38 protein-coding genes and 1 pseudogene (1 of these 39 running past the window's edge) are annotated in these 57,671 nt (G+C 71.8%); 22 read left to right on the forward strand and 17 right to left on the reverse strand.

The genetic code is table 11. The features are described from left to right. Positions 1-275: 275 nt before the first annotated feature. Entirely contained in the window at positions 276-1,946 is a 1,671-nt protein-coding gene (locus ACZ4UV_RS17735) for a fumarate hydratase (protein ID WP_467838813.1), read from the reverse strand. 181 nt (positions 1,947-2,127) lie between these two features. Between ACZ4UV_RS17735 and ACZ4UV_RS17740 the strand changes: the two genes are divergently transcribed. Next, the gene (locus tag ACZ4UV_RS17740; RefSeq protein ID WP_467838816.1) at positions 2,128-2,829 is read left to right on the forward strand and encodes a DUF1707 SHOCT-like domain-containing protein; all 702 of its coding nucleotides are present in this window, start codon (positions 2,128-2,130) and stop codon (positions 2,827-2,829) included. A gap of 153 nt (positions 2,830-2,982) precedes the next feature. Further along, positions 2,983-3,366: a WhiB family transcriptional regulator gene (locus ACZ4UV_RS17745; protein ID WP_350781383.1), complete on the forward strand. Its 384-nt coding sequence runs from the start codon at positions 2,983-2,985 to the stop codon at positions 3,364-3,366. 173 nt (positions 3,367-3,539) lie between these two features. On the opposite strand, the gene glpX is transcribed toward ACZ4UV_RS17745, so the two are convergent. Then, positions 3,540-4,577, reverse strand: a complete 1,038-nt coding sequence (glpX, locus tag ACZ4UV_RS17750) for a class II fructose-bisphosphatase (protein ID WP_451022803.1) — start codon at positions 4,575-4,577, stop codon at positions 3,540-3,542. A 126-nt stretch (positions 4,578-4,703) separates the two neighbouring features. Here glpX and ACZ4UV_RS17755 point away from each other — a divergent pair, with 126 nt between their 5' ends. Continuing rightward, complete coding sequence (locus tag ACZ4UV_RS17755) at positions 4,704-5,228, forward strand: DUF4245 domain-containing protein (RefSeq protein ID WP_451022804.1); 525 nt, start codon at positions 4,704-4,706, stop codon at positions 5,226-5,228. Between the two features lie 75 nt (positions 5,229-5,303). On the opposite strand, the gene ACZ4UV_RS17760 is transcribed toward ACZ4UV_RS17755, so the two are convergent. The 3 genes from ACZ4UV_RS17760 to xseA form a co-directional block, all read right to left on the reverse strand. Continuing rightward, the gene (locus ACZ4UV_RS17760) at positions 5,304-5,897 is read right to left on the reverse strand and encodes a malonic semialdehyde reductase (RefSeq protein WP_451022805.1); all 594 of its coding nucleotides are present in this window, start codon (positions 5,895-5,897) and stop codon (positions 5,304-5,306) included. A 143-nt stretch (positions 5,898-6,040) separates the two neighbouring features. Continuing rightward, a complete protein-coding gene (locus tag ACZ4UV_RS17765) occupies positions 6,041-6,274 on the reverse strand; it encodes an exodeoxyribonuclease VII small subunit (RefSeq protein ID WP_451022806.1) in 234 nt (77 codons plus the stop codon). Between the two features lie 48 nt (positions 6,275-6,322). Continuing rightward, positions 6,323-7,531, reverse strand: a complete 1,209-nt coding sequence (gene xseA, locus ACZ4UV_RS17770) for an exodeoxyribonuclease VII large subunit (RefSeq protein ID WP_451022807.1) — start codon at positions 7,529-7,531, stop codon at positions 6,323-6,325. A gap of 343 nt (positions 7,532-7,874) precedes the next feature. Between xseA and ACZ4UV_RS17775 the strand changes: the two genes are divergently transcribed. Together ACZ4UV_RS17775 and ppgK are read left to right on the forward strand one after the other, a co-directional pair. Continuing rightward, entirely contained in the window at positions 7,875-8,888 is a 1,014-nt protein-coding gene (locus ACZ4UV_RS17775) for a 4-hydroxy-3-methylbut-2-enyl diphosphate reductase (protein WP_351489994.1), read from the forward strand. A gap of 76 nt (positions 8,889-8,964) precedes the next feature. Next, positions 8,965-9,714, forward strand: a complete 750-nt coding sequence (gene ppgK, locus ACZ4UV_RS17780) for a polyphosphate--glucose phosphotransferase (RefSeq protein ID WP_390046559.1) — start codon at positions 8,965-8,967, stop codon at positions 9,712-9,714. 77 nt (positions 9,715-9,791) lie between these two features. Here ppgK and ACZ4UV_RS17785 read toward each other — a convergent pair whose 3' ends face one another. Further along, positions 9,792-10,145, reverse strand: a complete 354-nt coding sequence (locus ACZ4UV_RS17785; protein ID WP_467838825.1) for a DUF6542 domain-containing protein — start codon at positions 10,143-10,145, stop codon at positions 9,792-9,794. 398 nt (positions 10,146-10,543) lie between these two features. Between ACZ4UV_RS17785 and ychF the strand changes: the two genes are divergently transcribed. Beyond that, positions 10,544-11,632, forward strand: coding sequence for a redox-regulated ATPase YchF (gene ychF / locus ACZ4UV_RS17790; RefSeq protein ID WP_351489986.1), 1,089 nt, complete (start codon positions 10,544-10,546; stop codon positions 11,630-11,632). A 109-nt stretch (positions 11,633-11,741) separates the two neighbouring features. Here the strand turns inward: ychF and ACZ4UV_RS17795 are convergent. Then, a pseudogene (locus ACZ4UV_RS17795) lies at positions 11,742-12,082 on the reverse strand (Uma2 family endonuclease); the annotation flags it as partial. Positions 12,083-12,789: 707 nt separating this feature from the next. Here ACZ4UV_RS17795 and ACZ4UV_RS17800 point away from each other — a divergent pair. The 5 genes from ACZ4UV_RS17800 to ACZ4UV_RS17820 all read left to right on the forward strand — a co-directional run bounded on the left by ACZ4UV_RS17800 (position 12,790) and on the right by ACZ4UV_RS17820 (position 29,828). Further along, positions 12,790-24,882: an amino acid adenylation domain-containing protein gene (locus tag ACZ4UV_RS17800; protein ID WP_451016280.1), complete on the forward strand. Its 12,093-nt coding sequence runs from the start codon at positions 12,790-12,792 to the stop codon at positions 24,880-24,882. 91 nt (positions 24,883-24,973) lie between these two features. Continuing rightward, the gene (locus tag ACZ4UV_RS17805; protein ID WP_351489982.1) at positions 24,974-26,281 is read left to right on the forward strand and encodes a hypothetical protein; all 1,308 of its coding nucleotides are present in this window, start codon (positions 24,974-24,976) and stop codon (positions 26,279-26,281) included. A gap of 11 nt (positions 26,282-26,292) precedes the next feature. Next, a complete protein-coding gene (locus ACZ4UV_RS17810) occupies positions 26,293-27,720 on the forward strand; it encodes an MFS transporter (protein ID WP_451016279.1) in 1,428 nt (475 codons plus the stop codon). Between the two features lie 51 nt (positions 27,721-27,771). Next, entirely contained in the window at positions 27,772-28,980 is a 1,209-nt protein-coding gene (locus ACZ4UV_RS17815) for an acetyl-CoA C-acetyltransferase (RefSeq protein WP_451016278.1), read from the forward strand. Further along, a complete protein-coding gene (locus ACZ4UV_RS17820) occupies positions 28,977-29,828 on the forward strand; it encodes an SCO6745 family protein (protein WP_467838832.1) in 852 nt (283 codons plus the stop codon). Before ACZ4UV_RS17815 ends, ACZ4UV_RS17820 begins: the two co-directional genes overlap by 4 nt. A gap of 81 nt (positions 29,829-29,909) precedes the next feature. Here ACZ4UV_RS17820 and ACZ4UV_RS17825 read toward each other — a convergent pair whose 3' ends face one another. The 4 genes from ACZ4UV_RS17825 to ACZ4UV_RS17840 all read right to left on the reverse strand — a co-directional run bounded on the left by ACZ4UV_RS17825 (position 29,910) and on the right by ACZ4UV_RS17840 (position 37,078). Beyond that, positions 29,910-33,227: a choice-of-anchor D domain-containing protein gene (locus tag ACZ4UV_RS17825; protein ID WP_467838835.1), complete on the reverse strand. Its 3,318-nt coding sequence runs from the start codon at positions 33,225-33,227 to the stop codon at positions 29,910-29,912. Positions 33,228-33,598: 371 nt separating this feature from the next. Continuing rightward, positions 33,599-34,600, reverse strand: a complete 1,002-nt coding sequence (locus ACZ4UV_RS17830; RefSeq protein ID WP_467838838.1) for a LacI family DNA-binding transcriptional regulator — start codon at positions 34,598-34,600, stop codon at positions 33,599-33,601. A 454-nt stretch (positions 34,601-35,054) separates the two neighbouring features. Beyond that, entirely contained in the window at positions 35,055-36,506 is a 1,452-nt protein-coding gene (gene tnpB / locus ACZ4UV_RS17835; RefSeq protein WP_467838841.1) for an IS607 family element RNA-guided endonuclease TnpB, read from the reverse strand. Then, positions 36,503-37,078, reverse strand: coding sequence for an IS607 family transposase (locus tag ACZ4UV_RS17840; protein ID WP_451016273.1), 576 nt, complete (start codon positions 37,076-37,078; stop codon positions 36,503-36,505). Before ACZ4UV_RS17840 ends, tnpB begins: the two co-directional genes overlap by 4 nt. 42 nt (positions 37,079-37,120) lie before the next feature. Between ACZ4UV_RS17840 and ACZ4UV_RS17845 the strand changes: the two genes are divergently transcribed. Both ACZ4UV_RS17845 and ACZ4UV_RS17850 read left to right on the forward strand, forming a co-directional pair. Then, positions 37,121-37,765, forward strand: coding sequence for a hypothetical protein (locus ACZ4UV_RS17845; RefSeq protein WP_467838844.1), 645 nt, complete (start codon positions 37,121-37,123; stop codon positions 37,763-37,765). Positions 37,766-37,874: 109 nt separating this feature from the next. Then, positions 37,875-40,853, forward strand: a complete 2,979-nt coding sequence (locus tag ACZ4UV_RS17850; protein WP_467838847.1) for a glycoside hydrolase family 2 TIM barrel-domain containing protein — start codon at positions 37,875-37,877, stop codon at positions 40,851-40,853. Between the two features lie 182 nt (positions 40,854-41,035). Here the strand turns inward: ACZ4UV_RS17850 and ACZ4UV_RS17855 are convergent, their stop codons facing one another. Beyond that, the gene (locus ACZ4UV_RS17855) at positions 41,036-42,208 is read right to left on the reverse strand and encodes a serpin family protein (RefSeq protein ID WP_451016269.1); all 1,173 of its coding nucleotides are present in this window, start codon (positions 42,206-42,208) and stop codon (positions 41,036-41,038) included. A 277-nt stretch (positions 42,209-42,485) separates the two neighbouring features. On the opposite strand from ACZ4UV_RS17855, the gene ACZ4UV_RS17860 reads away from it, so the two are divergent. The 6 genes from ACZ4UV_RS17860 (at position 42,486) to ACZ4UV_RS17885 (ending at position 49,126) form a co-directional block, all read left to right on the forward strand. Next, complete coding sequence (locus ACZ4UV_RS17860; RefSeq protein ID WP_451016268.1) at positions 42,486-43,703, forward strand: DUF4190 domain-containing protein; 1,218 nt, start codon at positions 42,486-42,488, stop codon at positions 43,701-43,703. 147 nt (positions 43,704-43,850) lie between these two features. Then, positions 43,851-44,603 carry a GntR family transcriptional regulator gene (locus tag ACZ4UV_RS17865; RefSeq protein ID WP_294005575.1) on the forward strand — a complete coding sequence of 251 codons (753 nt, stop codon included), beginning with the start codon at positions 43,851-43,853 and terminating at the stop codon, positions 44,601-44,603. A 328-nt stretch (positions 44,604-44,931) separates the two neighbouring features. After that, on the forward strand, positions 44,932-45,129 hold the full coding sequence (locus tag ACZ4UV_RS17870) for an SPOR domain-containing protein (protein ID WP_351489951.1): 198 nt from the start codon (positions 44,932-44,934) through the stop codon (positions 45,127-45,129). Positions 45,130-45,150: 21 nt separating this feature from the next. Further along, positions 45,151-45,558 carry a (deoxy)nucleoside triphosphate pyrophosphohydrolase gene (locus ACZ4UV_RS17875; RefSeq protein ID WP_451016267.1) on the forward strand — a complete coding sequence of 136 codons (408 nt, stop codon included), beginning with the start codon at positions 45,151-45,153 and terminating at the stop codon, positions 45,556-45,558. Positions 45,559-45,870: 312 nt separating this feature from the next. After that, positions 45,871-46,278, forward strand: a complete 408-nt coding sequence (locus tag ACZ4UV_RS17880; protein WP_351489946.1) for an ATP-binding protein — start codon at positions 45,871-45,873, stop codon at positions 46,276-46,278. A 259-nt stretch (positions 46,279-46,537) separates the two neighbouring features. Next, positions 46,538-49,126, forward strand: coding sequence for a SpoIIE family protein phosphatase (locus tag ACZ4UV_RS17885; protein ID WP_390046596.1), 2,589 nt, complete (start codon positions 46,538-46,540; stop codon positions 49,124-49,126). A 211-nt stretch (positions 49,127-49,337) separates the two neighbouring features. On the opposite strand, the gene ACZ4UV_RS17890 is transcribed toward ACZ4UV_RS17885, so the two are convergent. Then, on the reverse strand, positions 49,338-50,819 hold the full coding sequence (locus ACZ4UV_RS17890; protein WP_451016266.1) for a hypothetical protein: 1,482 nt from the start codon (positions 50,817-50,819) through the stop codon (positions 49,338-49,340). A gap of 82 nt (positions 50,820-50,901) precedes the next feature. Between ACZ4UV_RS17890 and ACZ4UV_RS17895 the strand changes: the two genes are divergently transcribed. Both ACZ4UV_RS17895 and ACZ4UV_RS17900 read left to right on the forward strand, forming a co-directional pair. After that, positions 50,902-52,158, forward strand: coding sequence for a glycoside hydrolase family 18 protein (locus tag ACZ4UV_RS17895; protein ID WP_451016265.1), 1,257 nt, complete (start codon positions 50,902-50,904; stop codon positions 52,156-52,158). After that, the gene (locus ACZ4UV_RS17900) at positions 52,155-53,144 is read left to right on the forward strand and encodes a phosphotransferase family protein (RefSeq protein WP_467838856.1); all 990 of its coding nucleotides are present in this window, start codon (positions 52,155-52,157) and stop codon (positions 53,142-53,144) included. Before ACZ4UV_RS17895 ends, ACZ4UV_RS17900 begins: the two co-directional genes overlap by 4 nt. On the opposite strand, the gene ACZ4UV_RS17905 is transcribed toward ACZ4UV_RS17900, so the two are convergent. The 4 genes from ACZ4UV_RS17905 to ACZ4UV_RS17920 are packed head-to-tail and all read right to left on the reverse strand — an operon-like array spanning position 53,119 to position 57,003. Further along, a complete protein-coding gene (locus tag ACZ4UV_RS17905; protein WP_388906911.1) occupies positions 53,119-53,895 on the reverse strand; it encodes a succinate dehydrogenase/fumarate reductase iron-sulfur subunit in 777 nt (258 codons plus the stop codon). The genes ACZ4UV_RS17900 and ACZ4UV_RS17905 overlap by 26 nt on opposite strands. After that, positions 53,892-55,823 carry a fumarate reductase/succinate dehydrogenase flavoprotein subunit gene (locus ACZ4UV_RS17910; protein WP_451016263.1) on the reverse strand — a complete coding sequence of 644 codons (1,932 nt, stop codon included), beginning with the start codon at positions 55,821-55,823 and terminating at the stop codon, positions 53,892-53,894. The genes ACZ4UV_RS17905 and ACZ4UV_RS17910 overlap by 4 nt, the downstream gene beginning before the upstream one ends. An 18-nt stretch (positions 55,824-55,841) precedes the next feature. After that, entirely contained in the window at positions 55,842-56,663 is an 822-nt protein-coding gene (locus tag ACZ4UV_RS17915) for a hypothetical protein (protein ID WP_451016262.1), read from the reverse strand. A gap of 49 nt (positions 56,664-56,712) precedes the next feature. Beyond that, on the reverse strand, positions 56,713-57,003 hold the full coding sequence (locus tag ACZ4UV_RS17920; protein ID WP_351489927.1) for a hypothetical protein: 291 nt from the start codon (positions 57,001-57,003) through the stop codon (positions 56,713-56,715). 343 nt (positions 57,004-57,346) lie between these two features. Between ACZ4UV_RS17920 and ACZ4UV_RS17925 the strand changes: the two genes are divergently transcribed. Beyond that, on the forward strand, positions 57,347-57,671 hold the start of the coding sequence (locus ACZ4UV_RS17925) for an ABC transporter family substrate-binding protein (protein WP_467838861.1). It continues 1,961 nt past the right edge of the window; 325 of the gene's 2,286 nt are visible here — the first part of the coding sequence; the start codon lies at positions 57,347-57,349; the stop codon falls past the right edge of the window.

Genomic DNA, 57,671 nt, shown 5'->3' on the forward strand with positions numbered 1-57,671 from the left:
AGCCGGTCCGCGCCTCCACCAGCCCGTCCGGCTGAGGAGGAGAGCCGGTTCGCGCCTCCACCAGCCCGTCCGGCTGAGGAGGAGAGCCGGTTCGCGCCTCCACCAGCCCGTCCGGCGTTTGAGGACGAGGCCGTTCAGGCCGAAGCGGGGGTCCGGGGGCGGCAGCCCCCGAAACGGACGGCCGCAACCGGGGGGCGAAGGGGGCCCACCCCCTGGAGGGACGGGACGGGTAGGGGCGGCGGGGGCGACATCCGCCCCCGCCGCAACCGGACGCACTACGCCAGCCCGGGCCCCCGCACCGGGATCGAGGTGAACGTCGGAGCCGGGGCGGGGTCCTGGAAGAAGTCGTTGCCCTTGTCGTCCACGACGACGAACGCCGGGAAGTCCTCGACCTCGATCTTCCAGACGGCCTCCATGCCGAGCTCCTCGTACTCGACGACCTCGACCTTCTTGATGCAGTCCTGGGCGAGCCGCGCGGCCGGCCCGCCGATGGAGCCGAGGTAGAAGCCGCCGTGCGCCTCGCACGCGTCGGTGACCTGCTTGCTGCGGTTGCCCTTGGCGAGCATCACCTTGGAGCCGCCCGCGGCCTGGAACTGCTCGACGTAGGAGTCCATGCGGCCGGCGGTCGTCGGCCCGAAGGATCCGGAGGCGTAGCCCTCGGGGGTCTTCGCGGGGCCCGCGTAGTACACCGGATGGTCCTTCAGGTACTGCGGCATCTCCTCGCCCGCGTCGAGCCGCTCCTTGATCTTGGCGTGCGCGATGTCGCGCGCCACGACCAGCGGCCCGGTGAGCGAGAGCCGCGTCTTGACCGGGTACTTGGTCAGCTCGGCGAGGATCGTGTCCATCGGCTGGTTGAGGTCGATCTTCACGACGTCCGAGGACTCGTCCAGGTGCTCGTCGGTGGTCTCCGGCAGGAACCGCGCCGGGTCCGTCTCCAGCTGCTCCAGGAAGACGCCCTCGGCGGTGATCTTCGCGACGGCCTGGCGGTCCGCGGAGCAGGACACGGCGATGGCGACCGGGCAGGACGCGCCGTGCCGCGGCAGCCGGACCACGCGCACGTCGTGGCAGAAGTACTTGCCGCCGAACTGCGCGCCGATGCCGATCTTCTGGGTCAGCTCGAAGACCTTCTGCTCCAGGTCCTTGTCCCGGAAGCCGTGCCCGAGCGCCGAGCCCTCGGCCGGGATCTCGTCCAGGTAGTGCGCGGAGGCGTACTTGGCGGTCTTCAGCGCGTACTCGGCGCTCGTACCGCCCACCACGATCGCCAGGTGGTACGGCGGGCACGCGGCGGTGCCGAGCGAACGGATCTTCTCCTCCAGGAACTTCATCATGGAGGCCTCGTTGAGGACGGCCTTCGTCTCCTGGTAGAGGAACGACTTGTTGGCCGAGCCGCCGCCCTTCGCCATGAAGAGGAACTTGTAGGCGCCGCCGTCGGTGGCGTAGAGCTCGATCTGGGCCGGCAGGTTCGACCCCGTGTTCTTCTCCTCCCACATGGTGAGCGGAGCCATCTGCGAGTAGCGCAGGTTGAGGTTCAGGTACGCGTCGTAGATGCCGCGGCTCAGCGCCGCCTCGTCGCCGCCCTCGGTCAGCACGTTCTGGCCGCGCTTGCCCATGACGATCGCGGTGCCGGTGTCCTGGCACATCGGCAGCACGCCGGCGGCCGCGATGTTCGCGTTCTTCAGCAGGTCCAGCGCCACGAACTTGTCGTTGCTCGACGCCTCGGGGTCGTCGATGATCCGGCGGAGCTGGGCGAGGTGGGCCGGGCGCAGGTAGTGCTGGATGTCGTGGATCGCCTCCTCGGCGAGCTTGCGCAGCGCCTCCGGCTCCACCTTGAGGAACGTCAGCCCGTCCGGTCCCTCGACGGTGGACACACCCTCCGAGGTCACCAGCCGGTACGGGGTGGTGTCCTCGCCCTGGGGGAGCAGATCGGTATACGCGAACTCAGGCATCTCAGCCCATTCCTCACTCTGACGGACGGCCGCCCGCCGACGCTGGCGGGCGCTGTCCAGCGTAGAACCTGCCACTGACGGGGAGCCTGTGAGGTAAGGCTCAGTTCGGGAACCGTACGGGTTCTCCACAGGTCGCGACGAGGGGTAGTCGCGATCTATCGCGTTTCGGTAGGCTGCTGCCGTGGACCTTCAGAAGCAGACCCCTCAGGAGCGCGCCGGAGCGCCGGTGGCCGAGCTGCGCGCCTCGGACGCCGACCGCGACCGCATCGCCGACATCCTGCGGGAGGCCCTCGCCGAGGGGCGCCTGACCGCCGACGAGCACGCCGAGCGTGTGGAGGGGGTGCTGAACGCCAAGACGGTGGGCGAGCTGGAGGTCTTCATACGAGACCTGCCGGCGGCCCACGCCCGCCCCTCCGCACCGGCCTACACGCCGGTGCCGCCCCGCCCGACGCCCGGCGCGATCCCCGTCGAGGCGGACGGCAACGTGGTGGCCGTCTTCAGCAGCGCCCGCCGCCGAGGCCGCTGGCGGGCCGGCCGCCGGCTGCACGCCTACGCGGTCTTCGGCTCCATCGAGCTGGACCTCACCGAGGCGATCTTCGAGTACCAGCAGGTCGTCATCAAGGCGATCTCGGTCTTCGGAGACATCCAGATCCGCGTCCCGGAGAACGTGTCGCTGCGCGGCACCGGCGGCGGTGTGCTCGGCAACTTCGAGGCGGACACGCTGGATTCGGTCGACTCCGACGCGCCGGTCGTCTACGTCGACGGCTGGGCCGTCCTCGGCAACGTGGAGGCGCGGCCGAAGCGCGGAAAGCTCATCGCGGACATCCTGGACCGGGTTCAGGACAAGGTCGACAGGAAGTTGCGCAAACACCTGGACCGTTGACGGTCGCGAATCACTCCCTGCCCACCGGCCTCAGGGGTCGTGAACAAGCCGCCGTAGTACGGCTGTTGAGAACGCTGTGCATAGGCCCGCGCACAGCGGGTAGGCCTTGCTGCATCGTCTCTCGCTCGCGAAGCCGTCGTCAGGAGTAGACCCGTGCTGCAACCGCCGCATTCGTCCCTGCAGGTAGCTGCCGTTCCGGCCCAGCGGGTGCCAGTGCGGGACAGGGACCAAGACGCCCCCTGGCACACCGAGGCGGTGTGCCGGCGCGACGAGGCAGGCCTGTTCTTCGCACCCTCCAAAGAGCCCACCGCGGCCCGGCTGTCCCGGGAGGAGGCGGCCAAGCGGGTCTGCGCCCGCTGCCCGGTGATGGTCGAGTGCCGTGAACACGCGCTGCTCCAGCCCGAGCCCTACGGCGTCTGGGGCGGCCTCACGGCAGCGGAACGCCGCGTGGTCCTGGCCCGCCGCAGGCGCCGCGACATGGAACTGAAAAAGGCGGCACGAGCGACGGCAGCGAACCGCATAGCGCAAGCGGGCTGACAAAAAGGCGCCCTCTCCGCACAGAGGGCGCCTTTCGACTTGCCGAGGGGGCAGCGCCCCTTTCTTTCAGGGGCGCGGGGCTGTGTCTGATGTGCGGCTACCGCCGCGCGGGCGCGACCAGCCACGACGCGCCCGCAGTCGCCGGCGCACCGCAGTCCCCTGTCCCGACCGCGTCACTTCGGCCGGTCGAAATCCACCGTGCTGTACGCCCGCAGCTTGCGCAGCCGGTGCTCGGAGTCGATCCGCCGCACCGTCCCCGACTTCGACCGCATCACGATGGACTCGGTCAGCGCGGTCTCCGACCGGTACCGCACACCACGCAGCAGCTCGCCGTCGGTGATCCCGGTCGCGACGAAGAACACGTTCTCCCCGGTCACCAGGTCCTCGGTGGTCAGCACCCGGTCCAGGTCGTGCCCGGCGTCGACCGCCCGCTGCCGCTCCTCGTCGTCCTTGGGCCACAGCTTGCCCTGGATGGTCCCGCCCAGGCACTTCACCGCGCACGCCGAGATGATGCCCTCGGGCGTGCCGCCGATCCCGAGCAGCATGTCGACGCCGGTGCCCTCGCGCAGCGCGTAGATCGACCCGGCGACGTCACCGTCGGAGATCAGCTTGATGCGCGCGCCGGCCTCCCGGATCTCCTTGATGATCCCTTCGTGCCGCGGCCGGTCGAGGATGACGACGGTCACGTCCTCCGGGGTGGCCCGCTTCGCCTTGGCGACCCGCCGGATGTTGACGGCGACGGGCGCGTCGATGTCGACGAAGTCCGCCGCCTCCGGGCCCGTGACCAGCTTGTCCATGTAGAACACGGCGGACGGGTCGAACATGGCCCCGCGCTCGGCCGCGGCGAGCACGGCGATCGCGTTGGGCATGCCCTTGGCGGTCAGCGTGGTCCCGTCGATCGGGTCGACGGCGATGTCGACCTCGGGCCCGGTGCCGTCACCGATGCGCTCCCCGTTGAAGAGCATCGGGGCCTCGTCCTTCTCGCCCTCGCCGATGACGACCACGCCGTTCATCGACACGGTGGAGACGAGGGTCCGCATCGCGCGCACCGCGGCGCCGTCGGCGCCGTTCTTGTCGCCGCGGCCGACCCAGCGTCCCGCGGCCATCGCCGCGGCCTCGGTCACCCGGACGAGCTCCAGGGCGAGGTTGCGGTCGGGGGCCTCGGAGGGAACATCGAGTTCGGACGGCAGATGATGATGATTCTCGGTCATCGGAGCGCACCTTTCTGATACGACGACGGCCGGATGAGGGTTTCTCGTCGACTCTATCGCCAGGCCGACAAAATGAGCAGGGGACCCCACGGATGAGCGCAGCGGGCACCTGCGACGATAGGGGGCGTGGCAGGCACGAACGGCAAGCAGAAGACGGTCCGGGACATGATTCTCTCCCTGGCCCTGATCGGCCTCGCGGCGGGCTTCATCTACCTGCTCGTCCCGCATGACGATCACGCTCCCGACATCCAGCGGGTCGACTACCGGGTCGAGCTGCTGACGGCACGGCGCGCGGCGACCTACCCGGTGGCCGCGCCGGAGGGCCTGCCCAGCACCTGGAAGGCGACCTCGGTCCGCTTCCAGGGCGAGGCCGGGGACCGCTGGCATCTCGGCTACCAGACCCCCGACGGTCAGTACGTCCAGATCGAGCAGTCGACTCAGAAGCGCGCGGACTTCATCGACGACGCCAGCCAGGGCGCGTCGGCCACGAAGACGACCGAGAAGATCGGCGACCGCACCTGGACGCACTACACCGGCGGCCGCTACGACGCGCTGGTGCTGGACGGCACCGCCGGCTCCACCACGGTGGTGGCCGGCACCGCCTCCTTCGCCCAGCTGACCACGATGGCGGCAGCCCTGAAGCTGTCCTGACGCGGGCGTCGCGACACGAACGCGAGAGGCCCCCGGCGCCGTTGCCGGGGGCCTCTGTCACGTCTGCGGGGTGGCTCAGACGGTCGTGACGACGTCGTCGTACGCCAGACGCGGGGAGCGCGGGAACCAGGCGTCCGGGCCCGGCTTGCCGATGTTGACGACCACGAACGGGGTGTGGTCGTCGTCCAGGAACTCCTTCTGGATGCCCGCGAAGTCGACGCCCGTCATGGGGCCGGCGGCGAGGCCGGCGGCACGGACGCCGATGATGAAGTAAGCGGCCTGGAGGGCGGCGTTCAGGGCGGCGTTCTTCTCACGGGCGTCGCGGCCGGCGCCCTCGAACATGGCCTTGGCGCCCTCGAAGTGCGGGAAGAGCTGCGGCAGCTCCTCGTGGAACTCGTTGTCCGCCGAGAGGATCGCGACCAGCGGGGCGGCCGCGGTCTTCTTCTGGTTGCCCTCGGACATGTGCCGCACCAGGCGCTCGCGGGCCTCGGGGGAGCGGACCAGCGTGACGCGCAGCGGCGACTGGTTCATGGAGGTCGGGCCGTACTTGACCAGGTCGTAGATCGCCTGGACCTGCTCGTCGGTCACCGGCTCGTCGGTGAAGGTGTTGGCGGTGCGGGCCTCACGGAACAGCAGGTCCTGAGCGGCGGGGTCGAGAACGAGAGACATGGTTGAACTTCCTGGGGGGTCGCATCGAGTTCAAATCCGGACCATGGTCCGGATAGCCTGACGGCACGACCATACGCGAGGGAAGGTTCAAGGTTCAACAAAAACCGGGCCGCGGTGATCCGCATCACACGAAGGGCCCCCGCTCAGCCCTCCTCTTCGGCCCCTTCCCCCTCCTCTTCCTCGGCCAGCGCCGCGTCCAGCCGGGCCCGGGCCCCCTCCAGCCACCGCCGGCACACCTGGGCCAGCTCCTCACCCCGCTCCCAGAGCGCCAGGGACTCCTCAAGGCTCGTCCCGCCGGCCTCCAGCCGCCGCACGGTCTCGATCAGCTCGTCCCGCGCCTGCTCGTAGGAGAGCGTCTCCTCCGTCTTGCTGCTCATGCACATACCTCTCTCATACGTCCGTACGACATGCCCGTACGACGTGGACTAGCCGTCCACCCGCACCGTGAACTCACCCTCGGCGACCCGCGCCCGCAACGCCTCACCCGGCTCGATCTCCCCGGGGGCCCGCACCACGTGACCATCGCCCTTCTGCAGCACGGCGTACCCCCGCTGCAGCGTGGCGGCCGGGGAGAGTGCCACCACGCGCGCGTGCGTGTGCGTCAGCTCCGAGTCGGCGCGGTCGAGCAGATGCCCGAGGCAGCGCCGCGAACGGTCCACCAGCGAGGCGACGTGATCGGCCCGTTCGTCGACCATCCGGTGCGGATCCTCCATGGCCGGCCGCGCGAGCGCGTGCGCCAGCCCCCGCTCCTCCCGCGCCACCAGCGCGTCGACACACCGCCGTCCCCGGTCCCGCAGCATCCGCACCCGCTCCACCTCTTCCCCCACGTCCGGGACGACCTTCTTGGCGGCGTCGGTGGGGGTGGAGGCACGCAGGTCGGCGACGTAGTCGAGCAGCGGGTTGTCGGGCTCGTGCCCGATGGCGGAGACGACCGGCGTACGGCACCCGGCGACCGCCCGCACCAGCTGCTCGTCGGAGAACGGCAGCAGGTCCTCCACGCTGCCGCCCCCACGCGCGACGATGATCACATCCACCTCCTCCATCGCGTCGAGCTCCTTCACGGCCTGCACGACCTGCGGCACGGCGTGCACGCCCTGCACCGGCACGTTCCGCACCTCGAACCGCACCGCGGGCCACCGGTGCCGGGCGTTCTCCAGCACGTCCCGCTCGGCGGCCGAGGCCCGCCCGCACACCAGCCCGATCAACTGCGGAAGGAACGGCAACGGCTTCTTCCGCTCCGCCGCGAACAGCCCCTCCGCCGCCAGCCCCTTCTTCAGCATCTCCAGCCGCGCCAACAACTCCCCGACCCCGACCGGCTTTATCTCGACGGCCCGCAGGGACAGCTGCCCCCGCGGCGCGTACCACTCGGGCTTCGCGTGCACGACGACCCGGGCCCCCTCACCGACCACGTCGGCCACGGCGTCGAACACCTGCCGGAAACAGGTCACGCCGATCGAGATGTCGTACGACGGATCCCGCAACGTCAGAAACACGACCCCGGCCCCCGGCCGCCGCGACAGCTGCGTGATCTGCCCCTCGACCCAGACGGCCCCGAGCCGGTCGATCCACCCCCCGATCAGCCGGGAGACCTCACCGACGGGCACAGGAGCTTCAGCGGACGTGTTCAAAGCCATGCGCCGAGCGTAACGGCGCACACTGACAGCCCTGGACGAAGACCGGTCGCCACCACCTCTCAGCCCGTCCGCCGTCCGAGGAGGAGAGCCGGTCCGCGCCTCCTCCAGTCCGTCCGCCGTTCGAGGAGGAGAGCCGGTCCGCGCCTCCTCCAGCCCGTCCGGCTGAGGACGAGAGCCGGTCCGCACCCCCCTCCAGCCCGTCCGGCGTTTGAGGACGAGGCCGTTCAGGCCGAAGCGGGGGCCCGGGGGCGGCAGCCCCCGAAACGGGCGGTCGAAGGGGGCCCACCCCCTGGAGGGACGGGACGGGTAAGGGCGGCGGGGGCGAACCCAACGCGGCCTTACGATGGGTGCCATGACTGCTTCGCCTGGCCGCCGTGTCCTGCTCGCCGCCCCCCGTGGCTACTGCGCGGGTGTGGACCGCGCCGTGATCGCCGTCGAGAAGGCCCTGGAGCAGTACGGGGCCCCGATCTATGTCCGACACGAGATCGTGCACAACAAGTACGTCGTGCAGACCCTGGAGAAGAAGGGCGCGATCTTCGTCGAGCGGACCGAGGAGGTCCCGCCGGGGAACATCGTGATGTTCTCCGCGCACGGCGTCGCCCCCGTCGTCCACGAGGAGGCCGAGCGCGGCCGCCTCGCCACCATCGACGCCACCTGCCCGCTGGTCACCAAGGTCCACAAGGAAGCCGTCCGCTTCGCCAACGAGGACTACGACATCCTCCTGATCGGCCACGAGGGCCACGAGGAGGTCATCGGCACCTCCGGCGAGGCCCCCGACCACATCCAGCTGGTCGACGGCCCGGCGGACGTGGCGAAGGTCGAGGTCCGCGACGAGTCCAAGGTCGTCTGGCTCTCCCAGACCACCCTCTCCGTCGACGAGACGATGGAGACCGTCGACGCACTCAAGGAGAAGTTCCCGCAGCTCATCTCGCCGCCGAGCGACGACATCTGCTATGCCACGCAGAACCGTCAGCTCGCCGTGAAGCAGATGGGCGCCGAGGCCGAGCTGGTCATCGTGGTCGGCTCCCGCAACTCCTCCAACTCCAAGAGGCTGGTCGAGGTCGCCAAGCTGGCCGGCTCCCGCGACGCGTACCTGGTCGACTTCGCCGCCGAGATCGACGAGGCGTGGCTGGAGGGCGTGACCACCGTCGGCGTCACGTCCGGCGCCTCCGTACCCGAGGTGCTGGTCGAGCAGGTCCTGGAGTGGCTCGCCGAGCGCGGCTACGGCGACGTCGAGATCGTCAAGGCGGCCGAGGAGTCCATCACCTTCTCGCTCCCCAAGGAACTCCGCCGTGACCTGCGCGAAGAGGCGGCCACCCTGGTCGCCGAGCGCGGCGGCACCGGCGCCGGCGCCTGAGCGGCCTCCGTACAGCTGTGTGACCACGGGCTCGTCCGACGTCGTGACCGTCAGTCGTACGACGTAACGTATAGCCATGCAGATCTTCGGCGTGGACATCGGTGGTTCCGGGATCAAGGGCGCTCCCGTGGACCTGGACAAGGGCGACCTGGCCCAGGAGCGGTGCAAGGTACTCACCCCGCACCCGGCGACCCCGGACGGCGTCGCCGACGGGGTCAAGCAGGTCGTCGACCACTTCGGGTGGAGCGGCCCGGTCGGGCTCACCTTCCCCGGGGTGATCACCGACGGCACCCACATCCGTACGGCGGCGAACGTCGACAAGAGCTGGATCGACACCGACGCGCGCACGCTCTTCAGCGAGCGGCTCGGCGGACTCCCGGTGACGGTGGTCAACGACGCGGACGCGGCGGGCGTGGCCGAGATGGAGTTCGGCGCCGGCCGGGACCGCAAGGGTGTCGTCATGCTGCTCACCTTCGGCACCGGCATCGGCAGCGCCCTGTTCACCGACGGCGAGCTGGTCCCCAACACCGAGCTGGGCCACCTGGAGCTGGACGGGCACGACGCCGAGAAGAAGGCCTCCAGCAAGGCCAAGGAAGACGGCGACCTGAGCTGGGAGCACTGGGCCCGCCGGGTCAACAAGTACCTGGCGCACGTCGAGATGCTCTTCTCCCCGAGCCTGTTCATCATCGGCGGCGGGGTGAGCCGCAAGGCCGACAAGTTCCTGCCGTACATCGAGGGCGTCAAGGCCGAGATCGTCCCGGCCCAGCTGCAGAACAACGCGGGGATCGTGGGCGCGGCGATGCGCGCGGCGCACCACGCCAAGTAGGGGGCTCCCCGGCGCCCTGTGACCCCGGCACCCCGTGACCCCGGCCCGCCGGCCGGGGCCGGGCCCGTTGGCCGGGGTCAGGCTCGGTTGCGGCGCCGGACGGTTCGGTTCGTCCGGATCATCCGGATCCGGCGGACGAGGGCGATCGCCCCGGCGATCAGCGTCCCGCCGTAGAGCCAGCCGGCCTGCGTGGACAGGGCCGTCACCAGGCCCATCGCGCTGCCCAGGAAACCGCCGCCACCGTCGTCGGCGACGGTCGGCAGACCGACGGCGAAGGCGATCGGGATGACGACGGGGGCGGTCAGCAGATCGCCCCCGCGCACCCAGAGCGCGGTCAGTGCGGACGCCGGCAGGGACAGTACGCCGTACACGGTCAGGGACGCCCCGAAGAGCAGGTCGTCCAGGAAGCCGAGCAGGATCATCGCGGCCATGCAGAAGAGGCCGCAGCCGAGCCCCGTGAGCCGTGGATTCGGCAGCCGCGGGGGCCCCGCCACCGGTGCCGGACGCGGCCTTCCGGGAGCGGGCCTGCGCCCGGCCGTCCCCGGCCGCGGTCTCCCCTGCGGAGGCAGCGGCGGACGGGGGCCGCCTCGACGCGGTCCGGGCTGTCGGGGTCGGGTCCTGTGATGCTCCACCGGACCAACCTAGGTCGGTTTATGTGCCCAGTCGCAGCCCAGACACGCCGAAACCAAGCCGAAGAGCGGCCCGTGGCCAGGTGTTCGACGCGGCCGCCGGCAGGGTGCCCCGAACCCCGTAAACTGGTGGATCGGCCGGCCCGCCGGCACTGGCAGCCCCCCGGCTCACTCACCCACTCACTACGGGAAGTCGCAACGTGTCGCTCACGATCGGAATCGTCGGCCTGCCGAATGTCGGCAAGTCGACCCTGTTCAACGCCCTGACCAAGAACGACGTGCTCGCGGCCAACTACCCGTTCGCCACGATCGAGCCCAACGTGGGTGTCGTCGGCGTGCCCGACGCCCGCCTGGCCAAGCTGGCGTCGATCTTCAAGTCCGAGCGCATCCTTCCGGCCACGGTCGACTTCGTCGACATCGCGGGCATCGTGCGCGGTGCCTCCGAGGGCGAGGGCCTGGGCAACAAGTTCCTCGCGAACATCCGTGAGTCCGACGCGATCTGCCAGGTCATCCGGGCCTTCAAGGACGAGAACGTCGTGCACGTCGACGGCAAGGTCTCGCCGAAGGACGACATCGAGACGATCAACACCGAGCTGATCCTCGCCGACCTCCAGACCATCGAGAAGGTCCTGCCGCGTCTCCAGAAGGAGTCGCGCATCAAGAAGGACGTGGCTCCCAAGGTCAAGGCGGTGGAGGAGGCCAAGGAGATCCTGGAGAAGGGCGACACGCTCTTCGCCCACGGCATCGTCCAGGGCTCGGAGCGCGCCGAGCTCCTGCACGACCTGCACCTCCTCACCACCAAGCCGTTCCTCTACGTCTTCAACGTCGACGAGGACGAACTGCTCGACGAGGACTTCAAGACCGAGCAGCGCGCCCTGGTCGCCCCCGCCGAGGCGATCTTCCTCAACGCCAAGCTGGAGCAGGACCTCGCCGAGCTCGACGAGGAGGACGCCCTGGAGCTCCTGGAGTCGGTGGGCGCCGAGGAACCCGGCCTGGCCACCCTCGCCCGCGTCGGCTTCGACACCCTCGGCCTCCAGACCTACCTCACGGCCGGCCCCAAGGAATCCCGTGCCTGGACCATCAAGAAGGGCGCCACGGCCCCCGAGGCGGCCGGCGTGATCCACACCGACTTCCAGAAGGGCTTCATCAAGGCCGAGGTCATCTCCTTCGCCGACCTGGTCGAAACCGGCTCGGTGGCCGAGGCCCGCGCCAAGGGCAAGGCCCGCATGGAGGGCAAGGACTACGTCATGCAGGACGGGGACGTGGTGGAGTTCCGCTTCAATGTGTGATCGGTTCGTTACTGCACGCTAGGTACATCGCCAAGTGGGCAGACCAGAAGGGGCCGGGCTCTGGGGGCCCGGCCCCTTCGGTGTTCCCGAGCTGATTCGGTGCTGACTTCTAGTTGCCGCGCGGCGGGGTGAGCTTGTCGAGATCCAGGCTGATCTCGAAAGGCACCGGGCGCTTCAGAGTGCCCCGGAAGATGCCTGCGGGTGCGTAGACGCCAGTCGGTTCGTCGAGTTCGTAGACGTGCAGGACGGGGGCCCGTCTTCGTCCTCGATGCACCAGTAGTGCGGGATGCCGGCCTCAGCGTACTTGCGCAGCTTGACCGTGCGGACCCGGTGCGCGGACTCGGGTGAGACGACCTCGATGACGAGCCGCACCTCGTCCGGCGCGAACCAGGTACGGTCTCCGTCGTAGTCGGCCGTCGTCAGCAGCAGGTCCGGCTCGGGCCGGTTTCGGCCGAGGGTCGTAGGTGACGGCCACTTCGGTCCCGGCCGGAAGATCCCCGCCCGTGTGCTGGACCTGCCCAGCCAACTGTTGCGGGAACGCCGCCGGTTGGACACCGACGCCCGGAAGGACCGCGACCGGGCTCGCGCCGACCGGCACCAGCACCACATCGGCGGCGGAATCGGCCCACGCCGGGCCTCCGAGGCCGGTGACGGTGACGGCGGCGACCCCCAGTGTCAGACCTCCGAGAGCCAGGACCTGCCGGCATGAACTCAGGAGAGGGGCAGGTCGCCGATCCGAACTGGCCGAACCAGAAGGCTGCTCGGACGGCGGCCATCTCGTCGGTGCCGCGGACCATCGCACTCGCGGCCGCCGAGCCCAATGTGTCGGCCGAACTGCCGAACCGGAGCGCCCCATGGCCGTCCACGCCCGAGGGGAAATCGACACGGTCGCCGAGAAGACCGACATCGTCCGTTGCCGATGGTGCGGTCGTGGCACGAGGGGTTTCCAGGGGCCGTGAGGCTGTCGAGAATCCGGTCAACTGATGTTACGTCAGGTGTCAAAAGTCCCAACTCGCCCGGTGCGTAATCTTCTTGACTGAGCATCAAGTAGAGACACATCATGACCGCGTGTCATCGATGTTGATCGCTCTGCGACTCCGCCACGGGGGAACATCGCTTTGAAGCTCCGCCACGGGGGACCTGAAGGGGGAACAGTGATGCGGACTCTGAACGTGGTTCTGATCGGTAAGGGTGGTGTCCTCGCACGCTGCGGTGAGGCGCTGCTGTCGGCAGGACATCGGATCCGGGCGGTGGTGACCGGCGACGCCGTGGTCCGCGCCTGGGCCGTCAAATCGGGAATCGGCCACCACGACCTCGACGACGCGCTTCTCGACCCGGCCCGGCTGTCGTGCGACGTGCTTCTCAGCATCGGGAACGACGCCCTGATCCCCGAGGCGCTGCTGGCCTGCGCGCATCGGACGAGCGTCAACTACCACTACGGGCCGCTGCCCGAGTACGCCGGACTGAACGCACCCTCCTGGGCCGTCGCCAACCGTGAGAGCGACTACGCCATCACGTGGCACCGGATCGGCGAGCTGGTCGACGGCGGCGACATCCTCAAGCGAATACCGGTGCCGGTCGACCCCGACGAGACCGCGCTGTCGCTGGGCGTGAAGTGCGACGACGCGGCTGTCGCGAGCGTGGCCGAACTGATCGGCGACATCGCCGAAGGCCGTGAGACCGCCGTCCCCCAGGACCTGGCCGCGCGCCGCTACTTCTCCCGGCACACGCAGTTCTCCGCCGAGGGCCTGATCGACTGGGCCCGCGAGGCCGAGGACATCGTCGCCATGGTCCGGGCGACCGACCACGGGCTGTTCGGCTGCCCGCTCGTGTGGCCCAAGGCGAACGTCAACGGGCGCATTCTCGCCGTCCGCGAGGCCCGCGTCGGCGAGGCGTCCCCCGGTGCCGCCCCCGGCGAGGTGCTGACCTGCGACGCGGACGGCCTGAACGTGGCCACGGCCACCGGCGCCGTTCGCCTGATCCGGCTGAGCACGCTGGAGGGCGAGCCGGTCGACACGGACAGCCTCCGGACGGAGAACGCGGTCCGGGCCGGCCTGATCCTCCTGGCTCCCGGCGCCGCGCTCCGGGACGGCATCACCGAGACCGGCACCCGGGCGTCGAAGGCCGCCACCCACTGGCGCAAGCGCCTTGGCGCCGACGCCCACCCGTTCCGCCTGCCCTTCACGCCACAGGCCTCCGGCACCGAGCAGGACGCCGCTCCCGTCGTCGCGCGCTGCGCCGCTCCCGGCGGGGTGTCCGCCCTGGTCGGCCTGGTGAGCACGTACCTGAGCCGGGCGGCCAGGGCGAACGACGTCACTCTCGCCGTCGCCGCGCCCCGCGACGGGATCGACCCCGGCTACCGGGACCTGTTCGCCGCCTGGCTGCCGCTGCGCGCCACGGTCGACCCCGGCCGGACGGTCGCCGACAACCTCCGGTCGGTCGCCGAGGAGTTCCGTCTCGGGCAGGAGAAGGGATGGCTGCGCCGTGACCAGATCGGACGGGACGAGACGCTGCGCCGGCTGTGGGACGCCGGCGACCTGACGCCCGACGTGATGATCTCGTGGGGCGATGCGGCGGAGCCCGCGGACGGCCGGCGCCCGGCGCTGAACCTGGTCGTCCGACCCGACGGCGAGACGGTCGAGTTCCACTTCGACGCCCGGCGTCTGGCCCGCGGCGACGTCGCCCGCCTGGCCGCGCAGATCGGCGGCTGGTGCGACCGCGTACCCGGGCTGGCCGACGAGACCCTGGCCTCCGTCGACATCCTCTCCGCGGCGGAGCGCACGTCGCTGACCGACGCCTTCAACTCCACCGACGACAACACCGTCCTCGGCCACCGCCTGCACACGCTCTTCGAGCAGGCCGCCGAGCGCCACGCCGACAACATCGCAGTGATCTGCGCCGACACGCGGCTGACCTACGGTGATCTCAACAGCCGGGCGAACCGTGTCGCGCACACGTTGATCGAGCGCGGCATCGGCCGCGGCGACCTGGTCGGCATAGCGCTGGACCGCTCGCCCGACGTCGTCGTGGCCGTGCTGGCCGCGCTGAAGACGGGTGCCGCCTATGTGCCGGTCGACCCGGCGTTCCCGGCGGAACGCATCCGCCAGATGATCGACGACGCCGACCCCCGGATCGTCCTCACCCCGGCCGCGGCACCCGCCAACCTCGCCGCGTGGTCGACGCGCTGCCTGAGCATCACGGACGCCGCCGGCGGGCCTGCCGACGGCCACGCCGCCGACCCGGGCGTCGAGGTCGGGGCCGACGACCTCGCCTACGTCATCTACACGTCCGGCACGTCCGGCACGCCCAAGGGCGTGGAGATCAGCCATGGCGCGCTGTGCAACCTGCTGGAGTCCATGCGCCGGGAGCCTGGCTGCGCCGAGACCGACCGGCTGCTGGCGGTCACCACCATCTCCTTCGACATCGCGGTCCTGGAACTGTTCCTGCCGCTGCTCAGCGGGGCCGCCACGGTCATCGCCCAGGCCCACGAGACGGTCGACGCGAACGCGCTGATCGGCCTGATGGAGCGGCACGGGGTCACGATGATGCAGGGCACGCCGGCGACCTGGCAGCTGCTGCTGGACGCGGGCTGGCAGGGCGACCCGCGCCTGGGCAAGATCCTGTGCGGGGGCGAGGCCCTGCCGCGCGCACTGGCCGACCGCCTGCTCGGCTGCGGCGACGCCGTCTGGAACCTCTACGGGCCCACCGAGACCACCGTCTGGTCCAGCGTCTGGCGGGTGGAGCCGGAGGGCGATGTCGTCATCGGCCGGCCGGTGGCCAACACCCAGCTCCACGTCCTGGACGAGAACCTCGCGCCGGTGCCGCCCGGCTTCCCCGGAGAACTGTGCATCGGCGGTGCCGGCGTGGCACACGGCTACCACGCCGCCCCCGAGCAGACCCGGGCCCGCTTCGTCCCCGACCCGTTCCGCGCCGGCAACACGCTGTACCGCACCGGCGACCTGGCCCGGTTCGTCGCACCCGGCGCGCTGCGCGTGCTCGGCCGCAACGACAGCCAGCTGAAGCTCCGCGGCCACCGCATCGAACTGGGCGACATCGAGGCGACGCTGACCGCCCACGACGACGTCGCCCGCGCGGTCGTCGTCGGCCGCGACGACCAACTGGTCGCCTACTGCGTCCGCGAGGCCGCCGCGCCCACCGGGTCCGCCCACGACGAGGAGGTACAGCGCGCCGCGCTGGCCGAGTGGGCCGGCGCCTGGGACCGCGCCTACGAGTCCGACGCCGACGACGCCACCTTCAACCTGGCAGGCTGGCGCAACAGCTACGACGGTCTGCCGTTCTCCGCGGCCGAGATGCGTGACTGGCAGCGCGGTTCGGTCGACCGCATCCTGTCCTACGCGCCCCAGCGCGTGTTCGAGGTCGGCTTCGGCACCGGCCTGATGATGTTCGCCGTCGCGCCGCACTGCACCGCGTACCACGCGGTGGACGCCTCGGCCCAGGCCGTCGAGGTCACCCGGCACCACCTGCAGTCGCTGCCGAACGTCACGTGCGAGCACCGCCCGGCGCACGACCTGCCGGCCGTGGCCGCCGGCTCCTTCGACACCGTGATCGTCAACTCGGTGGCCCAGTACTTCCCGAGCGTCGACTACCTGACCTCGGTGCTGGAGTGGGCGACCACCGCGGTGACGGACGGGCGGGTGTTCCTCGGTGACATCCGCGACCTGTCGCTGCTGCGCATGTTCCATGCCGACGTGATCCAGTTCCGCCACGACGACCTCGCGCTCGAGGAGGTGGCCCGCCGCGTCGAACGCGCGGTGCGGGCCGAGCGCGAACTCGTCGTCGCGCAGGACTACTTCGCCGACCTCCCCGCCCTCTTCCCGCAGATCACCCGCGTCGACGTCATGCTGCGCAACGGCCGGTACGTCAACGAGATGACCCGCTACCGCTACGACGTGACGCTCCACATCGGCGGCGGCCCGCAGGCGCAGGCCGCCGGCACCGAGCTCGACTGGCGGACCGAGTCGCTCGAGATCGCCGCCCTGCCCGCGCTGCTCGCCGGCCTCGACGGCGGGCCGCTGCGCCTGACCGACGTGTCCAACGGCCGGCTCGCCGAGGTGCCCGATCCCGTCGGGGCTCTCGGCGAGGCGACGGAACCGTACGCCCTCCCGGTGGATCCCCGTGACCTCACCGAGATCGCCCAGGAGGCCGGACTGGAGTGCGCGCTGCTCCCCAGCCGCTCCGGTGACAAGTGGACCTTCGACGCGGTGTTCTGGCGCCCGGGCATGACGCCGGACCTGAGCCTGCGCCCGGCCGCCGCCACCGACCGCGCCACCCTGGCCCGGTACGCGAACGTGCCCGCGGCGGGCGAGCCGGCGAAGGAGCCGATGGGCCGCCTCCTTCGCCCCTGGCTGGCCGAGCGGCTGCCCGCGTACATGGTGCCGGCGTTCTTCGTCGAGCTCGACGAGTTCCCGCTCACCCCCAACGGCAAGATCGACCGCAACGCCCTGCCGAGCCCGGTCACCGACGCCGGAGCCATGGCCAAGCCCGCCAACGAGCTGGAGCGGGACATCCTCGCGATCTGGTCGGACGTACTGGGCCACGACCGTATCGGCGTCAACCAGAACTTCTTCGAGATCGGCGGTGACTCCCTGCGCGTGGTCCGCGTCCAGACCCGCCTGGAGAAGGTGCTGGGCCGGCCGGTCTCCTCGGCCAAGCTCTTCGAGCACTTCACCGTCAAGGCCCTGGCGGCGCACCTCGCCGGCGCCCGGACCGGCCCGACGCAGATCCCGTCGAGCCGCCGGGCGGAGGACGAGCCCATCGCCATCATCGGCATGGCCTGCCGGCTTCCCGGCGACGTGAGCAGCCCGGAGGAGCTGTGGGACCTGCTGGAGCGCGGGGCCGACGGCATCACCGAGGTGCCCGCCGACCGATGGGACGCCGACGCGATCTACGACCCCGACCCGGACGTGCGCGGCAAGTCGGTGACCCGCCGCGGGGGCTTCCTCGCCACGCCGATCGACATGTTCGACGCGTCGTTCTACGGCATCGCGCCGCGCGAGGCGCACGCGATGGATCCGCTCCAGCGGCTGATGCTGGAGACGACGTGGGAGGCGTTCGAACGCGCGGGCTACACGCTCGACCAGCTGCGCGGAAGCCAGACCGCCACGTACATCGGCGTCGGCAAGAACTCCTCGTACCAGGAGTACGGCATCACCACCGGCGGTTCCATAGCCGACCTGGACGGGTACGTGGGTACGGGCTCCGCGCTCGCGACCGCGTCCGGCCGGATCTCCCATGTGTTCGGCCTCGAAGGCCCCACCATCACGATCGACACGGCCTGTTCGTCGTCCCTGGTGACCACTCACCTCGCGGCCAACGCGCTGCGTGACGGCGAGTGCGACCTGGCGGTTTCCGGCGGCGCGACCATCCTGCTCACGTCCAACATGAACGTCGAGTTCAGCCGGCTGCGCGGGATGTCGCCCGACGGGCTGTGCCGGTCGTTCTCCGCCGACAACGACGGGACCGGATGGAGCGAGGGCGTCGCCGTCGTCATCCTGAAGCGGCTCTCCGACGCGCAACGCGACGGCGACACCGTCCATGCCGTCCTGCGCGGCACCGCCGTCAACCACGACGGCCACGCGGCGAGCCTGACCACACCCAGCGGACCCGCTCAGCAGAAGGTCATCCGCGCCGCTCTCGGCGCGTCCGGGCTGCAGCCGAAGGACATCGACTACCTGGAGGCCCACGGCACCGGCACCCGCCTCGGCGACCCCATCGAGGGCACCGCCCTCGGCGAGGTCTTCGGCGGCAGTCACCCCGATGAACCGCTGTGGGTCGGCTCGGTCAAGTCGAACCTCAGCCACACCCAGGCGGCCGCCGGCCTGGCGGGTGTGATGAAGGTCGTCCTGTCCATGCGGCACAACGTGATTCCGCGCACCCTGCACGTCTCCGAAGCCACCCCGGACGTGGACTGGGCAGGCGCGAACATGGCCCTCGCCGTGGAGCCGCAGCCGTGGCTGCCGAAGGACCGGCCGCGCCGCGCCGGCGTGAGCTCCTTCGGCATCGGCGGCACCAACGCACACGTCGTCGTGGAGGAACCGCCGGCGCCCCTCCCGTCGGACAGGCCCGCGGCGCAGCCGCCGTCCACGCTGCCGTTCGTGGTGTCCGGGTCCACCGACGCCGCCCTGCGTGCGCAGGCCGAGGCGCTGCACCAGTACGTGGGCATGAACATCCAGGACCGGCTCCTCGACCTGGCGCATTCGCTGGCCACCACCCGCAGCCACTTCCGCAAGCGGCTCGTGGTGATGGCGAAGGACAGGTCCGAGCTGCTGGACAAACTCGGTTCCTTCGCCCGCAGCGGGGAGACCCCGCCGGGCGCCGCGCGCACCGGTGACAGCGCCGAGGAGCAGCGCCTGGCCCTGCTGTTCACCGGGCAGGGCAGTCAACGGGTCGGCATGGGCAGGGATCTGTACGAGACCCATCCGGTGTTCCGCGCCGCGCTCGACGAGATCGCCGCCCGCTTCACCGAACTGGACCGTCCGCTGCTCGACGTCATGTGGGCCGAGGAGGGGACCGCCGACGCCGCGCTGCTCGACCGGACCGACTTCACCCAGCCGGCCCTCTTCGCGCTGGAGGTGGCGCTGTGGCGGCTGTGGGAGAGCTGGGGCGTGCGGCCGCAGCTGCTCCTGGGCCACAGCATCGGTGAACTGGCCGCCGCGCACGTCGCCGGCGTCTTCGACCTGGCCGACGCGTCCCGTCTGGTGGCCGCCCGGGGCCGCCTGATGCAGGCGCTGCCCAGCCGCGGCGCGATGGCTTCGATCGAGGCCGGTGCCGCCGAGGCCGAGGCCGCGGTGCGGGAGCTGGACCTGACCGGCAGCATCGATCTGGCCGGCCTCAACACCCCGACACAGACCGTCGTCTCCGGCGACGCCGACGCCGTGCGGGCCCTGGCGGCGCACTTCGCCGACCGGGGACACCGGGTCAAGGAACTGACGGTGTCGCACGCGTTCCACTCGCACCACATGGACGCCATGCTGTCCGGCTTCCAGGCGGTCGCCGAGACCGTGACATACCGTCCCCCGGCGATCCCGCTGGTCAGCAGTCTCACCGGAGCCCTGGCCACGCCGGGCGAGCTCGAGCAGGCCGCCTACTGGGTGCGCCAGGTGCGCCACGCGGTGCGCTTCAGCGACGGCATCGCGACCCTGCACCGCGAGGGCGTCACCACCTTCCTGGAGCTCGGTCCGCAGCCGGTGCTCTCCGGCATGGGCGTGGCGTGCCTGGCCGACGAGACCGACGTCGCGTGGCTGCCGTCGCTGGCCGCGGGCAAGGACGGCTCCGCCGTCGTCCGGCGCAGCCTCGCCGACCTGCACGTGAGGGGCGTGCCGGTCGACTGGCGCGGCTGGTTCGGGCCCTTCGGCGGTGAGCGGGTCGCCCTGCCCACCTACGCCTTCCAGCGTGAGCGCTTCTGGTTCGAGCCGTCGACGCCCCGCACGGTCGGCGCCGGTCTGGACGACACCGACCACCCGCTGCTGGGCGGCGCCGTGCGGATCGCCGGCACCGGGACGGCGGTGTTCACGACCGTGGTGGCGCCCGAGGAGCCGGCGTGGGTGCAGGACCACCAGATCATGGGCACCGTCCTGATGCCGGGGACCGCGTACATCGAGGCGATGCGCTCGGCCGCCGACGCCACCGCACCCGGCGAATGGGACGTGGCCGACGTCGACTTCCTGTATCCGATGGTGTTCGCCGGCGGCGCGCCCGCCCGCCTGCAGGTCGTCGTGGGGGAGGAGTCCGAGGGCGCCCGGCCGGTCCAGGTGTACAGCGCACCGGACCGCAGGGACGGCGAGTGGCTGCTGCATGCCGAGGGCCGGATCGTGCCCGCGAAGCCCGTCACGGCGGACGCCGTGGTGCTGCCGCCGCCCGGCGCCGAGCGGCTCGACATCTCCGCGCTCTACGCCGAACTGGACGCCGTCGGCTACGAGTTCGGCCCGGTGTTCCGGGGCATACGGGAGGCGTGGCAGGCCGACGGAGTGGTGTGGGCCCGGGCGGCCCTGCCCGAGGACGCCGCGCACACCGCCCGCAGCTACGTCCTGCACCCGGCTCTGCTGGACTCGGCGATGCAGTCGCAGCTCTTCAGCATGCGGATGCAGAACACGAACCCCGAGGACGTCCTCGTGCCGTTCGAGGCGGAACGCCTGTCGATACGGGAGAAGGGCCTGGCCGAAGTATGGGTCCGGGTCGCCGAGTTCGAGATGGGCGACGGCGAGTTCCACGCGTCCCTGGACCTCTTCGACTCCGCCGGCGAGAACGTCGGCCGGCTGGAGCGGATGCACGCCCGGCGAGTCGACCGCGCGGTGCTGCGAAGGCTGGCCGCGGAAGGCGTGGACCGGCTCCGGTTCGAGGTGAACTGGCGGCCGGCCGACACCGAGAAGGTGGAGATCGGCGGCTCCTGGGGCCTGCTGTCGCCGGGCGGTGACGTGCCCTGGGCGACAGAGGTGAAGAGGGCGTTGAGCCGGGCCGGTGTCCAGGCGTTCAAGGTGCGCGACCTGGAGGACGCCGAGGAGCTCGACGGCGTCATCTGCCTGTGGGACGCCGGCAAGGACCCCCTGGCCGGGGCGCACACGCTGTCCGCCGCGGCACTCGGCCAGCTCCACACCGCGGCCGAGACCGGGTTCGCTCCGCCGTTGGTGTGGCTGACCCGCCGCGCGGTGGGTGTCAACGCCGACGACATGGCCTCCGGGCTCGGCGCGGGTCCGCTGTGGGGCCTGATGCGCACCGCCCGCAGCGAGCACCCCGACCTCGCGCTGCGCCTGGTCGACCTCGGCGACGAGGACGCCGATCTGGCCGCTCTCGCCCCGGCGCTGATGATCTCCGACGAACCGGAGTGCGTGCTGCGGCACGGCGAGGTACTCGTCCCGCATCTCGAGCGGGTCGGCGCCTCGGGCGAGCTGACCCTGCCCCCGGAGGGCCGCTGGCAGCTGGAGATCGCCGCCAAGGGCCGTCTGGACCAGCCGCTGTCGGTGCGCCGGGTGACCCCGAAGCCGCTGGCGGCGGGCATGATCAGGGCCGACGTGAAGGCCGCCGGGGTGAACTTCCTGGACGTGCTCAACGCGCTCGGCATGGTCGAACTCCCGGTGTTCGGCATGGAGTTCTCCGGTGTGGTCACCGAGGTCGGGGCCGGTGTCAAGGACGTCAGGGTGGGCGACCGGGTACTGGGCCTCGGCCAGGGCTCGTTCGCCGCGGAGGTCGTCACCGACGCGCGCTGGGTGGTCCGCGTCCCGGAGAACCTCACGTTCGAGGAGGCCGCGACCATCCCGATGACGTTCCTGTCGGCGTGGTTCGGCCTGCACGACCTGGGCGCGCTGAAGCCGGGCGAGCGGGTGCTGGTCCACGCCGCGGCGGGCGGCGTCGGCATGGCAGCCGTCCAGCTGGCGCGACTGCACGGCGCCGAGGTGTACGGCACTGCCAGCGAGCCGAAGTGGGCGGCGCTGCGCGAGATGGGGCTGGACGACGACCACATCGCGTCCTCCCGCGATCTGGGCTTCGTCGAGTCGTTCGGCCGCACCGCGCCCGGACGCGGCTTCGACGTCGTACTGAACTCGCTCGCCGACGAGTTCATCGACGCGAGCCTCGGCATGCTGGGCGAGGGCGGACGCTTCCTGGAACTCGGCAAGATCGACCTGCGGGAGCAGTCGTGGGTGGACGAGAACCACCCCGGCGTGACGTACCGCGTCTACCACCTGCTCGAGGCGAGTCCGGACCGGATGCACGCAATGCTGGTGTCGCTGGCCGAACTGTTCGCGGCGGGCAAGCTCACGCCACTTCCGGTGCGCACCTTCCCGATCACGGCCACGTCCGACGCGCTCCGCTTCATGGCCCAGGCACGGCACGTGGGCAAGGTGGTGCTGATACCCACCGAGCAGAAGGAGTTCATCCGGCCGGGCGGATCGGTGCTGGTCACCGGTGGCGTCGGGGGCCTGGGCCGGCAGGTCGCCACCTGGCTGGCGGAGGCCCACGGGGTGCGCGACTTCGTGCTCACCTCGCGGCGCGGCCCGGACACCCCTGGCGCGGACGCGCTGGTGGCCGGCCTGGAGGAGCTCGGCGCGACCGCCACGGTGGTGGCCGTCGACTCCGCCGACGCGGACGGCATGGCCTCGGTGCTGGCCCTGTTCGACGCCGACCGTCCGCTGCGCGGTGTGGTCCACGCGGCCGGTGTGCTCGACGACGGTGCTCTGTCGGCGCTGACGCCCGAACGGCTGGACACCGTCTTCTCACCGAAGGTGGACGGGGCCTGGCACCTGCACGGGCTGACGCGCGATCTCGACCTGGACTTCTTCCTGCTCTTCTCCTCGATCTCCGACATCCTGGGGGCGCCGGGCCAGGGCAACTACGCGGCGGCCAACGCCTTCCTGGACTCGCTCGCGTACCTGCGCCGGGCCCAGGGCCTGCCGGCCACCTCGGTGGCCTGGGGGCCGTGGGAGGGCGAGGGCATGGCCGCGACGCTCAGCGAACGGGACCGGGCCCGGATCAGCCGCACCGGCATGGACGCGCTCTCGCCCCAGGACGGCCTGGAACTGCTGGAGGAGACGGTGCGCAGCGGCCGCCCGCTGACCGTGGCGGCCGCACTGGACCTCACCGGGATCCAGAGCTACTACGAGGACCAGGGCGGCGTACCCCCGCTGCTGCGCTCGTTGCTGAGCAGCCACGGTGGCGGCGGCGCCCGCACCAAGGGCGACGGCGGTGCGGGTCTGCGCAGGCTGCTCGGCCAGACCGCCCCGGCCGAGCAGGAGTCGGTCGTGCTGGACATGGTCCGCGAGGGCGTGGCCAGGACGCTGGGCTTCGCCTCGATGAACGACGTGGACCCCGGCCTGCCGCTGCAGGACCTCGGCATCGACTCGCTGACCGCCGTCCTGATGCGCAACCAGCTCGCGGACATGACCGGCCTCGCGTTGCCGGCGAAGATCGCGCTGGACCGTCCGAACCTGAAGTCGCTGGCTCAGTTCCTGCTGGAGAAACTGCTGGAGCGTGGCCTGGACGCGCCGACGGAGGCGGCCGTCTCCACCGGTGAGGACACCGCCGGACCGGCCGGTGCGGCGGACACGGACAACGCGTCCGGTCTCGACATGGCGCCGGTACGCAAGGGTTACCTGGACCCGACGCTGCGGTTCGACAACTGCCGAGGCGAGCTGGGACGTCCGGAGTCCGTGTTCCTCACCGGCGCCACGGGCTTCGTCGGCGCCTTCCTCCTGCGCGAACTGCTGGCCGCCGGCGTCGCCACGCACTGCCTGGTGCGGGCCGACGACCAGGAGACCGCCACGCGGCGGCTGACCGGTGTGCTGTCGAGCTACGGCATGTGGCAGGACGGCTTCGCGTCGCTGCTGCATCCGGTGGTGGGCGACCTGTCCCAGCCGCTGTTCGGGCTGACGGGCGAGGCGTTCGGCCGGCTCGCCGACGAGGTCGACGCGGTGTGCCACTCCGGCGCCCTCGTGGACTGGGTGCGGCCCCTGAGCGAGTACATCGGCCCGAACGTGGTCGGTGTGCACGAGTCCCTGCGGCTGGCGTCGACGGGCCGCGGCAAGGCGGTGCACGTCATGTCGACCTTCGGGACCCTGCCGCGCTACCTCGGGTACGAGGTCACGCCGGACGAGATGGAGTACGGCTACGTCACCTCCAAGTGGATGGCGGAGCAGATGGTGACCGCGGCACGCTGGCGCGGCGCCAAGGCCTCGGTGTACCGGCTGCCGTTCGTGGGGCCGTCCGCCGCGACCGGCCACTTCCGGCTCGACCGGGGCGACTTCCTGCACAACCTGGTCGCCGGCAGCATGGCCCTGGGGTGCTTCCCGAGCACGGGCGCCAGTCTCACGGCTGTCCTGCCGGTCGACCATCTGTCCCGGACCATCACCGCGATCATGCTCGAGGAGCGGGACCGCATCGGCCGGGACTACGACTTCGTCAACGCCGGGGCGCCGAGCTTCGACCGCTTCTTCGAGATGGTCGGCGCGGTGACGGGCACCGGTGAACTGGTGCCGTTCGACGAGTGGAAGCAGCGGGCCCTGGCCTTCGCGGCCGCGGACACCACGAGTGCGCTGGCCCGGATCGCCGCACTCGTGGACGGACTGACGCCGGACAACCTGACGCTCACGTTCGGGGCCGGCCTCGCCGGCGAGCACGTGCTGGGCGGCGACGACCACCCCGCGGCGCCGTTCGACGAACAGTTCGTCGAGAGGTACGTCCACCGCATCATCGCCTCCGACGAGGCGGCCGCCAGGACACACGGCCCCGTCGGGGCGTGACGACACCGGTCACGGGTGGGACCGCCCCGGCGCGGGCGGTTCCACCCGTGCCCTGGGACCGACACCCGGATCGACAGGAGAGTGGAACGGCATGAGTGCAGAATCCGAGCAGGAACCCACCGTGACGGGCACCTACCAGCCCAGCGGGACGTTCCTGCACACGTCCGCCGGCGCGCACGCCGAGAAGTTGATGCCGGTTCTGGACAAGTACCCGGTCGACGCCGGGGAGGTGGAGTCGCGGCTGCCGCCGAAGCGCGTGCTCAACCCCAGCTGCTTCTATCCGGACACGACCCCCACCGTCGTCGAGCAGATGAACCTCGACGACGGCCTCGCCGACAACCTGGCCCGGCAGCTGCGGTGCCAGGCCGTCATCCAGGAGAGCTTCGCCGAGGCCTCGATCGGCAACTACTTCCCGCTGTCGACGATGTTCGAGAACTGCGTGCTGTTCATACCGTCGGCCAAACGCTTCTACGACCTGAACCAGGAGATCGTCCACAAGCACTTCCCCGAGGTCGAGACCGCGGTGGTCAACGCCTTCGTGGTCACCGCGAACAAGCGCTCCTACGGCACCCACTCGGCCAGCGGCATCGCGCTGCAGATCCCGTCGCTGGTGAAGAAGCGGCTCGGTTTCCCCACCGAGTACCGCAGCTTCCACACCGCGGTGACACCGACCCCGCTCGACCGGCAGCCCTTCGTGATCTTCGAAGAGGCCGAGGTCGAGGCGCCGAACCTGCAGTTCGCGTACGAGAAGATCATGGAACACGGCGTGGACAAGGAGGAGAAGGCCGCCGTCGACAAGGCCCTCTACCTGTTCCTGGAGGGCAAGCTCTCCGAGATCGACCTGCCGACCGTGCGCGACTTCCTGATGGCCAAGTACTGGGAGAAGCGGTACGCCGACACGCCGTCTCCCGGCTACTACTGCGACTCGCGGGTCGGCGACGCGCTGGTCTTCGACAACTACCGGGCCCACGGCGACGGCACGCTGCCCGGTTCGCCGAAGGACCGGCTGACGATCGACTTCCGCTGCTTCAACAAGGTGCACTACCCGCCGGGCATGTCCAGCGGCCTCGACTTCATCGTCGACCCGGACGAACGCGACTACCAGATCACCCGCAAACGGGACTCCATCGACTTCCTGCTGACCACGCTGGGGTACGAGGGCATCGACGAGTTCCTGTACCTCGTGTTCGGCACCCGGAACACCGAACACATCAACCCCTTCGGGCTGATGACCGACCTTCAGTTCGGTGTGTACAACAAGTCCGAGTACCACCTGCTGGACCAGAACCTCGACGCTCACTACGAGCGTGTGGAGCAGCTGTACGACAAGATCGAACGAGACGGCGAGTACGTCCTGCCCGACCGAGCGAAGCAGCGCCTCCAGGCGCTCGCCCAGTAGGGGGACGCAGCATGTCGGACAACACGGTGGTCGCGCGCGACGCCGAGACGTCGTCGCGCGGACTGCTCGCCGTTCTGTTGACCGGGGTGTTCATCGCGATCCTCGACGTCGCCATCGCCAACGTGGCGGCACCCAGCATCGGCACCGACCTGCACGCCAGCGGCGCCGAGCTGCAGCTCGTCGTCGCCGGCTACATCATCACCTACGCCGTGCTGCTGATCACCGGAGCGCGGCTCGGCGACCTCGCCGGCCGCAGGAGGATGTTTCTCACCGGCGCCGCCGTCTTCACGGCGGCGTCGCTCGCCTGCGGCGTGGCATGGACGGCTGTGGCACTGATCGTCTTCCGGTTCGTGCAGGGTGCCGGGGCCGCGTTGATGGTGCCGCAGGTGCTCAGCCTCATCCAGCTGAACTTCGCGGGCACCGCTCGGGCCAAGGCGCTCAGCGCCTACGCCACGGTGATCGCCGGCGGCGCGATCGTCGGCCAGATCGCCGGTGGTGTTCTGGTCAGTGCCGACATCTTCGGCAGCGAATGGCGGCCGGTGTTCCTGGTCAACGTGCCCATCGGTCTGGTGCTGCTGATCGCCGGAGCGCGCACGCTGCCGAAGGACCCCGGCAATCCGTCCCGCAAGCTCGACCTGCCGGGCCTGGCCACGCTGTCCCTCGCCGTGATCGCGCTGGTGCTGCCGCTGGTCCTCGGGCACGAGCTGGGCTGGCCCGCGTGGACGTGGGTGAGCCTGGTGCTGAGCGTGCTCTTCACGCTGGCCTTCGCCCTGGTCGAAGGCCGGTCGGGCCGGACCGGCGGTTCACCGCTGGTCCCTGGCAAGCTGCTGCGCGCGCCCGGCCTGGCCGCGGGCGCGCTGGCTCTGCTCGCCGCGACCGCGAACTACGGCGGCATCCTCTTCCTGATCGCGTTCTTCGTGCAGCGTGGCCTGGGCCACGGCGCGCTGGCCGCGGGGCTGGTGTTCCTGCCCAGTGCGTGCGCCTTCGGCTTCGCCAGCCTGAACTGGGGCAAGCTGCCCGCGAGATGGCATCGTCTGCTGCCCTCGGCAGGTCTGCTGCTCACCATGCCGGCGCTGGTCGGTCTCGCTCTCGCCATGGACGCCGGTCACCTCTCCGTGTGGATGGAGATCTGCATCCTGCTCTTCGGCCTCGGCATGGGGTCGGCGTTCAGCCCGCTGTTCGCCATCTCGCTCCGGAAGGTGCCACCGGCCAACGCGGCGGACGCCAGCGGCGTGCTGACCACGGTGATGCAGCTCGGCCAGGTCATCGGCGTCGCGGTCTTCGGCTCGGTGCTCCTGAACCTCATGCACGCTCCCTCCGACGCACCGCACGCCGGCTTTGTCACCGCGCTCCTGATGGCCGCCACAGGCGTGCTCGGAGCCGTGATCGCGCTGGGCCTGCCCCACGCGAACAACACTCCCGGGGGGTCGACCAGCTGATCGCCGGGTCCGAGAATCAGAGGACATCAGTCGTCGTCGAGTGGGAGAAACATGTCAGGCTCTGTCATCGTCGGTGGGGTGCGCACGCCGATGGGCCGGCTGCTGGGCTCGCTGAAGGACTTATCCGGGGTTGACCTCGGCGGCCTGGCGATCAGGGGGGCGCTCGAGCGCGTGGGCCTCGCGCCGGAGGCCGTGCAGTACGTGATCATGGGTCAGGCGCTGCAGGCCGGTCAGGGGCAGATCCCGTCGCGTCAGGCCGCGGTCCAGGCCGGCATCCCGATGAGTGTGCCGTCCCTGACCGTCAACAAGGTGTGTCTGTCGGGTCTGGACGCGATCGCCCTGGCCGACCAGCAGATCCGCCTGGGCGAGTTCGACATCGTGGTCGCGGGTGGCATGGAGTCGATGACCAATGCCCCGCACGTGCTGCCCGGTTCCCGCTCCGGCACCAAGTACGGGCCGATCGAGATGCTCGACGTCACGGCGCACGACGGTCTCACCGATCCCTTCGACCAGGTCCTCATGGGTGCCCTGACCGACCTGCACAGCGCGAAGGCCGGCATCTCCCGCGAGGACCAGGACGCGTTCTCCGCGCGCTCGCACCGGCGCGCCGCCGCCGCGATCAGCAGCGGCCGCTTCGCCGAGGAGGTCGTGCCGGTCGAGGTCCCGCAGCGCAAGGGCGATCCGGTCGTGGTCGGCACCGACGAGGGCGTGCGGCCGGACACCACGGCCGAGGGACTGGCGAAGCTCCGCCCCGCGTTCGGCGCGGACGGCACCATCACCGCCGCTTCGGCCTCGCAGATCTCCGACGGCGCATGCGCGGTGGTCGTGATGAGCAAGGCCAGGGCCGAGGAGCTGGGCCTCGAATGGCTGGCCGAGATCGGCGCCCACGGCAACGTGGCCGGTCCGGACAACTCCCTGCTGGCGCAGCCGTCCAACGCGATCAAGCATGCGCTCGGCAAGGAGAACCTGTCGGTCGACGACCTGGACCTCATCGAGATCAACGAGGCGTTCGCGGCGGTCGGCCTGCACTCCGCGCGCGAACTCGGGCTCAGTGACGAGGACATCGAGGCGAAGGTCAACGTCAACGGCGGCGCGATCGCGCTGGGGCACCCGCTCGGCATGTCCGGTGCCCGCCTCGTGCTCACGCTCGCGCTCGAACTCAGGCGGCGCGGTGGCGGCGTCGGTGCCGCGGGGCTGTGCGGTGGCGGCGGCCAGGGCTCCGGTCTGATCGTCCGCGTCCCGGAAGCGGTGGACGCATGAGCGCGCACCCGGCACGGCGGCTCTGGCACAGCCTGGAGACGCTCTACCAGCCGGCGCTGTCCGTGGCGCACACCCGGGACGCCGGGAAGGAACTCGGCCTCCGGGGATTCTGGATGACCCTGCTCGCCTTCCGCTCGGCTCCGCTCGGCGCGGTGGACACCGCGACGGTGGTCGCCACGTTCGGCGGCTTCGCGCCGGAGATGGTGGGCAAGGCCATCCCCGCCGCATGGGCGCTGGTGCCGCCGGCGACGTGCATCGAGCGCCGGAACGCCCTTGCGGGCGAGCTGCTCCGGGAGGCCGGCGTCACCGGCGAGATCGCCGGGCCACTGGTCGCGCGGCTGGCCGGACTGCCGTCGGCGCTCGAGACGACCGGACGCCCGCTCGGTGCCGCCAACGCCGCTCTCCCGCTCCCGGACGACCCGGTCGCGGCACTGTGGCAGCTCGCCAGCACGGTACGGGAACACCGCGGCGACGGGCATCTGGCCGCCTGGGTCGCCGCCGGCGTCACCGGACTCCAGTCCCATCACCTGCTCGTCGCCGACCTCGGTCAGCACGAGATGATGCGCGAACTGCGGGGCTGGACACCGGAGGAGTGGTCCGAGGCGGCCGAGGCGCTGGTCGCCCGCGGCCTGCTGGACGCCGATTCCGGTGCCCTCACCACAGCGGGCCGGGAACTGCGCGACAAGGTGGAGCGGCAGACGGACGAGCTGTCCTGGTCGGGAGGCCTGTCCGTGCTGGGCGAGGAGGGCGTGGACAAGATCTGCGCGGAACTCGCCCCGCTGGCGAGTTCGGTCCGCGCCTCCGGCCTGGCGCCCCTGTTCACCCTGCTCGCGGGCAGCGAGGCCTGAGGCACCGCTCCGGCCACGCGGGCGGCGCGGCACTCTTCCCGGGTGTCGCGCCGCCCATCGTTCGCCGGGGCCGCCGTGGGCTCAGACGAGGGAGTTGTAGATCTTCCAGCCGGGCCCGACGCCGACGCGCGCCGCGTACGGTGCCGCGGCGTTGCCGGTGCCCCGGTAGAGCCAGAGCGTGCCCGTGGTGTCGCGTGCCAGGAGGTCGGCCTTGCCGTCGCCGGTGACGTCGCGCGGTCCGGCGAACGCGTTGTAGATGTTCCAGCCCGTGCCGATCCTGGTGCGGGCGGCGAAGGGGGCGGCGGCCTTGCCGGTGCCGCGGTACAGCCACAGGCTGCCCCCGGCGTCGCGGGCGACCAGGTCGGCCCGGCCGTCACCCGTCACGTCGCCCGCGCCGGTCAGCGCGTTGTAGATGTTCCAGCCCGTGCCGATCCTGGTGCGGGCGGCGAAGGGGGCGGTGGCGCTGCCGGTGCCGCGGTACAGCCACAGGCCGCCCCTGGCGTCGCGGGCGACCAGGTCGGCCCGGCCGTCACCCGTCACGTCGCCCGTGCCGGTCAGCGAGGTGTAACCGCCCCAGCCCGGCCCGACCTTCCTGCGGGCCGCGAGCGGAGCCGCCGCGTTGCCGGTCCCCTGGTACAACCACAGCGTGCCCGTGCCGTCGCGGGCCACGACCGAGCCGCTGCCGTCCGACATCACCCGCGAGACGCTGGTGATCAGGTTGTACGTGTTCCAGCCGGGGCCGACGCCGAGGCGCCGTGCGAGGGGCGCCGCCGGCACGCCCGTGCCGTGGTACTGCCACAGCACGCCGGAGGCGTCCCGCGCCAGCAGCGTGCCCAGCTGCGCCGGCGGTGGGGTGCCCGTGCCGCTGAGCGCCTCCAGCATCGCGCCCTGCCCGGCGTCGCCGGTGATCTCGTACGACGCCGACCGGGCGCCGACGGTGGTCGGCGAGAAGGTCACGGTCTGCCGCACGCTCTGCTCGGGACCGATGACCAGGCCCTCGGGCAGCGGGTCCGCGCTGGTGAACACGCCGGCCGGCGCCTTCGCCTTGGTGATCGTGACCGGGACGTTCCCGGAGTTGGTGATGGTGAACGACTTGGTGACCGACGTGCCGCGGGTGACCCCGCCGAACGCCAGCGACGGGGGAGTGAGCAGCAGGTGCCCCTGGCCGCTGATCGCGTTGCCCTCGATCGGGATGGTCAGCGTGCCGCTGGTGCTGGTCAGCGTGATCGACGAGGAGTCCCGGCCGGTGGCCGTGGGCGCGTAGCCGACGCGGAGCACGACCGAGCCCTGGGCCGGGACGACCGTCGGGTCCGCCGGGTCGGCGCTCGGCAGATTGTCCGCGCTGAAGGGCCCGGTGGGCGAGGTGACGGAGGTGATGGTCTCCGGCTCGGTGCCGGTGTTGGTCACCTGGACGTTCGCGGTGGCCGCGGTCCCCGTCGGCTGGTTGTCGAAGGACACCGTGCCAGGGAACGCGGCCAGCCCGGGCCTGGTCCCGACGCCGTGCAGGCTCAGCGCGAACGTGCCCGCGTCCGTGACGACGGTGAGCGTGCCGCTCGCGCCCAGGACCGCGGTCGGCCGGAACGTGACTGGCACGGTGAGCTGCCCGCCGGCCGGGATCGAGGCCGGCAGCGACGAGGTGTCCGCGGTGAACGGGCCGTCGACGCCGACCGACCTGATCGCCAGCGCCCTGGACGGGTTCTGGTTCTCCGTCAGGACGACGTCGGTGCTCGCCGTGTCGCCGACCTGTGCCGTCCCGAAGTCGACGGGGCCGCCCTTGAGCGGGCTGCCCACCGGGTTGCCGTACGCGTAGACCTTGCCGTCCCGCGTCCCGACGAAGACCTGGTTGCCGTCGGTCGCCGGGACGGCGAACTTCGGCGCGGTGCCGATCGGCGCGGACCACGCCAGCTTCAGGACGCCGTTCGCGTCCGGCACCGGGTTGTAGGCGCGCAGCTGGGCGTTGACGCCCGTCGGGCCGCCCGACCACACGACCCACACCAGGGCGCTGCCCGAGCGCGTCCCGTCGGAGGTGACCACCGCCGAGCCGCTGGTGTAGGGGAAGGAGTCCTGGCTCGCGCCCGCGACGCTCAGCGCCGGGTCGCCCTTGGCGGTCACACCGCGGTGCAGCGCCGTCAGCGAGCCGCCGTTGCCGACGACGTACACGTAGCCGCCGTCACCGCCCCAGACCGCGGGGTGGCCCCACTGGCCCTTCAGCGGCCCGGTGACGCCGACGACCGCGTCCGTGCCGCCGGGGCCCTGCGAGCGCCCGCCGAGGTGGTCGCGGTCCAGCAGGAACACCCGGCCGTCCTTGCCCTGCTGCACCAGCAGATGCGGGTGGGAGGCGGTGCCGAAGCTGTCCGGCAGGCCCACCGGGCCGCCGGAGGCCAGGTCGGTGTCCTGCTGGTCGAGCGTCGGCGCGTTGGACGGGCTGAAGAAGTCCGCGGCCTTCAGGCTCCGGTCGGGCTGCACCTGGAGCCGGACCACGGACTCCGCGAGCGTGCCGGGCGGCGAGGTGCCCGGGCCGGGCGCCGGGCTGACGCCGTTGCCGGTGGCCACGAAGATCCGGCCGGGACCGTCGGAGACCAGCCCGCCGCCGGACTGCCAGATGCCGGCGCCGCTGTTGCTGGCGCCGGTCTCCGTCGCCCACATCGACGTCACCGAGGGCGACGTGGTGCTGACGCCGACCACGTAGCCGCGGTACGGCTTGGCGTCGCAGTGCCCGCCGAAGCCCGCGTACACGATCCCGTCGAGCAGCAGCAGCCCCGGCCGCTGCATCTCGTACGCGGGCAGGAACGACTGGCTCGGGTCGTTGGACGCCGAGCCCTGGATCGTCACGGGGAAGCCCTGCTTCTCCGCGCCGGTGACCGGGTCGAGCGCGTGCATGTACCAGTGCGGGTTGAGCGCGTTCGGGCCGTCGTCGACCTTGGTCGTCAGGTAGACCGCGCCGGACGCCGGGTCGTACACCGGCGTGCCGGTGCTGCCGACGTTCGGCGCCAGGTCGCCACAGCTGAGCGTCGCGGCCGGCCACGCGGGCCCGAAGCTCCGGTGCCACAGCACGGCGCCGGTGGTCCGGTCCAGGCCGTAGGCCATGTTGTTCTCGGTGACCGCCACCACCGTGGCGCCGACCACGATCGGTTGCGCGTAGATCTGCCCGTCCAGCTGGGCCGGGGCCTTCCACAACTGCCCGAACGAGGACGACCGCACGTCCGCCGCGCTCAGGCCTCCTTCACCCTGGTCCCAGCCGGTCCGCAGCGAGTCCACCGACCCGGTGGTCTCGCTGGCCCGCGCCTGCGGGACTCCCACGCCGATCAGCCCCGCCGTCAGCGCGCCCGTCACCGCGAGCACCAGCCCGCGCCAACCGGTACGTCTCTTCCGTATGCCGCCGCGTCTGTCAGCACCCACGACGAGAACCCCCTCCGATGCCCGGTCCATGCAGCCCCCGCGACCGCGCTCCCCGCGCGACCGCCTTCCCCCGAGCCGCCCGGCGCCTCAGGCGGCCTCCTCACTGCGGAAGGACGCGGCGCGCGGTCGCGGCCCGCGCATCAAACCACACAATCCACCCCATGTGACCTGGTCGCACCTTCTCTCTCGCGCAGCCTCTCGCGATGCGCATGCGGACAACTCCCGTACCGTCCACAGTCATCCGTGGTTCACCTTCGGCGGCGGATCGTGGAGGAGGAACAGGCCGTCCGTGTATGACGGACGGGAACCACGTCCGGAGATCCGACGGCTCCGTCACCCCCCGGCCCTGAGCCCGGTCCGCCCGGTCGCCCCTACGCCGACTCGCGCACCCGCAACTCCGCCCCCACCGTCAGCTGTTCGGCGGGCAGGGGGTCGCCGCCGGTCAGCAGCCGGGCCGCCTGTTCGACCGCGAGGGCGCCGAGGCGGCGGGTGTCCAGGGCCACCGTGGTCAGCTGCGGCTCGACCAGCGTGCCGAGCCGCAGGCCGTCGAAGCCGACCAGGGCGAGGTCCCGGGGGACCTGCCGGCCGAGCCGGCGCGCTGCGCGCAGCGCGCCGATGGCGATGATGTCGTTGAACGTGAACACGGCGGTCAGGTCCGGGTGCCCGGCGAGAAGTTCCTGGAGCGCGCTCTCCCCGCCCTCGACGCTCTGGTCGGCGCGGGCCACGGAGCCCGAGTCCAGCCCGCACGCGGACATCGCGGCGTCGAACCACTTGTGCCGGATGCTCGGTTCGGACCGTTCGGCGTGTTCGAGCATGCCGATGCGCCGGTGTCCCGCGGCGGTCAGATGCCTGATCGCCGCGTGCACGCCGCTCTCGCCGTCGATCCGGATCGAGCTGAACCGCTGGGTGCGGTGCTCGCGGTCGATGAGCACCACGGGGAGTCCGCGGGTCAGCTTGTCGATCTCGTCCTCGGGCAGGCTGAGATAGCCCACGACGGCGTCGACCTGGGAGGCGATCACCTCCAGCGTGCCCCGCTCCTCCTCGGGCCGGTCGCCGGTGTCGTACACGACGACGTGCCAGCCACGGTCCCGGGCCGCCTCCAGCGCGGCCGCGGCGACCTCGGTGAAGAACGGGTTGAGCAGGTCGGGGATGACGAGGCCGACACTTATGGTGTCCTGCCGGACGAGCCCCCGGGCGAACCGGCTCGGGCGGTAGCCGAGCGCCAGGGCGGTGTCGAGAACACGCTGCTTGGTGGAGACGCCGATCTCGCCCTTGTCGTTGAGCGCCCGTGACACGGTCTGCCGGGACACGCCCGCGGCCTGGGCCACATCGTCGATCGTGACCCTACGGGGTCCGGTCCCCGACGACGCCATCACTCACCTCCGCGTAATTGCCGACGCGCCAGCGTCGCAGGGACACCGAGTATGCCCCGGTGGGGAGAAACCTTGACACTCCGGCGTCCGTAAGCCCACACTCCCAATCACTTCCCGTTACCGCTCCCGTGAGCGCTCACGTTACCGCTCACGGAACCTCATTCCAACCAGAAGGCATCCGCCTCCAGGTGTCAACGTCGACCCGCCTGTGCCCCGTGGCCAGGCGTTCTCTGGAACGGAAGACATGAGAAGCACAGCCGCGCGCACCCGCCTCGCCGCAGCAGCCGCGACCGCAGGCATCGTCGTACTCGCCGGGTGTTCCTCGTCCGGTTCGTCGGACAAGGCGTCCGCGTCCTCCTGCGACCCAGCCCGCGAAGGGCAAGGTCACCGTTGCGGAGACCGTAGTCGGGTCTCGGCATTCAAGGCGTTTCTGCCCGGAAGGTCCGTCTCGTCATCAGAGCGTGAGGGCTTCGGCTTGAGTACGGTCTCTCGCTTCCGTCTGCCGCTGGTGCGGCAGGGTTGCGCCACCTGCCCGCCCCGCCTCCGCCGTGCGGCGGGGGCGGGTGGTGCGGGTCTTCTGGTCGGCTCCACGAGGCTTCGACACCGCCGCGGCGGTGTCCTGGTCTCCGGCCACTCCGGTACCAGTTGCTGCGGCCGCCGCGAGGGCGGCGAGGTTGAGTGCGGCGTTGTCGTCCCGGTCGATGACCAGGTGGCAGGCGTCGCATTCGTACGTCCGGATGTGCAGCGGCAGCTTGGCTCTCACCGCGCCGCACCCGGAACAGGTCTTCGAGGACGGGTACCAGCGGTCGGCCACGATGATGCGGGTGGCGTGGCGCTGGCGGGTCTTGTAGGTGAGCTGGCGGCGGATCTCACCGAATCCGGCGTCGGTGATCTGGCGGGCGAGGCGCCAGTTGCGGAGCATCCCGGCGACGTTGAGGTCCTCGACCACGACGGTGCCGTACTCGGCGGTCACGGCGGTGGTGAGCTTGTGCAAGGCGTCTTGGCGGAGGTTCGCCACCCGGTGGTGGACCTTGTTCCGCTGGGCGTTGGCCTTCTCCCACCGGCGGGACGGTTTCTGCCCGGTGCGCCGGTCGGGGCCCCGGCGGCGGGACACGACGCGGGATGCGCGCCGCAGCTGCTTACGCGCCCGCTCGTAGTGCCCGGGATTGGGCACGGTGCGGATCCCGCCGGTGCTGTCGGCCATCACCGCGAGGGTCTTCACCCCGAGGTCGATGCCGACCGCCACGTCCGGCCGCGCCACGCGTTCGAGGTCGCGCCTGACCTCGGCCTGGAACGAGACGAACCAGCGTCCGCGTTCGTGCCGCACGGTCGCGGACAGGATCCGGGCCTTCCCGGCCTGGACGCCGGCGAGGAGCTTCACCGTGGGCTCGTGGGTACGGATCGTGCCCAGCCTCGGCAGTGTCACGTGCCGGCCGGCGTCCACGCGGATCGTGCCGGTCGTGAACCGGCAGGACGGGCGTGCCTTCCGCTTCGACTTGAAACGCGGCATGCCCATCGCACGGCCACGCCGCTTGCCCTGCCTGGACTTCGCGTAGTTGTCGAACGAGGCAGCAGCGTTCGCCAGGCCGGTGTTGTACGCCTCCTTGGAGTTCTCCTCCCACCAGGCGGAGAAACGCGGGTCGGTGTGTTTGGCGGCGTTGAACGCCTTCCGCAGCGACGGCAGCGACCACGGTCGCCACTGCGTCAGCCCGGCCTCGGAGACGCCGTATGTCTCCTCCGCGCGGCGCTGCCACCACGACGCCTCGACCCAGCCGACAGCCCAGTTGTACGCGGCACGCACCGCATCGCAGTGCGAACGCAGCGAACGTTCCTGGGAGGCGTTCGGGTCCAGGACGAACCGGAACGCCTGCACCACGAACCCGGGCTGCGCCTGAAACTTCTTCATCCGGCGTCCTCGCCGGTCGCCACGGCCACCGCGCGGGCCGCACGGTTCTTCGCCGCCCGGCGCCCGTACAAGCGGGCACACATCGACGTCAGCACCTCGGTGATGTCCCCCACCAGGTCGTCAGCGCTCTCGGCGGGGTCGAGGACGACCAGCCGCCGCCCGGACGCCGACAGGACGGCTTCGAGGTGCTCGACACCGAACCGGGCCAGCCGGTCACGGTGCTCGACCACGACCACCGTGGCGTTCGGGTCGGACAACAGGCGCTCCAGCTTGCGGCGCCGCCCGTCCAGCCCCGAGCCGACCTCGGTGACGACCTCGGCGACGGCCAGGCCCAGCCCGTTCGCGCCTGCCACCACCCGGGCCGCCTGCCGATCGAGGTCGGCTTTCTGGTCGGCGGACGACACGCGGCAGTACGCCACCACACGCCCGGACGGCTGGACGGCGACCTCGTCGACCAGCCACGTCCCGGACGGCGCCTGGCGAACAGGGACGGGCATCTTCCCGTCCTTCACCCACCGCCAGGCGGTCTGGTAGCTCACGCCCTGCTGCCGCGCCCACTCCGAAAGCTTCACAAGACCAAGATGTTCGAGATGCACGACTAGGGATGACTATGAATGACTAGAAAATCTGTAGCAGAATTCACCCCTGCCGACCTTCCGGCGAGCACCTTCGTGTCGGCGGGCCCGGCCACCGTCCTGCTCGACCACTCCGCCGAGTACGAACTCGTCGACGACGGCTCCGCCCTCGCCCTCACCCTGCTGCGCGCCATCGGCTCCATCAGCGTCAACATCCACCCCCTGCGCGACGAACCCGCGGCGAGCGAGATCCCCGCCCCGGGCGCCCAGGACCTGGGCATGCGCATCGAGAACCGGTTCGCGGTACTGCCCTGGGCGGCCGGCTGGCAGGGCGTGAACGCGGTCGCCCTCGCCGAGGAGTTCCGCAACGACGCCCTGGTCACCCGCGGCACCGGGCCCGGTGGCGCCCCGCTGCCCCCGGACGCGGCCGGCGTCCAGGTCGACGGCAGGGACGTCCACGTGTCGAGCATCCGCCGGATCACCGACCCCGAGCACGGGCCCGGCACCGAGCTTCGGCTGGCCGCGATGCGGGACACCCCGACGGCCGTCCGCGTGACCGGCGCCTTCACCGAGGCGACCACCGTCGACCTGCTCGGCCGCCCGCTCGCCTCCGAACCGGTCCGGGACGGGCTCGAACTCGGCCTCGGCGCCTGGGAGATCCGCACGGTGGTGCTCCGCGGGTAGGGCCGCGATGTGTCGTATGTCGTCTGCGGGTCCGTTGTGGCTGGTCGCGCAGTTCCCCGCGCCCCTCACGGGGCGCTGTCGTCCCCCCGTCTCAAGAAAGTTGTGCGTCTTGTCCTCCGAACCCACCGCGTACGTATCGGACCCCACCCCCTGGCACGGCGCCCTGCGCCCGGCCCGGTCCTGGCTGCACTCCGACGCCCCGTCCCTGTCGCTGAACGGCCCCTGGCGCTTCCGGCTGTCGCCCACGGCGGCCGTGGCGTCGGACTTCTCCGCCGAGGAGTTCGACGACCGGGGCTGGGACAGCATCCCGGTGCCCGCGCACTGGGTGCTGGAAGGCGATGGCGCCCATGGCCGGCCGGCGTACACGAACATCCAGTTCCCGTTCCCGATCGACCCGCCGCATGTCCCGGACGAGAACCCCACCGGCGACTACCGCCGCCACTTCGACCTCCCCGCCGGCTGGCCGGACGCCGAGCGGGTCGTCCTGCGGTTCGACGGGGTCGAGTCGCTGTTCAAGGTGTGGGTGAACGGCGTCGAGATCGGCGGCGCGAGCGGCAGCCGGCTGGCCCACGAGTTCGACGTCACCTCCGCCGTGCGCCCCGGCGACAACGTCGTCGCCGTCCGCGTGCACCAGTGGTCGGCCGCCAGTTACCTGGAGGACCAGGACCAGTGGTGGCTGCCAGGCATCTTCCGGGACGTCACCCTGCTCGCCCGCCCGGCCGGGGGCATCGAGGACGTCTGGCTGCGCACCGGGTACGACGGCGGGCGCGGGCGCGTCGAGACGGAGGTCACCGCCGACGCGACCGCGTTCCCGGTCACCCTGCGCATCCCCGAACTGGGCGTGGAACAGGTCTGGGAGACGGCGGCCGACGTGGCGCCCGTCGACGTCCCGGAGGTGGAGCCCTGGTCGGCCGAACTGCCCCGGCTGTACGACGTGACCGTGTCCTCGGCCGCCGAGAGCATCGCCCTGCGGGCCGGCTTCCGCACGGTCGAGATCCGCGGCGACCGGTTCCTGGTCAACGGCCGCAAGGTCGTCTTCCACGGCATGAACCGGCACGAGGCCCACCCCGAGCGCGGTCGGGTCTTCGACGAGGCGCACGCCCGCGCCGACCTGGCGCGGATGAAGCGGTTCAACGTGAACGCCATCCGCACCAGCCATTACCCGCCGCACCCCCGGCTGCTCGACCTCGCCGACGAACTCGGCTTCTGGGTCGTCCTGGAGTGCGACCTGGAGACCCACGGCTTCGAAAAGGCCGGCTGGACCGGCAACCCGACCGACGACCCGGCCTGGCGCGCGGCCTGCCTGGACCGCATCGAGCGCACCGTCGAGCGGGACAAGAACCACCCCGGCGTCGTGATGTGGTCGCTCGGCAACGAGGCCGGCACCGGAGCCAACCTCGCCGCCATGTCCGCCTGGGTGCACGCCCGCGACCCCGAGCGCCCCGTGCACTACGAGGGCGACTACACCGGGGACTACACCGACGTCTACTCCCGGATGTACTCGACCGTGCCGGAGACCGAGCAGATCGGCACCGACGGCTCGCAGGCGCCGCTGCTCGGCTGCACCCCAGCCCAGGGTGCCCGGCAGCGCACCAAGCCGTTCCTGCTCTGCGAGTACGCCCACGCGATGGGCAACGGGCCGGGCGCCCTCGACCAGTACGAGGAACTGGTCCACCGCCACCCGCGGCTGCACGGCGGCTTCGTCTGGGAGTGGCGCGACCACGGCATCCTGGCCACCGCCCCCGACGGGACGCCGTACTACGCCTACGGCGGCGACTTCGGGGAGGTCGTGCACGACGGCAACTTCGTGATGGACGGGATGGTGCTCAGCGACGACGTGCCGACGCCCGGCCTCCACGAGTTCAAGGCGGTCGTCCAGCCGATCCGGTTCGCCCTCGACGGCGACCAGCTCGCCGTCACCAACCTGCGGCACTCGGCCGACACCTCCGACCTGCGGTTCCGCTGGCGCGTCGAACACGACGGAACGCCCGCGGCAGCGGGGGAGCTGGAGGTCCCCGCCGTGGCGGCGGGCGCGTCGGAGCGGGTGCCGCTGCCGCCGGTCGAGGTGGCCGCGGACGCCGAGACCTGGCTGACGGTCGAGGCGGTGCTGGCGACGGAGACGGCCTGGGCCCCGGCCGGGCACGAGATCGCCACCGCCCAGCTGGACCGCTCGCTGCCGCGGCCGGTGCCCGCCGTCCGGCGCCGGACCGGCTGGCGGCCCGGCGAGGGAACGCGCACGCTCGGCATCGCCGAGTTCACCGGCGGATCCCTCACCCGGCTCGCCGGGCGGGCCGTGACCGGGCCGCGGCTGGAGCTGTTCCGCGCCCCGACCGACAACGACGAGGGCACCGCCGACCGGCTGGAGGGCAGCGACAACAGCACGGCCGACGTGTCCAGCGCCGACCTGTGGCGCCGCGACGGCCTCGACCGCCTGACCGCACGCCGGATCAGCGTGGAGCACGCCACGGACGCCCTGCGCACCGTCGACCGGGTCTCCGCCGCGGACTCCACGCTCTCGGTGACGGTGGAGTCGGTCTGGTCGGTCGAGGACGGTGAACTGGAACTGCGGGTGGAGATCGAGCCCGGGCGCGGCTGGACGACGGTGTGGCCGCGGATCGGGGTCCGCTTCGAACTGCCCGACGGCACGGCCCCCGTGGACGGCGCCGAGTGGTTCGGCCTGGGCCCGCTGGAGTCCTACCCCGACAGCCTCCGCGCGGCCCGCACCGGCCGGTTCTCGGCCACCGTCCGGGACCTTTCGGTGGACTACGCGCGCCCCCAGGAGACCGGCCACCGCTCCCGGCTGCGCCGGCTCACGCTGACCAGCGGCGACGCCGAGGTGCTGCGCATCGACGCCCTCCCCGACACCCGTGGACGGCGCCCCGGCTTCACCCTCGCCCGCCACACCCCGCAGCAGATCGCCCGGGCCGCCCACCCCTACGAACTCCCGGAGTCCGCCACCAGCCACCTCATCATCGACGCGGCCCAGCACGGCCTCGGCTCCCGCGCCTGCGGACCGGACGTGTGGCCGGAGTTCGCGCTGCGCCCGGAGGCCCGCACCCTCAGGCTCCGCTTCACGGCAGGCGCCTGAGCCGCGACCGGACCGCTGGATGTGCCGTCGTTCGGCTGCGGGTGCGTGGGGGGGCTGGTCGCGCAGTTCCCCGCGCCCCTCAAAGCAGGGGGCTGCACGAGCGCCCCTTCAGGGGCGCGGGGAACTGCGCGACCAGCCACGACGGCGCCGCAGTCGGACGACGGCGTATCGCGGCCCTCCGGCTAGCCGGCCACCGCCGGCTCCGTCACCCACCCCGCCACCAGCACCAGCCGGCTCTCCCGGTGCACGGCGAGGAAGCCGAACGGCCGGTCGACGGTGACCCGGACCACCGTCGACTCGTACCGGTACTGCGGCGGGCCGCCGCCGGGCGCCGCCACCACCGCCGTGACCGCGGCGGCCCGGAAGCCCAGCGGCCCGAACTCCGCGACCGCGGACTGCCCGGCCGCCCCGACGGCGAGCGGCGCGGCACTGATCCCGGGGAAGTGCCCCCCGCGGGCGTCGGCGGCCGTGGAGAGCCCGAACAGCCCGTGCAGCTGGAGCAGGTCGTGGTCGGCGCGGACCGTGAAGCCCGGGGTGGTCACGTCGAGCCGGATGGGGTCCGGGGCGACGGACGGCTGCCGCTCCACGACCACACCCGGCCCCGCGGGCCCGTAGGGGAGCTGTCCGCCGGTGGTCACCGGCAGGGCCCGCTCCAGTACGCCGATGCCCGTGTGCAGCACCTGCCCCGGGGCCATCCCCTCGGCGCCGAGCACCAGATGCACGTCGAGACCGTTGTCGCCGGGGATCCTCAGCGTGGTGACGTGGCCGTCCGGACCCGCGGTCACCCCGATCCGGTCGGGCCGGACGCTGCTGCGGTGCAGACCGGCCAGGACCCGCCCCTGCCAGGGCCCGGAGCCGGGCCGCAGCACCGTCTCCCGGAACGGGTGCTGCCAGTCCGTGCGCAGCGCCAGCGCGGTCGCCAGCACCAGCCGGGCGCCCTCGGCGAGCCGCACCGGCAGCCGCTCGACCAGCCCCTGCGTGCGCTTCGCCGCCCACGCGTCCAGCGCCTGACGGGAGGCCGCGAGATCGGCGCCGAGCACCCCGTGCGCGTCGGCCGGCAGCCCCGCCGCCCACGGCTCACGCAGTTCCAGCGCCCGGTCGGTCCACAGCCCCAGAGCCGACCCGACGCCCGGTATCGAATCCAGCCCCGTGAGTAACTCCCGCGCACCGGCGGCAGCTTGATCGGCTTGCCTGCCCACGGCCCGGGTCAGCTCGTCCCGGGCCGGGCCGGCGGCGCCGTCGGCGAGGAAGGCCAGCAGCGGCCAGACACCGGCGGCCGAGAAGACCGTGCCCTGTCTGGTCTGCCGCGCCCAGCGTGCGGTGAGCGCGTTGACGGCGCTGACGGTCTCGTTCATTCGTCGTCCTCCCAGGGGTACTCGGGGAAGGGCAGGGGGTCCGTGACCCGGCCCGCCGCGAGGACGAGCCGGGAGTGCCGGTGCGGGGCGAGGAAGCCGAAGGGGCGGTGGTCCACCGGGAAGCCGGGGTGCGGTCGGCCCGTTCACCGCGCGCGCGGCCGCCGTCCCCACCCTCATTCCGCCCCCGTTCACGGCGCGCTTACGATGCGCGCAGTCGTACGTCAGTTCAGCCGTCCGTTTCCGCGCGGCCCGACGCCCCCTCAGGAGCACGGTACCGGTGTCCATACCTCCGCCCCCCGGCCCCCACCAGCCACAAGGGCCCTACCCACCGCCCCAGTCGGGCCAGCCGCAGTACCCGCAGTACCCGCAGGCGCCGTACGGGCAGCAGCCGCCGTACCCGGGGCCGTACCAGCCCTGGGGCCAGGGCTACGGCCCCTACGCGCCGCAGCCGCCCGTCAACGGGCTCGCCATCGCCTCCCTCGTGCTCGGGCTGCTGTGCTGTCTGCCGGGGGTGGGGCTGGTGCTGGGGCTGGTCGGGCTGGGGCAGATCCGCAGGCGGGGTGAGCGCGGCAGGGCGATGGCGGTCATCGGGTCGGTGCTCTCCGCACTCGGGCTGGCCCTGTGGGTGCTGGTGCTGGCCACCGGCGGGGCGGCGGAGTTCTGGGAGGGCGTCAAGGAGGGCGCGAACGACGGCTCCAGCCTCTCCCTGTCCACCGGCGACTGCTTCGACACCCCCGACGGCACGCTCACCGGCGACCTGGTCTCCGACGTCACCGTCGTGGACTGCGAGAAGGCGCACGACGGCGAGGTCTTCGCCACCTACCGGCTCAAGGGCTCGGACTACCCGGGCGACGACAGCGTCGGCGACTCCGCCGACCGGCGCTGCTACGGTCTGGAGGACGGCTACGCAATGGACGGCTGGGCGATCCCCGGCGACGTCGACGTGTACTACTTCACGCCCAGCGCGGACAGTTGGGAGTACGGCGACCGGGAGGTCGCCTGCGTCTTCGGCAACACGACCGAGGGCCGCACCCTGTCCGGCTCGCTGCGCAACGACGAGAGCGTGCTGGACAACGACCAGGTCGCCTACCTCGACGCCGCGCACGTCCTCAACACCGCCCTCGCCGGCGTCCCCGAGGCCGAGTACGTCGAGGACGACCTGCCCGGCTACCGGCAGTGGGCGGACCGGGTGACCACGGCCCTCGGCAAGCAGACCGCGATGCTGCGCGCGCACGACTGGGGCCCGGACGGAAAGAAGCCGGTGGGCGACCTGATCGCGGACCTCGACAAGGCGCGGACGGAGTGGGCGAAGGCCGCGAAGGCCACGGACGCGGACACGTACTACGCCCACTACGACAAGGGCTCGGCGCTCCTCGACCCGAAGCGGACCGTCACCGCCCGCAAGGCTCTGGGCCTCGCCACGACCCCGCCCTCGTACGACGACGGGGGCGGCGGCTCCGGCAGCGGAGGAAGTGGCTCCGGCATGGAGGTGTGATCGCGGCTATAACGGGGAGAAAGTGCCTGCGTAAAGCCTCCCCGGGCCACATGTCATCACATCGAGTGATTCTCTGGCCTTTGCTTGCATGGCTCAACCCACGGTTGCCACGCTGTTGCTGTCTGTACAACCTGATGGGAGCGGCCAGTGACTTTCGGTGAGCAGCCGGCGTATCTGCGTGTCGCGGGTGATCTCCGCAAGAAGATCGTCGACGGTTCGCTGCCGCCCCACACCCGGCTGCCCTCCCAGGCCCGCATCCGCGAGGAGTACGGCGTCTCGGACACGGTCGCCCTGGAGGCCCGCAAGGTGCTGATGGCCGAGGGGCTGGTCGAGGGCCGGTCCGGCTCCGGGACCTATGTGCGCGAGCGGCCCGTGCCCCGGCGGGTGGCCCGCTCCGGCTACCGCCCGGCCGGCGGCGCCACCCCGTTCCGCCAGGAGCAGTCCGACGCGGCGGCGCGCGGCACCTGGGAGTCCAGCAGCGAGCAGACCGGGGCGGGCGCCGCGATCGCCGACCGGCTCGGCATCCACGTCGGCGACCGCGTGATGTGCACCCGGTACCTGTTCCGGGACGCCGGGGAGCCGATGATGCTCTCCACCTCCTGGGAGCCCCTCGCCGTCACCGGCCGCACCCCCGTGATGCTGCCCGAGGAGGGCCCGCTCGGCGGGATGGGCGTGGTCGAGCGGATGCGCGCCATCGACGTCGTCGTGGACAACGTCACGGAGGAGGTCGGCGCCCGCCCCGGCCTCGCCGAGGAACTGCTCACCCTGGGCGGGGTCCCCGGCCATGTCGTCCTGGTGATCCAGCGGACGTACTACGCCTCCGGCCGCCCGGTGGAGACCGCGGACGTCGTCATCCCGGCGGACCGCTACCGGGCCTCCTACCATCTGCCGGTGAGGTAGCCGGGCCTACCACCTCACCGTGAAGTAGCGCACACCCTTGCGATGGTTGACGCCTTCACGACTCGGGCACGAACCTGTGCCCGCCGCTGGAATCCGGCCGTTCTCCCAGGTGAACCGGCTGTCCTCGGCATGCTCGCGACCCGAAGTACGGGGCGCGCGAGCGGCGCATTCGTTGTCGTGCGCCCCCACCGTTCTGGCTGGTTGCGTACCTCTTTGTGAAAAGGCGTATTCGCTGCGTAAAGGTTAGGCGTACGCTCGGGCATATGCGGAGTGCGGTTTCCTTAGTGGGGCGGGGATGGACGGGAGCCGGGAGATGCGGAGGGGCGCGATGACGGAAGGCACGGTCTCTCTCCCCTGGCTCGTCATACGGCAGGACGACAACGGCAATCGCTACCGCGTCGGCCGGTACGCGACCCGGGCCGAGGCGCAGAAGATCGCCGACAGTCTCGACGACCGCGGACACAAGCAGCTCTACTGGGTCGAGCGCATCGGTCACGCCAACGGGGACGGGGCCAGCAGGAACTGACCCTCCCGTAGGCTCCGGCCCATGAGCGAACGGATCGTGGTGGTCGGAGCCGCCCTGCTCGACACCGGCCGCCTCCTCGCGGCCCGCCGCAGCGCACCCCCCGAGCTGGCCGGCCGCTGGGAGCTTCCCGGCGGCAAGGTCGAGCCCGGCGAGACCCCCGAGCACGCCCTCGTGCGCGAGCTGCGCGAGGAGTTGGGCATCGAGGCGCAGACGCTGACGCGCGTACCGGGAGAGTGGCCCCTGCGGCCCCCGTACGTCCTCCAGGTGTGGACCGCCCGCCTCCACCCCGGCTCCCCGGACCCCAAGCCCCTCCAGGACCACGACGAGCTGCGCTGGCTGACCCCGGAGGAGATCTGGGACGTGAACTGGCTGGACCAGGACGGGCCGGCGGTACGCGCGGTCACCGCCATGCTGGGACGCGGGGCGTAGCCCCGACGAACAGGGGCGCGGGCCGCATTGGACTTGCGGCTCCCGCCGCGTGGGCGCGACAGGCGGATCGAGTCCGGGGCGCAGCCCCGACGAACAGGGGCGCGGGGAACTGCGCGACAAGCCCCCACCGCGCCGCACCCGCCCGACACCCGCGCCCCCCGAGCTCCTAGGCGCTCGGCCCTCCCGGCGTAAGCCGTTCGCACCACAGTGCGCCCTCTCTCGCGGTACTGCCCTCCGGTAATCGGGTATGTGCCCATTAACCCCACGAAACCGGACAGTGCCGGGCTCGCAGCCGGGGGAAGCGACTGGGAAGTGATCGGTGTGATCGACACCGAAGGTGACACCGCCGAGTGGACCTTTCCCGCGGAACCGGGCGCCGTGCGCACCGCCCGGACCGCGGTCCGAGACCAGCTGCGGGGCTGGGGCCTGGACGGCCTCGCCGACCTCGCCGCCCTGCTGGTCAGCGAGCTGGTCACCAACTCGCTGCGACACGCCACCGGCCCCATCGGCGTACGCCTCGTCCGCCCCCCGGAGCTCGGCGACACCCTGCGCGTGGAGGTCTCCGACCCCCTCCCGGACCCGCCGCGCGAGCGCGCCGCCAGCCCCGACGACGAGAGCGGCCGCGGCCTCCAGCTCGTGGCGGGCTCCTCGCGCAGCTGGGGTACCCGTCGGGGAGACAACGGCAAGACGGTCTGGTTCGAGCTGGCCGTACCAGGGTGAACGGGGTGAACGGGATGTACACGCAGTGCTACGTCGTCCACCCGCGAGAGTGGCCGATCAACGCGTGCCGGAGTGCGTGATTCGACGGCGTGTTCCCTGGTTAGAAGACTGGAAGTGTTGTCACGGTCCGGTCCGGAAATCGTCGGGACCGTGCTGTGATCGTGAACACCGTGTCAGGCGGCACCGTAGTGCTGGATACTGCGGGCAGCCGCACCCGGTGACCGGTGCCGGACGCGGTGAGCTGGAGGGGACGGTTCGCGTGAGCGAGATACCAGCTAAGGCCACGGAGTCCGAGGACCCGTCGGACGGCGCGAGGGCGGGGACCGCGGAGACAGCCGCGGCCCCTGGCGACGCCGTGTGGCAGAGCAGCCCGCCCGGCTCGATCTACGACTACATCAAGGTCGCCTCGTTCTCCATCGGCGCCGGCGGCCTGGTCGACCAGTGGAGTCTGCGCGCCGAGCAGATCTTCGGCATCCCCGCCGAGCGCGCCGTCGGCATGGACCCCATCGAGGCGTTCGTCGCCCCGGACCTGCGCGAGCGCGGCCAGCGGAAGATGGCCGAGATCCTCGATGGGCGGGAGTGGACCGGCGTGGTCCCGTTCCGGATGCCCGACACGGCGGACGGCGAGCGCGGCGAGGAGGGCATCGCCGAGGTCTACGTCATGCCCACCCGCACCGCCGAGGGCGAGAACGCGGCCGTGTGCATCGTGGTCGACGTCCGCACCCTGCGCAGCATCGAGACCGACCTCGCGGCCTCGCAGTCGATATTCGGTCAATCTCCTTTCGGCTTCCTGCTGATCGACACCGACCTGCGGATCCGCCGCGCCAACGTACGGTTCTCCTCCATCTTCGGCGGCACCCCCGAGGACCACCGCGGCAAGGGCGTCCACGACTACCTCCCGCGCTCCGAGGCCGAGCGGGTCGCGGCCACCCTGCGCCGGGTCCTGGAGACCGGCAACTCCATCACGGACATGCACGTCACGGGCTTCGTGCCGGGCTCCGAGGAGCGCCGGCACTGGTCCATCAACCTCTACCGGGTGCACAGCGGCACCGGCCGCCCCATCGGTATCGCCTGGCTCGGTCTCGACATCACCGCCCGCCGCGCCGCCGCCCGCGAGGCCGCCGCCGCCCGGCGCAACCTCGCCCTCCTCAACGAGGCCGGCGCCCGCATCGGCAACTCCCTGGACCTGGAGACCACCGCCCGCGAACTCCTCGACGTGGTCGTCCCCGGCTTCTGCGACCTCGCCACCGTCGACCTCTACCAGGGTCTGCTGGCCGGCGACGAGACCCCGCCGGGACTCGCCGACGGCAGCGCCGAACTGCGCCGGGTCGCCTTCGCCAGCGCGGTCTCCGACGCCCCCTTCGTGGGCGGCGGCGCCCCGGTCGCCGTCGGCGCCGTCCACCACTACCCCTTCAACTCCCCGTGCGCGGACGCCCTGCGCACGGCCCGCCCGCAGCACGTGCCGGCGGCGGAGGGCGGCCTCGTCCAGTCCACGCTGGCGGTGCCCATGGTCGCCCACGACACGGTCGTCGGCCTCGCCCAGTTCGCCCGCACCAAGGGCAGCGAGCCGTTCGGCGACCGCGACCGGGAGCTCGCCGTGGAGCTGGCCGCCCGCGCCGCCGTCTGCATCGACAACGCCCGGCTCTACCGGCGCGAGCACGAACGCGCGCTGATACTGCAACGGTCCCTGCTCCCGCCCGGCGACCCGGAGGCCTCCGGCCTGGACATCGCCTGCCGCTACCTGCCCGGCAACGCGGCCACCGAGGTCGGCGGCGACTGGTTCGACGTCATAGAACTCCCCGGCCACCGCACGGCGCTGGTGGTGGGAGACGTGATGGGCCGGGGGCTGCGCGCGGCGGTCGCGATGGGCGAACTGCGCACCGCGGTCCGCACGCTGGCCCTGCTCGACCTCGAACCGGCCGAGGTGCTCTCCGCGCTGGACGAGATCGCCCGCGGTCTCGGCACCCCCGGCGGGGTCCAGCAGGCCACCCGCACGGCCCGCCAGCCCCGCGACGCCGACCTCTCCGAGGTCTACCTCGCCACGTGTGTGTACGCCGTCTACGACTCCGTCACGAGACGCTGTACGTTCGCCAACGCCGGCCACCTGCCACCCGTCCTCGTGGAACCGGGCGAGGCCGCCCTGATGCTCGACGTGCCGCCCGGCATGCCGCTCGGCGTCGGCGGCGAGCCCTTCGAGGAGGTCGAGGTCGAACTCCCCGAGGGTGCCCTGCTCGCGCTCTACACCGACGGCCTGGTCGAATCCCGCGACCACCCCCTCGACGAGGGCCTCCAGGCGTTCGTAGGGGCCCTCACGGACCCCGCCCAGCCCCTGGAGGACGTCTGCGACCACGTCCTCAACACCCTCGACACGCACCACGGCGAGGACGACATCGCGCTGCTGATGGCACGTGTACAGGGGCTGCCGGCCGACTCCGTCGGCGACTGGACGCTCCCACGCGAGCCCCGCAGCGTCGGCCGCGCCCGCGAGTACGCCCGCGGCCAGCTGCTCACCTGGGACCTGGAGCCGCTGGTCGACACGACGGAACTCCTGGTCAGCGAACTCGTCACCAACGCGCTGCGGTACGGCGAGGGCGACATAAGGCTCCGCCTCCTCCTCGACCGGACCCTGGTCTGCGAGGTCTGGGACTCCGGCCTGGTCCAGCCGAGGCGCCGACGCGCCCGGGACACCGACGAGGGTGGCCGCGGCCTCCAGCTGGTCGGCCTCCTGAGCGCGGCGTGGGGCTCACGCCGGACGCCGCGGGGCAAGACGGTGTGGTTCGAACTCCCGCTCCCGGACGGCGAGACGGGCCTGACCGACCCTGCGGAGGCGCTGCTCAGTCTGTTCTGAGGAGGCCGTGGTCATGGCGCGACGCCGCGGGGGCTGGTCGCGCAGTTCCCCGCGCCCCTTTGGGGCGCTCTGGTGAGCGCATACCGATACGGCGCCGCGCTTCTGCAGGGCGCTCGCGCAACCCCCTGCTTTTAGGGGCGCGGGGAACTGCGCGACAAGCCCCCGCGGACCCGTAGCCGCCCGACGACCCCCCGCGGCACCCTCTGACGCGCTACCCCAACCGCCCCCTGCTCTCGGGCCCCCCGAAGGCCACCACCGGCCCCCCGTCCCCCTCCTCACCCAGCAGCACGCCCCCGAGCACCGCCCCCGCCACCCCACTCCCGTGGCCGCCCTCCCCGGTGAACGGGTTCCCGTGCGCCCGCACATCCCGCTCCGCCAACTCCCACGCCCGCCGCGCCAGCCGGTCGGCGTCCGCGGGCGCAGCCCGCCCCGCAGCGGCCAGCAGCGCCCGCGCCTCCGCCCCCACAGCCGCCCGATGCGTCCCCACGAAGTCGTCCGCCACCCCCAGCGCACTGCGCGCCACCAGCCCCGCCCCCGCCGCGATCACCCCGGCCCGCCCGCCCCCCGTCCCCTCCACCGCCCGCACGACCCGGCGCAGCGCGTCCAACGGGTCGTACGGCCCGCCGGTCACCTGCCCCCGCACGCCGGCCAGCACGGCGTCGGCATGCGCCAGCCGCGGCGGCAACGCCGTCCCCCGCAGACCCGCCAGCTCCGCCTCGGCGCCGGTGAGGGCGGCCGGCACCAGCGCCGCCGCCGTCCGCAGCTCTTCCGCCAGCCGCTTCACGCCGCCCAGCAGCACCCCGGCCTGCGCCACGGCCCCCTCGGCGGCCCGCACCCCCCGCCGGAACCCGTCGTCGTCGCCCGAATCGGCGGCCTGGCGGGCCTGGTTGAGCCGTGAGGTGGCGAACACCAGCCGGTCCTTGGCCTGTTCGACGTGTCCGACGACGGGCCCGACCGCGGCCGCACCGTACCGCTCACCCGCCCCGGCCAGCGCCGCCGCCACCCCGCCGGTCCGCCCCGCCAGCTGCCGGAACCGCCCCTCGGCCTCGGCCAGCGCATCCCCCGCGTCCCACGCGGCGTCGAATCCCGCCGCCTCCGCGTCCAGTTGCCGCCCCGCCTCCGCGCACCGCCCGACCACGCCCACCAGTGCCTGGCGCCGGCCGGCGTCGTCCCCCGGCACCCCCTCCTCGTACCGCCGCCATATCGCGAACGCGGCCGTCAACTCCGTCTCGGCGGCCCGCAGGGCCCGTTCGGCGGACGTGGCCCCGTGGACGTACCCGAGGGCCTCCCGGCTGGTGCGGACGCAGTCGTCGGCGAGGACCAGGGAGGTCCGGGCCTGCCGCTCGACATCGGCGGGCGTCGGAGCCGGCGGGGCGGGGGAGAGGACGCCCGGCGTGGTGCGCGAGCGGGCCCGCCGTATCCGGCGCACGTATCCGTAGCCGCCCAGTGCGCCGGCCGCCGCCACGGCGACGAGCGGCAGGACGTAGTCGGTCGCCGACGCCCCGTCCGCCGCCTGGGCCGCGGCCACCGTTCCGCCGCCCGCCACGGGAACCGGATCTTGAGTGACGCTCGTCATCACCGGCAACACCAGCCAGACCGCCCCGGCCACCCCGCCCAGCACCGCATGCCCCACCCGCACGGCTATGTGCCCCGTGGCATGCCTCGGCCGACCCCGGATCAAGGATGACGTCACATTTCGGAGCGTATGGGGAGCCAGTCGGCTTCGCGACCGGGGCGGAGACAGCCGGGGGACGAGGAGAAATGGGGAGCGGAACATGAAACGGAGCCCGAACCAGGAGAACAACCCGAAACCCACCACCGCCCCGGACCCGGCCCGGCCCGCCGGCGAACCGAACTCCCCGTCGGCATCACCCGCCCCCTCCGGCGATCCGGCCTCCGAGCCGGTCCCGGCCGCTCCCTCCGACAACCCGCCCCCCACGCCGGCACCACCCGCACCCGCCGACGCGCCCGGACCCCGGCAGGGGCCACCCGCACCCGACGACGCGAGCCGCACGGGTCGGCCGGGTGGGAAAACGAAAGTCGGCAGATGGACGCTACGCGTCCTCCTCGTCCTCTTCGTCCTCCTGCTCCCCCTCCTCATCGCCGAGACCGCCCTCCGCATCAACTACGCCGGCGACCCGAAGGCCGGAACGTACAGCCGGAACCGGGACGCCCTCTGGCTCGGTCACGCGTGGGTCGACGGTCGTAGGACCGACGCCGACGTCACCGCCCTCGCCGCCCGGCTCGCGGGCACCGGCATTCGCGACCTCTACGTCCATGCCGGACCACTGGAGCACAACGGCACGCTGCCCAAATCGGCCTACCCCAAGGCCCGTTGGCTGATAACAGCCGTGCATCGAAAACTCCCCGGCGTCCGGGTGCAGGCCTGGCTCGGGGACGAGCTCGCGCCCGAGAAGCCGGATGCGATGCATCTGGAGAAGAAGGCGACGCGCGACGCCGTCGTCGCGTCGGCGCGGCAGGTCGTCGCCGCGGGGTTCGACGGGGTCCACTTCGACCTGGAGCCGCTGCACTCCGGCGACCGCAACTACCTCGCCCTCCTCGACGCCCTGCGCCCCGCGACCCCGCTGCTCTCCGTCGCCGCACACCAGATCGATCCGCTGCCGGCCTTTCACTCCTTCTGGGGTACCGTCACCGGTCATCCGAAATGGTGGTCGCAGGAGTATTTCGGGCAAGTCGCCCGGCGGGTGGACCAGATCGCGGTGATGTCGTACGACACCATGCAGCCGCTGCAGAGCCTGTACGGCGGGTACGTCGCGCAGCAGACCAGCCTTGCGCTGGAGGTCACACCGGCGGACACCGATCTCCTCATGGGGCTGCCCTTCTACCACGAGAACCGGTTCGGGCACTGGGCGCACGCGGAGACCGTGCCGGCGGCCGTGCGCGGGGTTCGGCTGGGACTGTCACGGACGGACCCGGATCGCGCTACCTTCGGCGTCGCCCTGTACGTCGACTTCGCCGCCACCGAGGATGACTGGACCTCCTATCGGAAGGACTGGGTTCGTACGTCATGACAACCGCTCGTGCCCACCTCACCCGTGACGACCTCGCGTCGCTCTCCCGCGAGGCCCTCGGCCGTGCTCCCGCAGCCGTCACCCGGCTGCGCGGCGGGAGCAAGAAAGGCGTCTACCGGCTCGCCCTCGACAACGGCCGGAGCGCGATCGCGTACGTCTGGTCCCCGGAGGAGGACTACTGGGGGCCCGTCGACGCCGACATCCGCGACCCCTTCGCGCACGCCTCCGGCCTCGGCCTGTTCCTGTCCGCCCACGACCTGCTGACCGAACTCGGCGTGCGCACCCCGCGCCTGCTGTTCGCCGACGAGGACGCCCGGCACCTGCCCGCCTTCGCCGCGGTCGTCGAGGACGTCCGCGGCGGCAGCCTGGAGGTGCTGCTGCGCAGCGACCCGGGCGCCGCACGGGTGCCGCTGGCCCGGCTGGCGGGAACGCTCGGCGTGCTCCGCGAGCACGTCTCCGCCGGGTACGGGAAGGCCGCCCTGGTGGAGGAGGGCGGGAAGCCGCTCGGCAGCTCCTGCGAACAGGTCGTCGCGGACCGCGCGATGCGCGACATCGCGGAGGTGGCCGAGCGGGATCCCCGGCTGCGCGAGGCGCGGCGGGCGCTGGCCGAGCGCGTGCACGAGCTCTACGACGCGGTCGAACCGCGCGACCACGCCTCCCTGGTGCACGGCGAACTCGGCCCGGACCACGTCCTGGTGACCGAGGAGGGCGATCCCGCACTCATCGACATCGAAGGCCTGATGTACTTCGACGCCGAATGGGAGCACGTCTTCCTGCAGCTCCGCTTCGGGCCCGCCTACGACGTGCTGCGCACCGCCGACCTCGACGAGGACCGGATGGCCCTGTACCGGCTGGCGATGCACCTCAACCTCGTCGCCGGGCCGCTCAGGCTGCTGGACGGCGACTTCCCGGAGCGCGAAACGATGCGGGACATCGCCGAGTCCAGCCTGCGGCAGGTGCTCAGCCTCCTGCGGGGCGCCTCCTGATCTTCGAGCCGAGCCACACCAGCGGGTCGTACTTGCGGTCGACGGCCCGCTCCTTCAGGGGGATCAGGGCGTTGTCGGTGATGTGGATGCCCTCCGGGCACACCTCCGTACAGCACTTGGTGATGTTGCAGTAGCCGAGGCCGTGTTCGTCCTGGGCCGTGCGCTTGCGGTCCAGGCCGGAGGCTTCCGCCGCGTCCAGCGGGTGCATGTCCAGTTCGGCGACGCGCATGAGGAAACGCGGGCCGGCGAAGGCCGTCTTGTTCTCCTCGTGGTCGCGGACGACGTGGCAGGTGTCCTGGCACAGGAAGCACTCGATGCACTTGCGGAACTCCTGGGAGCGGTCCACGTCCTCCTGGAACATCCGGTACTCGCCGGGGCCGACCCCGGCGGGCGGCACGAAGGCCGGGACCTCCCTGGCCTTCTGGTAGTTGAAGCCGACGTCGGTGACCAGGTCGCGGATGACCGGGAAGGCGCGCAGCGGGGTGACCGTGACGGTCTCGTCCTGCTCGAAGACGGACATGCGGGTCATGCACATCAGGCGCGGGCGGCCGTTGATCTCCGCCGAGCACGAACCGCACTTGCCCGCCTTGCAGTTCCAGCGGACGGCCAGGTCGGCGGCCTGGGTGGCCTGGATGCGGTGGATGATGTCCAGGACCACCTCGCCCTCGTTCACCTCGACCTTGAAGTCCTCCAGGCCGCCGCCCTCGACGTCGCCCCGCCACACCCGGAAGTGGGCCGTGTAGCCGCTCATTCGTACAGCTCCTCTTCGGCGAGGTACTTGACCAGCTCCTCCTTCTCGAAGAGGGCGAGCAGGTCGGCTCGGATGGGGTCGGTGGTCTCGCGGGTGAGGTCGATCTGGCCGCGCTCCGGGTCGGTGGCCGCCAACCCGCCCGTGGGTTCGGCCAGCCGGCAGAGCAGGTTGACCGGGCGCCACCGGCGGTCCATCGTCGGATGGTCCTCGCGGGTGTGCCCGCCGCGCGACTCGGTGCGCTCCAGCGCCGCCCGGGCCACGCACTCGCTGACCAGCAGCATGTTCCTGAGGTCCAGGGCGAGGTGCCAGCCGGGGTTGAACTGGCGGTGCCCCTCCACCCCGGCCCGGCGCGCCCGCACCCGCAGCTCGGCGAGCTTCTCCAGGGCCTGCTCCATCTCGCCCTCCCGGCGGATGATGCCGACCAGGTCGTTCATGGACTGCTGGAGCGCCTGGTGGAGGGTGTACGGGTTCTCCGGCGGACCGGAGCCGGGTTCCTGACCCTCGGCGGAGAAGGGCCGCAGCGCCTCGGCCGCCGCCGCGTCGATCTGCTCGTCGTCCACCGTCGGGCGCTCGTCGAGGTCCGCCGCGTGGTCGGCGGCGTGCCAGCCCGCCCGGCGCCCGAACACCAGCAGGTCGGAGAGCGAGTTGCCGCCGAGCCGGTTGGAGCCGTGCATGCCGCCGGCCACCTCACCGGCCGCGAACAGCCCCGGTACGCCGCGGGCGGCGGCGGTGTCGGAGTCCACCGCGACCCCGCCCATCACGTAGTGGCAGGTCGGCCCGACCTCCATCGCCTCCGCCGTGATGTCGACGTCCGCCAGCTCCTTGAACTGGTGGTACATGGACGGCAGCCGGCGCCGGATGACCTCGGCGGGCATCCGCGTCGACACGTCCAGGAAGACCCCGCCGTGCGGGGAGCCGCGGCCCGCCTTCACCTCGGAGTTGATGGCGCGGGCCACCTCGTCGCGGGGGAGCAGCTCCGGGGGACGCCGGTTGTGGTCCGGGTCCTCGTACCAGCGGTCGCCCTCCTCCTCGGACTCGGCGTACTTCTCCTTGAAGACGTCCGGGATGTAGTCGAACATGAACCGCTTGCCCTCGGAGTTGCGCAGCACCCCGCCGTCGCCACGCACCGACTCGGTGACCAGGATCCCCTTCACCGACGGCGGCCAGACCATGCCGGTCGGGTGGAACTGCACGAACTCCATGTTGAGCAGCGGCGCCCCGGCCAGCAGGGCGAGCGCGTGCCCGTCCCCGGTGTACTCCCAGGAGTTCGACGTCACCTTGAAGGACTTGCCGATGCCCCCGGTCGCGATCACCACGGAGGGCGCTTCGAGGACGAAGAAACGGCCGGTCTCCCGCTCGTACGCGAAGACCCCGGAGACCCGTGTGCCGTCCTTGAGGATCCGGGTGACCGTGCACTCCTGGAAGACCTTGAGCCGGGATTCGTAGTCACCGGTCTCCTTCTCGTCCTCCTGCTGGAGCGAGACGATCTTCTGCTGCAGGGTCCGGATCAGCTCAAGGCCCGTGCGGTCGCCGACGTGGGCGAGGCGCGGGTACTCGTGGCCGCCGAAGTTGCGCTGGGAGATCTTCCCGTCCTTCGTGCGGTCGAAGAGGGCGCCCCAGGTCTCCAGCTCCCAGACCCGGTCCGGGGCCTCCTTGGCGTGCAGTTCGGCCATCCGCCACTGGTTGAGGAACTTGCCGCCGCGCAGGGTGTCGCGGAAGTGGACCTGCCAGTTGTCGTGCTCGTTGACGTTGGCCATGGCCGCCGCGATACCGCCCTCGGCCATCACCGTGTGCGCCTTGCCGAACAGCGACTTGCAGATCACCGCCGTACGGGCGCCCCGCTCGCGCGCCTCGATCGCGGCGCGCAGTCCGGCCCCGCCGGCGCCGACGACCACGACGTCCCACTGCTGCCGCTCCACCGCTGACATCAGAAGCCCCCGTCCTCATCAAAAGAATCGCGGATCGTCGAAGACACCGGACGCGAGCAGATAGACGTAGAAGTCGGCGAGCGCCACGCTCACCAACGACGCCCAGGCGAGCAGCATGTGCCGGTTGTTGAGCCGGCCGACGAACTGCCACGCCTTGTAGCGCACGGGGTGTTTGGAGAAGTGCTTGAGCTTGCCGCCGACGATGTGCCGGCAGGAGTGGCAGGACAGCGTGTACGCCCAGATCAGCACGATGTTGACCAGGAAGACCAGGGTGCCGAGGCCCATGTGGCCCCAGTGCTCGTGCGTGTCCCGGAAGGAGAGCACCGTGTCGTAGGTCAGCACGCAGGCGACCAGCAGGGCGAAGTAGAAGAAGTACCGGTGGACGTTCTGCAGGATGAGCGGGAAGCGGGTCTCACCGGTGTACTTCGCGTGCGGCTCGGCCACCGCGCAGGCGGGCGGGGACGCCCAGAAGCTGCGGTAGTACGCCTTGCGGTAGTAGTAGCAGGTCAGGCGGAAGCCCAGCGGGAAGATCAGGATGATGATCGCCGGGGAGATCGCCCACCAGCTGCCGAAGAGGTCGGCGTTCGGGCCGGACGGCATGGTCTTGCAGTTCTCGGCCAGACACGGCGAGTAGAACGGCGAGACGTACGGCGCCGAGTAGTAGTGCGCGTTCGAGAAGGCCCGCCACGTCGAGTAGACGACGAACGCGAACAGACCGGCCGCGGTGACGGCGGGCGCCAGCCACCAGCGGTCGGTCCGCAGGTGCGGGGCGGAGATCGCGGCGCGCGTACCGGTGCGTACGCCGCCGCTGTTCGGATGTGGTTCCGTACCAGTGGCCAAGGGGATGACTCCGGTCGGTTCGGGGGTCGGGGCCTGCGGGCGGGCGCTCCTAGGGGGCGTGCCGGTCGCGGGCGCCGAGACCCTCGTCGTCCGTGTCCGTCCACAGGTTGATGTCGTACGGGTCGTCGGAGATGGTGACGAGTTCGGGCCGCTTGCCCGGGGCGCCGGTGTTGGCCGCCTCACGCAGCAGTGCCACGCTCTCGCGCAGGTGATCGGCGTCGGAACGGACGCGGCGCATCTCCAGTCCGCCGCTCCCGAGCTGCTGCTCCAGGCGGCCGACGGACCGGTTCAGGTCCTCTAGGCAACGCTGGACTGACGTCAGGTCGTCGTGCACGGACATGACGTGACCTCACTTCCGCGGACTTCGTGGTCCAAGGCGGCAACGTTCATGCGCCTGCGAGTGTTGCGCGTCACACCTGCTGATGTGAAGCCATGTGCAGCGATTGGCGGATTGCGCGCCTCCGTCGCACGCCCGCACGCGCTCTGTGTGCGCCGGGATGAGCACGGCATTGCGCCGCACGGGTGGCGTTTGGCGGCCTCCGCCGCCGTGTCGTCCCGGGCCGACGGACCCCGTCCATTTCAGTGGGGTCCGTACTTCTGACGTACATGTGATCAACTCCAAAATACCCCCAAATGTGAACAGACCGCACCCGTGTCACGGGGCCTCCCGGAGGTAAGCAGAGATGTCTCACCACGGCGTCGGCCATAGCGCCCCTTCAGGGGCGCGGGGCGTTATTGCATGTGCGGCTGCCGCCGCGCGGGCGCGATCAGCCACAACGGCGCCGCACTCGAACGACGGCGGCACTTCCCGGCGCTACCAGAGAAGCCTCGCCTTCCTCGCCGCAGGCGCCCTCGCCCTCCCCCTCCTCGCCGGCTGCGGCTCCGACGACGAGGGCAGCAAGCCGCTGGCCGGGCAGGACATCGTGCCGGTCGCCCGGGACGCGGTCGCCGAGGGCGGCACCCTGAAGATGGCCGTGGACGCCGTACCCGAGACGCTCAACACCTTCC

This window comes from Streptomyces sp. NPDC028289, assembly GCF_055565975.1.

What these genes read in the sequence shown, in the direction of transcription:
- ACZ4UV_RS17820 (WP_467838832.1), top strand. Translation starts at nt 28,977, where the DNA reads ATGAGCGCGCACCCGGCACGGCGGCTCTGGCACAGCCTGGAGACGCTC.
- ACZ4UV_RS17800 (WP_451016280.1), top strand. Translation starts at nt 12,790, where the DNA reads ATGCGGACTCTGAACGTGGTTCTGATCGGTAAGGGTGGTGTCCTCGCA.
- ACZ4UV_RS17830 (WP_467838838.1), bottom strand. Translation starts at nt 34,600, where the DNA reads ATGGCGTCGTCGGGGACCGGACCCCGTAGGGTCACGATCGACGATGTG.
- glpX (WP_451022803.1), bottom strand. Translation starts at nt 4,577, where the DNA reads ATGACCGAGAATCATCATCATCTGCCGTCCGAACTCGATGTTCCCTCC.
- ACZ4UV_RS17895 (WP_451016265.1), top strand. Translation starts at nt 50,902, where the DNA reads ATGAAACGGAGCCCGAACCAGGAGAACAACCCGAAACCCACCACCGCC.
- ACZ4UV_RS17785 (WP_467838825.1), bottom strand. Translation starts at nt 10,145, where the DNA reads ATGGCCGCGATGATCCTGCTCGGCTTCCTGGACGACCTGCTCTTCGGG.
- ACZ4UV_RS17870 (WP_351489951.1), top strand. Translation starts at nt 44,932, where the DNA reads ATGACGGAAGGCACGGTCTCTCTCCCCTGGCTCGTCATACGGCAGGAC.
- ACZ4UV_RS17875 (WP_451016267.1), top strand. Translation starts at nt 45,151, where the DNA reads ATGAGCGAACGGATCGTGGTGGTCGGAGCCGCCCTGCTCGACACCGGC.
- ACZ4UV_RS17845 (WP_467838844.1), top strand. Translation starts at nt 37,121, where the DNA reads ATGACTAGAAAATCTGTAGCAGAATTCACCCCTGCCGACCTTCCGGCG.
- ppgK (WP_390046559.1), top strand. Translation starts at nt 8,965, where the DNA reads ATGCAGATCTTCGGCGTGGACATCGGTGGTTCCGGGATCAAGGGCGCT.
- ACZ4UV_RS17805 (WP_351489982.1), top strand. Translation starts at nt 24,974, where the DNA reads ATGAGTGCAGAATCCGAGCAGGAACCCACCGTGACGGGCACCTACCAG.
- ACZ4UV_RS17815 (WP_451016278.1), top strand. Translation starts at nt 27,772, where the DNA reads ATGTCAGGCTCTGTCATCGTCGGTGGGGTGCGCACGCCGATGGGCCGG.
- ACZ4UV_RS17900 (WP_467838856.1), top strand. Translation starts at nt 52,155, where the DNA reads ATGACAACCGCTCGTGCCCACCTCACCCGTGACGACCTCGCGTCGCTC.
- ACZ4UV_RS17760 (WP_451022805.1), bottom strand. Translation starts at nt 5,897, where the DNA reads ATGTCTCTCGTTCTCGACCCCGCCGCTCAGGACCTGCTGTTCCGTGAG.
- ACZ4UV_RS17905 (WP_388906911.1), bottom strand. Translation starts at nt 53,895, where the DNA reads ATGAGCGGCTACACGGCCCACTTCCGGGTGTGGCGGGGCGACGTCGAG.
- ACZ4UV_RS17855 (WP_451016269.1), bottom strand. Translation starts at nt 42,208, where the DNA reads ATGAACGAGACCGTCAGCGCCGTCAACGCGCTCACCGCACGCTGGGCG.
- tnpB (WP_467838841.1), bottom strand. Translation starts at nt 36,506, where the DNA reads ATGAAGAAGTTTCAGGCGCAGCCCGGGTTCGTGGTGCAGGCGTTCCGG.
- ACZ4UV_RS17810 (WP_451016279.1), top strand. Translation starts at nt 26,293, where the DNA reads ATGTCGGACAACACGGTGGTCGCGCGCGACGCCGAGACGTCGTCGCGC.
- xseA (WP_451022807.1), bottom strand. Translation starts at nt 7,531, where the DNA reads ATGGCTTTGAACACGTCCGCTGAAGCTCCTGTGCCCGTCGGTGAGGTC.
- ACZ4UV_RS17735 (WP_467838813.1), bottom strand. Translation starts at nt 1,946, where the DNA reads ATGCCTGAGTTCGCGTATACCGATCTGCTCCCCCAGGGCGAGGACACC.
- ACZ4UV_RS17775 (WP_351489994.1), top strand. Translation starts at nt 7,875, where the DNA reads ATGGGTGCCATGACTGCTTCGCCTGGCCGCCGTGTCCTGCTCGCCGCC.
- ACZ4UV_RS17910 (WP_451016263.1), bottom strand. Translation starts at nt 55,823, where the DNA reads ATGTCAGCGGTGGAGCGGCAGCAGTGGGACGTCGTGGTCGTCGGCGCC.
- ACZ4UV_RS17765 (WP_451022806.1), bottom strand. Translation starts at nt 6,274, where the DNA reads ATGAGCAGCAAGACGGAGGAGACGCTCTCCTACGAGCAGGCGCGGGAC.
- ACZ4UV_RS17920 (WP_351489927.1), bottom strand. Translation starts at nt 57,003, where the DNA reads ATGTCCGTGCACGACGACCTGACGTCAGTCCAGCGTTGCCTAGAGGAC.